52 protein-coding genes (1 of these 52 only partly in view) are annotated in these 56,271 nt (G+C 72.1%); 25 read left to right on the plus strand and 27 right to left on the minus strand.

What is annotated here, in order from left to right; genetic code table 11:
* The 8 genes from R7226_RS13290 to R7226_RS13325 all read right to left on the minus strand — a co-directional run.
* The coding region (locus tag R7226_RS13290) for a prenyltransferase/squalene oxidase repeat-containing protein (RefSeq protein WP_318597651.1) at positions 1-1,527 on the minus strand (1,527 nt) is incomplete at its 3' end.
* Positions 1,527-2,060: a DUF4395 domain-containing protein gene (locus R7226_RS13295; RefSeq protein ID WP_318597652.1), complete on the minus strand. Its 534-nt coding sequence runs from the start codon at positions 2,058-2,060 to the stop codon at positions 1,527-1,529. The genes R7226_RS13290 and R7226_RS13295, both read right to left, overlap by 1 nt.
* Before the next feature lie 39 nt (positions 2,061-2,099).
* Positions 2,100-3,200: a glycosyltransferase family protein gene (locus R7226_RS13300; protein WP_318597653.1), complete on the minus strand. Its 1,101-nt coding sequence runs from the start codon at positions 3,198-3,200 to the stop codon at positions 2,100-2,102.
* A gap of 4 nt (positions 3,201-3,204) precedes the next feature.
* Complete coding sequence (locus tag R7226_RS13305) at positions 3,205-5,259, minus strand: RCC1 domain-containing protein (RefSeq protein ID WP_318597654.1); 2,055 nt, start codon at positions 5,257-5,259, stop codon at positions 3,205-3,207.
* A gap of 93 nt (positions 5,260-5,352) precedes the next feature.
* A complete protein-coding gene (locus R7226_RS13310) occupies positions 5,353-5,991 on the minus strand; it encodes a hypothetical protein (RefSeq protein ID WP_318597655.1) in 639 nt (212 codons plus the stop codon).
* 214 nt (positions 5,992-6,205) lie between these two features.
* Entirely contained in the window at positions 6,206-7,363 is a 1,158-nt protein-coding gene (locus R7226_RS13315) for a hypothetical protein (protein ID WP_318597656.1), read from the minus strand.
* 188 nt (positions 7,364-7,551) lie between these two features.
* The gene (locus R7226_RS13320) at positions 7,552-7,983 is read right to left on the minus strand and encodes a hypothetical protein (protein WP_318597657.1); all 432 of its coding nucleotides are present in this window, start codon (positions 7,981-7,983) and stop codon (positions 7,552-7,554) included.
* The gene (locus R7226_RS13325) at positions 7,983-8,669 is read right to left on the minus strand and encodes a TetR/AcrR family transcriptional regulator (RefSeq protein WP_318597658.1); all 687 of its coding nucleotides are present in this window, start codon (positions 8,667-8,669) and stop codon (positions 7,983-7,985) included. The genes R7226_RS13320 and R7226_RS13325 overlap by 1 nt, the downstream gene beginning before the upstream one ends.
* 118 nt (positions 8,670-8,787) lie before the next feature.
* On the opposite strand from R7226_RS13325, the gene R7226_RS13330 reads away from it, so the two are divergent.
* The 6 genes from R7226_RS13330 to R7226_RS13355 all read left to right on the plus strand — a co-directional run bounded on the left by R7226_RS13330 (position 8,788) and on the right by R7226_RS13355 (position 13,821).
* The gene (locus tag R7226_RS13330) at positions 8,788-9,255 is read left to right on the plus strand and encodes a pyridoxamine 5'-phosphate oxidase family protein (protein WP_318597659.1); all 468 of its coding nucleotides are present in this window, start codon (positions 8,788-8,790) and stop codon (positions 9,253-9,255) included.
* Positions 9,256-9,309: 54 nt separating this feature from the next.
* Entirely contained in the window at positions 9,310-10,386 is a 1,077-nt protein-coding gene (locus tag R7226_RS13335) for a glucose-1-phosphate thymidylyltransferase (protein ID WP_318597660.1), read from the plus strand.
* The gene (gene rfbD, locus R7226_RS13340) at positions 10,383-11,318 is read left to right on the plus strand and encodes a dTDP-4-dehydrorhamnose reductase (RefSeq protein ID WP_318597661.1); all 936 of its coding nucleotides are present in this window, start codon (positions 10,383-10,385) and stop codon (positions 11,316-11,318) included. The genes R7226_RS13335 and rfbD overlap by 4 nt, the downstream gene beginning before the upstream one ends.
* Entirely contained in the window at positions 11,315-12,307 is a 993-nt protein-coding gene (gene rfbB / locus R7226_RS13345) for a dTDP-glucose 4,6-dehydratase (protein WP_318597662.1), read from the plus strand. Before rfbD ends, rfbB begins: the two co-directional genes overlap by 4 nt.
* 88 nt (positions 12,308-12,395) lie before the next feature.
* On the plus strand, positions 12,396-13,058 hold the full coding sequence (locus tag R7226_RS13350) for a TetR/AcrR family transcriptional regulator (protein ID WP_318597663.1): 663 nt from the start codon (positions 12,396-12,398) through the stop codon (positions 13,056-13,058).
* A gap of 61 nt (positions 13,059-13,119) precedes the next feature.
* Positions 13,120-13,821 (plus strand): uracil-DNA glycosylase, encoded by a 702-nt coding sequence (locus tag R7226_RS13355; RefSeq protein ID WP_318597664.1) that lies wholly within the window; start codon positions 13,120-13,122, stop codon positions 13,819-13,821.
* A gap of 47 nt (positions 13,822-13,868) precedes the next feature.
* Here the strand turns inward: R7226_RS13355 and R7226_RS13360 are convergent, their stop codons facing one another.
* Together R7226_RS13360 and R7226_RS13365 are read right to left on the minus strand one after the other, a co-directional pair.
* The gene (locus tag R7226_RS13360) at positions 13,869-14,306 is read right to left on the minus strand and encodes a type II toxin-antitoxin system VapC family toxin (protein ID WP_318597665.1); all 438 of its coding nucleotides are present in this window, start codon (positions 14,304-14,306) and stop codon (positions 13,869-13,871) included.
* Positions 14,306-14,578, minus strand: coding sequence for a ribbon-helix-helix domain-containing protein (locus R7226_RS13365; protein ID WP_318597666.1), 273 nt, complete (start codon positions 14,576-14,578; stop codon positions 14,306-14,308). The genes R7226_RS13360 and R7226_RS13365 overlap by 1 nt, the downstream gene beginning before the upstream one ends.
* Positions 14,579-14,694: 116 nt before the next feature.
* Here R7226_RS13365 and R7226_RS13370 point away from each other — a divergent pair, with 116 nt between their 5' ends.
* Together R7226_RS13370 and R7226_RS13375 are read left to right on the plus strand one after the other, a co-directional pair.
* Entirely contained in the window at positions 14,695-19,182 is a 4,488-nt protein-coding gene (locus tag R7226_RS13370) for a DEAD/DEAH box helicase (RefSeq protein WP_318597667.1), read from the plus strand.
* 73 nt (positions 19,183-19,255) lie between these two features.
* A complete protein-coding gene (locus tag R7226_RS13375; protein ID WP_318597668.1) occupies positions 19,256-19,681 on the plus strand; it encodes a cupin domain-containing protein in 426 nt (141 codons plus the stop codon).
* A 149-nt stretch (positions 19,682-19,830) separates the two neighbouring features.
* On the opposite strand, the gene R7226_RS13380 is transcribed toward R7226_RS13375, so the two are convergent.
* Positions 19,831-20,754, minus strand: a complete 924-nt coding sequence (locus R7226_RS13380) for a 2-deoxy-5-keto-D-gluconate 6-phosphate aldolase domain-containing protein (RefSeq protein WP_318597669.1) — start codon at positions 20,752-20,754, stop codon at positions 19,831-19,833.
* 109 nt (positions 20,755-20,863) lie between these two features.
* Between R7226_RS13380 and melA the strand changes: the two genes are divergently transcribed.
* The 4 genes from melA to R7226_RS13400 are packed head-to-tail and all read left to right on the plus strand — an operon-like array spanning position 20,864 to position 24,860.
* The gene (gene melA / locus R7226_RS13385) at positions 20,864-22,156 is read left to right on the plus strand and encodes an alpha-glucosidase/alpha-galactosidase (protein ID WP_318597670.1); all 1,293 of its coding nucleotides are present in this window, start codon (positions 20,864-20,866) and stop codon (positions 22,154-22,156) included.
* A gap of 23 nt (positions 22,157-22,179) precedes the next feature.
* A complete protein-coding gene (locus R7226_RS13390) occupies positions 22,180-23,109 on the plus strand; it encodes a carbohydrate kinase family protein (protein WP_318597671.1) in 930 nt (309 codons plus the stop codon).
* Complete coding sequence (locus R7226_RS13395; protein ID WP_318597672.1) at positions 23,106-24,074, plus strand: 1-phosphofructokinase family hexose kinase; 969 nt, start codon at positions 23,106-23,108, stop codon at positions 24,072-24,074. The genes R7226_RS13390 and R7226_RS13395 overlap by 4 nt, the downstream gene beginning before the upstream one ends.
* Before the next feature lie 27 nt (positions 24,075-24,101).
* Positions 24,102-24,860, plus strand: a complete 759-nt coding sequence (locus R7226_RS13400; RefSeq protein WP_318597673.1) for a DeoR/GlpR family DNA-binding transcription regulator — start codon at positions 24,102-24,104, stop codon at positions 24,858-24,860.
* Between the two features lie 35 nt (positions 24,861-24,895).
* On the opposite strand, the gene R7226_RS13405 is transcribed toward R7226_RS13400, so the two are convergent.
* From R7226_RS13405 to R7226_RS13430, 6 genes are all read right to left on the minus strand, one after another.
* Entirely contained in the window at positions 24,896-26,098 is a 1,203-nt protein-coding gene (locus tag R7226_RS13405) for an ABC transporter ATP-binding protein (RefSeq protein WP_318597674.1), read from the minus strand.
* 31 nt (positions 26,099-26,129) lie between these two features.
* On the minus strand, positions 26,130-26,960 hold the full coding sequence (locus tag R7226_RS13410) for a carbohydrate ABC transporter permease (RefSeq protein WP_318597675.1): 831 nt from the start codon (positions 26,958-26,960) through the stop codon (positions 26,130-26,132).
* Positions 26,957-27,946, minus strand: a complete 990-nt coding sequence (locus R7226_RS13415) for a carbohydrate ABC transporter permease (RefSeq protein WP_318597676.1) — start codon at positions 27,944-27,946, stop codon at positions 26,957-26,959. The genes R7226_RS13410 and R7226_RS13415 overlap by 4 nt, the downstream gene beginning before the upstream one ends.
* A 2-nt stretch (positions 27,947-27,948) precedes the next feature.
* The gene (locus R7226_RS13420; protein WP_318597677.1) at positions 27,949-29,265 is read right to left on the minus strand and encodes an ABC transporter substrate-binding protein; all 1,317 of its coding nucleotides are present in this window, start codon (positions 29,263-29,265) and stop codon (positions 27,949-27,951) included.
* Between the two features lie 80 nt (positions 29,266-29,345).
* Positions 29,346-30,248 carry an SIS domain-containing protein gene (locus tag R7226_RS13425; protein ID WP_318597678.1) on the minus strand — a complete coding sequence of 301 codons (903 nt, stop codon included), beginning with the start codon at positions 30,246-30,248 and terminating at the stop codon, positions 29,346-29,348.
* Between the two features lie 59 nt (positions 30,249-30,307).
* Positions 30,308-31,330 carry an amidohydrolase family protein gene (locus tag R7226_RS13430; RefSeq protein ID WP_318597679.1) on the minus strand — a complete coding sequence of 341 codons (1,023 nt, stop codon included), beginning with the start codon at positions 31,328-31,330 and terminating at the stop codon, positions 30,308-30,310.
* A gap of 97 nt (positions 31,331-31,427) precedes the next feature.
* Here R7226_RS13430 and R7226_RS13435 point away from each other — a divergent pair, with 97 nt between their 5' ends.
* From R7226_RS13435 to groL, 10 genes are all read left to right on the plus strand, one after another.
* On the plus strand, positions 31,428-32,297 hold the full coding sequence (locus R7226_RS13435; protein WP_318597680.1) for an endo alpha-1,4 polygalactosaminidase: 870 nt from the start codon (positions 31,428-31,430) through the stop codon (positions 32,295-32,297).
* Between the two features lie 70 nt (positions 32,298-32,367).
* Positions 32,368-33,147, plus strand: a complete 780-nt coding sequence (locus R7226_RS13440) for an Fpg/Nei family DNA glycosylase (RefSeq protein ID WP_318597681.1) — start codon at positions 32,368-32,370, stop codon at positions 33,145-33,147.
* Positions 33,135-33,860: a glycerophosphodiester phosphodiesterase gene (locus tag R7226_RS13445; protein ID WP_318597682.1), complete on the plus strand. Its 726-nt coding sequence runs from the start codon at positions 33,135-33,137 to the stop codon at positions 33,858-33,860. Before R7226_RS13440 ends, R7226_RS13445 begins: the two co-directional genes overlap by 13 nt.
* Before the next feature lie 38 nt (positions 33,861-33,898).
* On the plus strand, positions 33,899-34,459 hold the full coding sequence (locus tag R7226_RS13450; RefSeq protein ID WP_318597683.1) for an RNA polymerase sigma factor: 561 nt from the start codon (positions 33,899-33,901) through the stop codon (positions 34,457-34,459).
* Entirely contained in the window at positions 34,446-35,807 is a 1,362-nt protein-coding gene (locus R7226_RS13455; protein ID WP_318597684.1) for a DUF4349 domain-containing protein, read from the plus strand. Before R7226_RS13450 ends, R7226_RS13455 begins: the two co-directional genes overlap by 14 nt.
* 69 nt (positions 35,808-35,876) lie before the next feature.
* Positions 35,877-36,572 (plus strand): Crp/Fnr family transcriptional regulator, encoded by a 696-nt coding sequence (locus tag R7226_RS13460; protein ID WP_318597685.1) that lies wholly within the window; start codon positions 35,877-35,879, stop codon positions 36,570-36,572.
* Complete coding sequence (locus R7226_RS13465) at positions 36,562-36,993, plus strand: NUDIX hydrolase (protein ID WP_318597686.1); 432 nt, start codon at positions 36,562-36,564, stop codon at positions 36,991-36,993. The genes R7226_RS13460 and R7226_RS13465 overlap by 11 nt, the downstream gene beginning before the upstream one ends.
* Positions 36,994-37,005: 12 nt before the next feature.
* On the plus strand, positions 37,006-37,404 hold the full coding sequence (locus tag R7226_RS13470; protein ID WP_318597687.1) for an ASCH domain-containing protein: 399 nt from the start codon (positions 37,006-37,008) through the stop codon (positions 37,402-37,404).
* Positions 37,405-37,624: 220 nt separating this feature from the next.
* Positions 37,625-37,921: a co-chaperone GroES gene (gene groES / locus R7226_RS13475; RefSeq protein WP_304725699.1), complete on the plus strand. Its 297-nt coding sequence runs from the start codon at positions 37,625-37,627 to the stop codon at positions 37,919-37,921.
* A 40-nt stretch (positions 37,922-37,961) separates the two neighbouring features.
* Positions 37,962-39,599: a chaperonin GroEL gene (groL, locus tag R7226_RS13480; protein ID WP_318597688.1), complete on the plus strand. Its 1,638-nt coding sequence runs from the start codon at positions 37,962-37,964 to the stop codon at positions 39,597-39,599.
* A gap of 78 nt (positions 39,600-39,677) precedes the next feature.
* Here groL and R7226_RS13485 read toward each other — a convergent pair whose 3' ends face one another.
* From R7226_RS13485 to R7226_RS13530, 10 genes are all read right to left on the minus strand, one after another.
* The gene (locus R7226_RS13485) at positions 39,678-40,442 is read right to left on the minus strand and encodes a DeoR/GlpR family DNA-binding transcription regulator (protein ID WP_318597689.1); all 765 of its coding nucleotides are present in this window, start codon (positions 40,440-40,442) and stop codon (positions 39,678-39,680) included.
* A gap of 100 nt (positions 40,443-40,542) precedes the next feature.
* Positions 40,543-44,325, minus strand: a complete 3,783-nt coding sequence (locus tag R7226_RS13490; protein WP_318597690.1) for a PIG-L family deacetylase — start codon at positions 44,323-44,325, stop codon at positions 40,543-40,545.
* 254 nt (positions 44,326-44,579) lie between these two features.
* The gene (locus R7226_RS13495; RefSeq protein WP_318597691.1) at positions 44,580-45,629 is read right to left on the minus strand and encodes an SIS domain-containing protein; all 1,050 of its coding nucleotides are present in this window, start codon (positions 45,627-45,629) and stop codon (positions 44,580-44,582) included.
* Positions 45,626-46,723 (minus strand): ABC transporter ATP-binding protein, encoded by a 1,098-nt coding sequence (locus tag R7226_RS13500; RefSeq protein WP_318597692.1) that lies wholly within the window; start codon positions 46,721-46,723, stop codon positions 45,626-45,628. Before R7226_RS13500 ends, R7226_RS13495 begins: the two co-directional genes overlap by 4 nt.
* A 3-nt stretch (positions 46,724-46,726) precedes the next feature.
* Complete coding sequence (locus tag R7226_RS13505) at positions 46,727-47,545, minus strand: carbohydrate ABC transporter permease (RefSeq protein WP_318597693.1); 819 nt, start codon at positions 47,543-47,545, stop codon at positions 46,727-46,729.
* A complete protein-coding gene (locus tag R7226_RS13510) occupies positions 47,542-48,450 on the minus strand; it encodes a carbohydrate ABC transporter permease (protein ID WP_318597694.1) in 909 nt (302 codons plus the stop codon). The genes R7226_RS13505 and R7226_RS13510 overlap by 4 nt, the downstream gene beginning before the upstream one ends.
* Before the next feature lie 3 nt (positions 48,451-48,453).
* On the minus strand, positions 48,454-49,812 hold the full coding sequence (locus tag R7226_RS13515; protein ID WP_318597695.1) for an extracellular solute-binding protein: 1,359 nt from the start codon (positions 49,810-49,812) through the stop codon (positions 48,454-48,456).
* Complete coding sequence (locus tag R7226_RS13520) at positions 49,809-50,726, minus strand: carbohydrate kinase family protein (protein WP_318597696.1); 918 nt, start codon at positions 50,724-50,726, stop codon at positions 49,809-49,811. The genes R7226_RS13515 and R7226_RS13520 overlap by 4 nt, the downstream gene beginning before the upstream one ends.
* On the minus strand, positions 50,723-52,066 hold the full coding sequence (locus R7226_RS13525; RefSeq protein ID WP_318597697.1) for a 6-phospho-beta-glucosidase: 1,344 nt from the start codon (positions 52,064-52,066) through the stop codon (positions 50,723-50,725). Before R7226_RS13525 ends, R7226_RS13520 begins: the two co-directional genes overlap by 4 nt.
* Complete coding sequence (locus R7226_RS13530) at positions 52,063-52,809, minus strand: DeoR/GlpR family DNA-binding transcription regulator (RefSeq protein WP_404827834.1); 747 nt, start codon at positions 52,807-52,809, stop codon at positions 52,063-52,065. The genes R7226_RS13525 and R7226_RS13530 overlap by 4 nt, the downstream gene beginning before the upstream one ends.
* Positions 52,810-53,068: 259 nt before the next feature.
* Here R7226_RS13530 and R7226_RS13535 point away from each other — a divergent pair, with 259 nt between their 5' ends.
* The 3 genes from R7226_RS13535 to iolG form a co-directional block, all read left to right on the plus strand.
* Complete coding sequence (locus R7226_RS13535; RefSeq protein WP_318597699.1) at positions 53,069-54,079, plus strand: LacI family DNA-binding transcriptional regulator; 1,011 nt, start codon at positions 53,069-53,071, stop codon at positions 54,077-54,079.
* 304 nt (positions 54,080-54,383) lie between these two features.
* Positions 54,384-55,298, plus strand: a complete 915-nt coding sequence (locus R7226_RS13540; RefSeq protein ID WP_318597700.1) for a sugar phosphate isomerase/epimerase family protein — start codon at positions 54,384-54,386, stop codon at positions 55,296-55,298.
* A protein-coding gene (gene iolG / locus R7226_RS13545) for an inositol 2-dehydrogenase (RefSeq protein ID WP_318597701.1) crosses the window boundary here: on the plus strand, positions 55,295-56,271 show its 5' portion. 115 nt of this gene lie beyond the right edge of the window; only the first 977 of its 1,092 coding nucleotides appear in the window; its start codon is at positions 55,295-55,297; its stop codon lies beyond the right edge, outside the window. The genes R7226_RS13540 and iolG overlap by 4 nt, the downstream gene beginning before the upstream one ends.

Genomic DNA, 56,271 nt, shown 5'->3' on the forward strand with positions numbered 1-56,271 from the left:
GCCGGCGCGCGCCGCGCCGCGCTGCAGCGGGCGGCCGACCCGCTGCGCGGCGATCAGGCCCTCGGTGCTCAGCGCCCGCGCGCCGGCCGGCCGCGGCCGCAGCCGTTCGAGCCCGACGCCGAGCAGCAGCAGCAGGCCGAGCAGACCGCCGACCGCGATCGTCGCTCGCTGTCTGTTCGTCAGACCCGAGTCGTCAGCGCCGGCTCTCGTCTTCAGCGCCGGGCCCGAGGAGGCTCTCACGACGCTGCCGCTGACCTCCTCGCCGCCCGCGGCGACGGGCGCCGCGGCCTCCTCTCTGGCAGCTCTCTCCGATCTCGCGGATCTCTCCGCCGGCTCGTCTCCGGCGGCGTTCTCCGCCGCCTTCTCGTCACCCGCTCTGCCACCGCCGTCGACCGCTCTCTCGAAGGCGCCGGGGTCGTCGGCCGTGTCGCCGCTGCTGCCGGCGGCGCCGCTGCTGGCGCCCTCGTCGGAGCTGCCGCTGCTCTGCCGCCGCTGGCTGTTGTCGTGCTTGGCTCTCTCCGCCGCCTTGCGCTTCGCGTCGGCGCGTCTGCGCGCGGCATCGGGGCCGCCGCTGGTGCTTTTGACGGGCGGCAGTTGGAAAGAGCGGCCGTTGAAGGCCGGGAACGCCTGCGCGGTCTCGACGACCGACGGCGGCACCTGGCTGTAGATGCCGCCCTTCGAGGTCAGTCCGCCGCTGCTCTGCTGCTGGTACTGCGTCAGCCCGTTGCGCTCGGTCTTGCCGGTGCTCGTGCGGATGCTCGGCAGACCGAACGCCTCCAGCGCCTGGATCGCGTAGGCGGTCGCGGCGACGGAGCCGCCGGCGCTCGCCTTCTCGACGCGCGTCGACTCGGCGATCGCGCCGTCGTTGACCTGCGCGGCGCGCAGGTAGTCGAAGCCGCTGAGCACCTGCGGCGTATCGCGGTTGGCGACGCCGGTCGCGGCCAGCGCCTGCAGCACGGCCGCGGTCGAGGCCGAGTCGGCGTTGCCGTCCGGTCCCCAGGCGCCGTCGGAGGTCGTGCTCGCCAGCAGCGACTCGGCGGCTTTGCGCGCGGTCGTCTTGGCGCTGCCGTCGCCGGCGGCGAGCAGTCCGAAGATCGCGAAGGCGACGCCTTGCGGGTCGGCTCGGACGGCGCTCTCGCTGAGGCGCGCGGCAATCTTCGAGGCGGGGTTTCCGAAGGCGCTCGCGCCCAGTCCGCTCGTGCCCTGCACGAGCGCGAGCAGACCGAGCTGCTCGAGCGAGCCGTACGCCCCGAGGTGACCGAGCAGGTAGTCCTCCGCGCTGCGGCCGTTCTTGAGGAACTCGTCGCGCGGGTGCTTGCCGGCGGCCAGCAGCGCCGCCGACGCCCACAGCGTCGCGAGCGGGTCGGAGGCGGCGCCCTTCGTCGCGCCGAAGCCGCCGTCCTTGTTCTGCGCCGCTTCGACGAACTCGACGGCGCGCGAGGCGCTGCCGGCCGCGGCGGCGCCTGTGGTCAGCGGGCCGGCGAGCGCCGCGACCGCGAGCACGGCCGCGACGACCAGCGCGCGCATCACGGCGTGGGCGGCGCCGGGGCAGGCGGCCTGCGCCCCGCCCAGATGTCGCTGCAGCGCTCGCAGACCTCCTCCGGGATCACCCCGGCGCGGATCAGCAGCGCGAACGCCTGGCAGCCGAGGCAGACCCCGGCGAACGACTCGAGGCTCGCGGCGACGACGAGCGCGCCGACCACGAGGTAGGCGGCCGTGTCGAGCCCGAAGGCGAAGAACAGCAGCGCCGCCGCCGTCGAGAAGACCAGCCCGATCGTCTGCGCGAACCGCTTCGGCGGGCCGGGGACGAGCTTTGCTCTGAACGGCAGCCGCGGCACGATCACTCTGTTGGCGAGCACGGCCAGTGGGCTGAAGCGGGGCCCGGAGAGCACCCGCAGCAGGAAGCCGACGGCCAACACGAGCGTCAGCCACGGCTGCTGCAGCACGATCGTCGCGAGCCCCAGCAGCACGACGCCGCCCGCGACGACGCGGGCGGTGACCTCGTTGACGGGGTTCGGGAACGAGACGAGCGACTTGAGAGTGACTGACGTGCTCGGCATGGGCTCGAAAAACAATACTACATTCTCTATCGGATTAGTCTAGATTGGTGGTTGGAGTGCGTGACGCGGTGAGCGGCGGCGTCCGGCGCGGCTCACGCGTGTGTCGACGCGTCTCTCGTCACGCGCCCGTTCGATCGCGGCGCGCAGTTCGCGCTCCCACACCCGCGCACCGCTGGAGATCGTCTGCCGCGCCGCCCAGCCGCGGGCGCGCGTCGCCAGCTCGACGCGACGACGAGGGTCGACGACGAGCCGCTCGATCGCGGCGAGCCAGTCGCCGTCCGCCACGAGCTGGCCGCCCTGCTCCTCGCCAAGCGCGACGTACGGGCCGATCGGCGACGCGAGCCACGCCGCGCCGCCGGCGGCGTACTCCTTCAGCTTCACGTTCGAGCGGCTCCGGGCCAGTGTGCCGTCGGCCAGCGGCGCGAGCCCGATGTCGAAGCCGCGCGTCAGCTGCTCGAGCCGCTCGGGCGGCACGACCCTGTGCCACGCGCAGCGCGGATCGTCGAAGCCGAGCCCGCAGCCGATCGCGACGACGCGGACGTCGGGCTGGCGCGCGAGCAGCTCCTTCAGCACCGCGCCGATCCGCAGCTGCTCGAGGTCGCGCTCGTGCTCCAGCGCACCGACGACGCCGACGACGACGCCCGCATGACGCGTCCGCGGGCGCCCGGGCGCGTCGTTGGGCAGGTAGTTCTCGATCACCGCCACGTGGCGAGCCCCCTCGGCGCGATAGAGCTCCGCGAGGTGCGCGCTCGGGGTCGTCATCAGGTGGGCGGTCCGCGCGATCTCGACGGTGCGCTCGAACAGCCGCCGCACCCCTCGCCGCCCGCCGGCGCGATGGTAGGCGGGACTGTTGCGGGGGATGCCGCGGACGTCGTCGTCGCTGTCCCACACGACGGCGACGCCCAGCTCGCGGAGCCGCCGGACGGCGGCGAGGTCGTCGTCGCCGGTCGCCTGCTGGACCAGCGCCACGTCCCACGGCGGTCGCTCCCGCTGGACGAGCCCGGCGAACGAACCGTCCGCCGACGGCCGCACGACGCTGTGGCCGCGGCGGGCCAGCTCGCGCAGCGGGATCTCCGCGCGGTAGCGCGCGTTGGCGGTGCCCTCCTTGAACGTCGTGGCGATCCGCAGCGACCTCAGCATGCGCTCAGCGGACGACCCGCACCGTCACCGTTCGCACGAGCGTCTTCGACCCGACCTTCAACGTCACGGTGACACGGTGAGTACCGAGCTTCGCCGTCGCGCCGACGCGCAGCGGCACCGTCAGCGTACTCGTCCGCCCAGCCGCCAGCGCCTTCACCGTGACAGCCTTGCCGCGCGCCGCGTGCAGTGCCTTCGGCGTGCTCAACGACGCCGCCGTCTTTGCCAGCCGGCCGCTCGTCGCGTTCTTCAGGGTGAAGCGCAGCGCGGCCGCCTTGCCGCGTCTGACCTTCACCGTCGCCGCCTTCGCCGCGAACGTGACGACGCCGTTCTTGCCGGCTGCGCCTCTCGGTCCGGCCGCGCCTCTCGGTCCCGTCGGCCCGATGGGCCCGGCGGGGCCGCCGGCGCCCGGGTCACCCTTGTCGCCCTTCTCGCCGGCGGGGCCGCCGCTCGGCTCGGTGCCGAAGCCCTCGAGCGGGATGTAGGCCGTCTCGCCCGCGGCGTCGACCACCAGCGTCGCGGTCCGCAGGCCCGGCTCCGACGGGGAGAAGCGGACGTAGAACCCGAACTCGCGGTTGGCGTCGAGCACATACGGCAGCGTCGCGTCGTCGATGCCGAAGCGGGCGAAGAGGAAGTCGTCGCGGTGCTCGCCGACGATCCGCACGCGCGTGATCGTCGAGGGCGCGCCGCGCGAGGCGACGTAGGCCGCCCGGGCGCGGCTCAGCGTCCCGACCTCCTGGCCAAGGAAGGCGATGCTGCCGCGGTCGGTGGAGGCCGGCTGCAGCGTCTGCTCGGTCAGCACGAGCTGGCGGTAGGCGCCTGTGCCGACGGAGAGCCACGGGACCTGCTTCAGCACGCCGACCCGCTGGGGAATCTCGGTCGCCGTCTGGCCGGCACCGCCGGCGCTGCCGTCGAATGGGAATCTGTACGCGTACGTGGGGCTGCCCAACTCGCCGCTGCCGCCGTTGCCCCACGCGTAGACGAAGCCGTCCTCACCGAGCCCGTAGGTCGAGTAGAAGCCGGCGCTGATCTGCGTCAGTCTCGGATAGGCCGGGAACGACGGCAGGGAGTTGGGGTTGGGCGCGGTCGGCACGAGCACTCTGTCGGTGGTGCCGGCGCCGAGGCCGAGCTGGCCGAAGAGGTTGCGCCCCCAGGCGCGGAAGCTGCCGTCGGACAGCAGCGCGAAGCTCGTCAGGTAGCCGGCCGAGATCGATCTGACGGTGAGGCCGGGCGGCGGCGTGAAGACGCGCACCGCGCTCGTCAGCAGGTTGGCGGAGGACGGCGTCGAGCCGTCGCCGATCTGTCCCTGGCCGTTGCGCCCCCATGCGGCGACGGTGCCGTCGTTCAGCAGCGCGAGCGCGTGCTGGCTGCCGCCGGAGATCGCGGTGGCGGTCGTCCCGGCGGGCAGCTCGACCTGGGTGGGCGTGGCGCGGTCACCGCCGTCGTAGGCGGCCTGGCTGCCGAGCGTGTCTCTGCGGCCCCATGCCCACACGCTGCCGTCGGCCTTGAGCGCGAAGCTGGCGCTCGTCCCGGAGGCGATCGCTCTGACGTTGGTCAAGCCTGCGACGGCCGTCGGAGTGCCGACGCTCGTCCCCGGTGCCGCACCGGCGTCGCCGTAGCTGTTGCCGCCGAAGGCGAGCACGGTCCCGTCGCCCTTCAGCACGAGCGTCGCGGTCGTTCCGGCCGAGACGGCGACCGCGCCTGCCGTGCCCGGGATCGCGGTGAACGCTCCCTCGTCGGGCAAGACGCCGTCGCCGAGGCCGAGCCCGCCGCTGCTCGCGACGCCGCGGCCGCGCACGCCCTCAGGCGTCAGCACGAACGAGCGGTCGCCCGCGATCGCCGCGGCGGTCGCCCCGGCGGCGTCTGCCACCGGTGCCGGCACCAGAGCCTGCGGAAAGCCGCCGCCGTCCGCTCCCCAGCTGACGAACTGGGTCTGCGCCGCCCGTGCGGTGGCCGGCAGCGCGACCGCGAGCGCGGCGATCGCGCAGGCGGCCGCGCGCGCGCGGCGCGCGTGGCGCCGCTTGGGGTCGCGGGCGGCCGGGGAGGTGATCGGATGGTGCATGCGCCTTCTTCCTTTGTGAACTCGAGCAGCGGCGCGGGGCGGCGCGCCACTGCGCGCCACCCCGCTCTGCCGGTGTTGCTGTGACGGGCTCGCCTACGGCGTGTAGGTGCCCTTGATCTCCCACTCCGAGGTGAACGGCGCGAAGGGACCGTTCGTGATGTCGGCCGTCCAGCGCAGCGTGATCGCGCCGCCGGTCGGGTCGACGGTGCCTCTCAGGGCGCTGCCGCTGGCGCCGGTCGGGTAGTCGGTGCCGCCGTAGCCGACGGTCCAGGTGCTGAAGTTGCCGCCGACGATCTGGTTCGTCGTGTCATCGACCAGGAGCGTCGGCCCCGAGGTCGTGAAGACGCCGAATCTGACGCTGTCGAACTGCTGCGGGTTGAGGATGTCGTCCGACAGCGAGTCGGGGCCGCTGAAGCCCTCGGACACCTGTGCTCTGCCGAGCAGGATCCCGGCCGTGCCGTTGACGAGCTGCGTGTACGTCGGGTCTCTCGTGAGCGACGATCTGTTCGAGTAGAACGTCGACGTCCCGTCCTGGTACAGCCGCACCCACGAACCGTTGACCGGCGGGTTGTTGGTGCTGTCGTACGTGCCGAGTCTGATCACGCCGCTGTTGAGCGTGACCGTCGCGGCGTTCGCGGAGCCGGTGAAGCCCGCGACCGCGGCTGCGCCGAGGACGAGCGTGAGCAGCATGGTGCGCAGCGACATCCGCCGCGTGCTGATGGTGGTGGCCATCTTGTTACCCTTTCCTTGGCTGTTGTTTGGAGTGAATGGACGCGATGACAGCCAATGCATCGCTAGGCACTGCGCGCGAGTTCCCCCTCGCGGCCTGCTGGTGACGTGAGCTCTGGTGACGGCGGCAGCTGGAACTGCCGCGGTCACCGACTCACGTCAATGCAGTCTTCGCAACCCCCGAGCGCGCGAGCGCCGTCGCGGTTGCCCCGGTCGCTCAGCTCGGGACGAACGTCCCCTCCAGATGCCAAGAGCCGGTGAAGGTGTCGAACGGGCCGCCGACGATCAAGCTCTTCCACTCGAGCACGAATCGCCGGGTCGCGGCGTCGTAGGTGCCGCTCAGCGCGGCGGTGCGCCCGGGCAGCGTGCCGTCCGGCTTCGGCGCCCCCTGGTTGAACGATATGCCGTTCCACTGCGCGACCCACGCCGTCACCTGCCCGCTGATCCGGCCGTCCTTGTGGCTGATCTGCGGCAGCGGATCGGCCGACCCCGTCTGCGCGTCGGTCGCCGCCGTGACGATGCTGAAATTCACGCCGAAGAACTTCTGCGGCTGGACGATCCGGCTCGCGAGCGCGTCGCCGCGGAGGATCTGCTCGGCCTCGACCCAGGGGCCCGAGTAGGCCGGCACCGGCGGCTCCTGGTAGGCGTCGGTGCGGAGCCCGCCGTCGCTGCCGGGGCCCAGCGGCGTGAAGTCCTTGTCGCGGAAGGGCGAATCGTGGTTGCTCATCGGCTCGCCGCCCGGGTTGAGCATCGCGAACCAGGTGCCGCTGCGTCTGCCGCTGGCGTCCTCCTGGCCCGCATCGAGCTTGAAGAGGCCGATGAGGGGCGTGGCGCCGACGGGCGCCGGGGCGGGGCCGGGCGCCGGCGGCGGCGTCGTCCCACCGCCGCCGCCGGGCGTCGTCGTCCCGCCGCCCCCGGTCGTCGGCGTCGTCGTTCTCGCCGCCGCCTTGACCGTCACGCTGCGCGTCAGCGCTCTGCCCGACTGCCGCCCCCCGATCGTGACGCGGACGGTGAGCGCGAGCCTGCCGGTCAGCTTGGTCGCCCGTCTCAGCCGAAACGCGTGTCTGGCGTCGATCGGCCCCGTGAAGCGCTCGCTCTTGCCACGCGCGCCGGCGAGCGCGAACGCGACCTTCACGCGTCTGCGCTGGATCGCGGCGCCGCGCGGCAGCTCGACGCGGCCGGCGAGCGTGAGCGTCTGCCCGGTCACCTTCGCCTGCGTGAGCGCGACCTTGGCGGCTGCCTTGCTCGTCGCTCTCGCGGCGGTCGCGGGTTGCACCGCCAGCGCGGCGACCGCGACGACTGCGAGAAGGGCGAGCGCGAGCGCGATGACAGCGCTCTGCAGGCCCCGTCCAACGGAGGGCGTACGTCTTGACACGGGTGAGGCTCCTAGCGACCGGTGACAACGACTTCGAAAAACAATCTCTCATTGTCGACCGATTTAGTCAACATTAGAATTCGCGCATGCCACCTTTCCAGCCGCCGCGACGGTCGTCAAAAGCCCGCCGCAGCGCGGTTCTCGGGCGTTCGGAAGGCGTTCAGATAGAGCGGTCGGAGCGGCCCGCTTCAGCGGGCCAGCGGCGCGCCGCGCCAGAGGATCGTCGCGAAGGTCTGCTCCGCGGCGTCGAGGTCCGGCGGGGTCGCGCCGGCCTTGATCTGCGTCCGCATCGACGCGTGGATCATGTTCAGCAGGAACTCGCCGTGCAGCGAGTCAGGTGCGTCGTCGCGCGTGCGCGCCAGCAGCGCCAGCAGGCGGTCGCGGTGCCGCACGCGCGTCTGCAGCACGCGCGCGTCGCGCATCGTGGCGATGAAGTGCAGGTGCAGCGCCTGCGGGTTGGAGCGCATCTCCGTGTAACAGGCGAGCACCGCGCGGTAGAGCCCGGCCTGCCACGTCGGCGCGCTCTCGATCAGCTCGCGACTGCGCTCGAAGACGCGGTCGAGCACGCGCTGGTAGTCAGCCAGCGCGGCGGGATCCGGGGTCGGCTCGCTGCGCAGCACTACGCCCGCCGCGGGTCGGTCGCCTGCCCGAACAAGAGCGTGCAGAAGCCGTGCAGGTCGTCGAGCAGCGCCGGCAGCGTGCTCGTCTCGCCGGCCGCGATCCGCTTGTAGACGACGTCGTGGACGGCGCCGACGATCCCCTCCGCGGTCAGCGGCGGCAGCGGCGCGCCGCCCTGCCCCCGCGCGATCTCTTCGAGCAGCCGCGCGAAACCGGCGTTGTGCGCGTCGCGCCGCTCGATCGCCGCCGGCCCGGCCGAGAGGATCCCGACGACGCACATGTGCGCGACTCTCGGCTTGCGCGCGAGCCCGTCGAGGAGGGCGGCGAGCCCGGCGTGAAGCTGCTCCGACGCGGTCGTCCCGGTCGCGCGCGCCGCGTCGACGCGCGCGTAGAGCCTCGCGGCGGCGTCGTCGCAGGTGCGCACGAAGGCGTCCTCCTTGCCGTCGAACTGCTCGTAGAAGGTCCGGCGCGAGACGCCGGCGCGGGCCGAGACGCGCTCGACCGAAGCGGCCGGATAGCCGAGCGAGAAGACGACGTCGACGAGCGCCTCGACGATCCGGTCGCGCTGGTTGTCGGCGACGAATCTCGGGGACAGCCCATGACGGCCGGAGGGCAGCTGGACGTCGTGCGGCGCGGCAGGCCTGCGCTTGCGCCCCGGCCTGCCGACGGCGGAGGTCTCCTCTGGCACGCGCGGCACGATACCTGACGACATCGGTGAATCTTGATCGAATCGATCGCCAAGGTCAATACTGGGCGCGACAGCAACCTACCGTGCGGTCGGCATCGATCATCTAGGCTCGCCCGCCATGAGCCGACGCGATCTGATCCGCATGACCGAGGAGGAGCTGGCGGCCTTCCTCGACGAGCAGCGCACCGTCGTCGTCGCCACCGTCGGCAGAGACGGCTGGCCCCACCTGATGCCGCTCTGGTTCACCGTCCGCGACGGCGAGCTGTGGGCGTGGACCTACGCGAGATCGCAGAAGGTCAAGAACCTCGAGCGCGACGACCGCGTGACGCTCCAGGTCGAGAGCGGCGAGCAGTACGACCAGCTGCGCGGCGTGATGGTGAAGGCCCGCGCGCGCCTCCATCACGACGTCGACGCCGTCACCGCCTTCGGGCTCGAGCTGTTCAGACGCTACGGCGGCGGCGGCGAGCCCGCTCCGGAGGTCGAGGCGATGGTGCGGGCGCAGGCGCCCAAGCGCGTCGCGCTCCAGTTCGTCGCCGCCGAGCCGCCCGTCACGTGGGACCACCGCAAGCTCGGCGGGGTCTACTGAAACACGGCCCGCGCGCTGCGCGGGCCGCGGCAGCCCGTTAGGCTGGGCAGTCGCATGAACGAACTGAAGGGACTGATCCTCTCCGGGGGCAAGGGGACGCGGCTGCGGCCGATCACGCACACGAGCGCCAAGCAGCTCGTGCCGGTCGCCAACAAGCCCGTGCTCTTCTACGGAATCGACGCGATGGCCGCGGCGGGGATCCGCCAGATCGGGATCATCATCGCGCCGGAGACCGGCGAGGAGATCCGCGAGGTCGCCGGCGACGGCTCGCAGTTCGGCGTCGAGATCACCTACATCCTCCAGGACGAGCCGCTCGGCCTGGCGCACGCGGTGCTGACCGCCGAGTCGTTCCTCGGTGACTCGCCGTTCGTCATGTACCTCGGCGACAACCTGCTGCAGGGCGGGATCCAAGAACTGGTCGACGCCTTCCGCGCCAACGAGCCGGACGCGCTGATCCTGCTGACGCAGGTCGACGACCCCGAGAACTACGGCGTCGCCGAGCTCAACGGCGACGGCTCGGTCACACGCCTGGTCGAGAAGCCGAAGGAGCCCGCGACCGACCTCGCGCTCGTCGGCGTCTACATGTTCACGCCGGGCATCCACGACGCCGCGCGCGCGATCAGACCGTCCAGACGCGGCGAGCTGGAGATCACGGACGCGATCCAGCACCTGGTCGACACCGGCCTGCGCGTCGACCCGCACGTCGTGCGCGGCTGGTGGAAGGACACCGGGCGGCTCGACGACATGCTCGAGGCCAACCGCCTGATCCTCGACGCGATCGAGCCGCGGATCGAGGGCGAGCTGATCGACTCGACCGTCGACGGCCGCGTGATCGTCGAGGCGGGCGCGACGCTGATCCGCGCGACCGTGCGCGGCCCGGCCGTGATCGCCGCGGGCGCGAGGCTGACCGACTGCTACGTCGGCCCGTACACGGCGATCGACGTCGACTGCGAGATCCAGAACGCCGAGGTCGAGCACTCGATCCTGCTGGCCGGCTCCTCGGTGCGCAACCTCGACGGCCGCATGGAGTCGTCGCTGATGGGACGCAACTCGCGCATCCGCCGCGACAGCAGCCAGCCGCGCGCTTACCGCTTCATGGTCGGCGACAACTCGGAGATCGGTATTCCATGAGCCTTCGGAAAGGCGAGCCCTCCGGGCGAGCGTTTCCGGCGGAAAGCAAGGCCGCAGGCCGCAGCTTTTCGCGCCTCCTCGTCACGGGGGCGGGCGGCATGCTGGGGAAGGACGTCGCCGCCGCCGCCCGCGCCGCCGGCCACGAGGTCGTCTCGCTGGCGCGCGCCGAACTGGACGTGACCGACGCCGGCGCCGTCGCCGCCGCGCTCGCGGCGGCCGCGCCCGCGGCGATCGTCAACTGCGCCGCCTGGACCGACGTCGACGGCGCCGAGCAGGACCCCGACGGCGCCGCCGCCGTCAACGCGACCGCGGCCGCGAACGTCGCGCGCGCGGCCGCCGAGCTCGACGCGCGGCTGGTCCACATCTCGACCGACTACGTCTTCGCCGGCGACCGGCCGGCCGGCGCGCTGCCGTACGTCGAGTCCGACGCAACCGGGCCGCACAGCGTCTACGGCCGCACCAAGCTCGCCGGCGAGCAGGCCGTCGCAGCCGCCGGCGGGTCGCACGCGATCGCGCGCACGTCGTGGCTGTTCGGCACCGGCGGCGGCAACTTCGCCGCGACGATGCTGCGGCTGGCCGCGGAGCGCGACGAGGTCACCGTCGTGGACGACCAGATCGGCTGCCCGACGGCGACCGCCCATCTCGCGCCGGCGCTGCTCGCGCTCGCGCTCGGCGACGCGCGCGAGGCGCAGGGGATCTTCCACCTCGCCGGCGGCGGCGCGCCGGTCTCCTGGAACGCCTTCGCGATCGAGATCTTCCGTCAGGCCGGCGTCACCTGCCGCGTGCTGCCGTGCACGACGGCGGAGATGCCGCGGCCGGCGCCGCGTCCCGCCTTCAGCGCGCTCGCCAGCGAGCGCGCGGAGTGCCCTCTGCTGCCACCGTGGCAAGGGGGCCTGTCCGACTTCCTCAACGCACGAGAGGTGCACGCATGAAGCTGCTCGTCTGCGGCGGGGCCGGCTTCATCGGCTCCAACTTCGTCCGCATCCGCGTCCGTGAGCACGGTGACGACGTCGTCGTCCTCGACAAGCTGACGTACGCCGGCCGTCGCGAGAACCTGCACGACGTGATCGACGACGTGCGCTTCGTGCACGGCGCGATCGAGGACCCGTCCGCGGTCGCCGACGCGATCGACGGCGTCGACGCCGTCGTCAACTTCGCCGCCGAGACGCACGTCGACCGCTCGATCGCAGAGCCGGACGCATTCGTGACGACCAACGGCCAGGGCACGTACGTGCTGCTGGAGGCCGCGCGCAAGGCCGGCGTCCGCTACGTGCAGGTGTCGACCGACGAGGTCTACGGCTCGATCGAGGAGGGCTCCTTCACCGAGACCTCCCCGCTGCAGCCCTCCTCGCCGTACAGCGCGACGAAGACCGGCGCCGACCTGCTCGTGCTCAGCTACTTCCACACGTACGGGCTCGAGACGCTGATCGCGCGCGGCTCGAACAACTACGGGCCGTATCAGTACCCGGAGAAGCTGATCCCGCTGATGGTGCTCAACGCGCTGCACGGCGACAAGCTGCCGGTCTACGGCGATGGCATGCAGGTGCGCAACTGGCTCTACGTGACCGATTTCGGGCGCGGCATCGGCCATGTGCTGGAGCAGGGTGCCGCGGGCGAGGTCTACAACGTCGGCGGGCCGGACGAGTGTCCCAACATCGAGGTCGTCAAGCGGATCGTCTCCGCGACCGGCAACGACGACTCGCTGATCGAGTACGTCACCGACCGACCCGGCCATGACCGCCGGTACTCGCTCTCGTCCGAGAAGCTGCGCGGCCTCGGCTGGGAGGCGCGGGTGCACTTCGCCGAGGGTCTGCAGCAGACGGTCGACTGGTATCGCGAGAACACGTGGTGGTGGGAGCCGATCCGCTCCGGCGACTACCGCGAGTACTACGAGCGCCAGTACGGGCGCGCGCTCGGCTGACGCCCTCGGGCTGACCGATCTGGCGCGCCACCGTTCGGCGCGCCGCCCGCGACCGCTCGACAGAGTTAGACTGGCATCGATCATTGCGATGGCCAGCTCCGACCGCACCACGCCGCGTAGCGCGATCCCTCGCGGCCGGCACGCACCACCGCTCGAAGTCCGGCTCGGTCTGCAGCGGGCGCGGCTGTTCGAGGCCGCGGCAGCAGTCTTCGCCGAGACGGGCTACGCCGACGCCAGCGCGGAGTCGATCAGCCGCGCCGCCGGCATGTCGAAGGCGACGTTCTACGAGCACTTCGCCAACAAGGAGGAGTGCATCATCGCGCTCTTCGACTACGCGTGGGACGTGCTGATCGGTCGCATCGTGAAGGCGGCGACGGCGGCCGGCGAGGATCCGCTCACGCGCCAGCGCGAGGGAATGAGAGCGTTCCTGATGGCGCTCGTCGAGTTCCCCAACGAAGCGCAGACGCTGCTCGTGGAGATCATCGGCGCCGGGCCCGCGGCGGCACGCAGACGCGACGAGATCCTGGAGCGGTTCGCGCGCGTCGTCGACCGCGAGAACGAGCGGATGGCGAAGACGACCGGCTCGCCGCGCTTCTCCACGCCGGACGACTCCTTCGCGATCGTCGGCGCGATCGTCGAGCTCGCGTCGCGCCAGGTCCGGCTCGGGCAGCCGGCCCATCCGCTCGACCTGCAGCCGCTGATCGAGCGCTTCGCGCTCGGTCTGCTCGGTCAGCGCCAGCCGCCCGCTTGATGGCGGGCGATCGCCGCCGCGCGCCCGTCCGCCGCCGCGCGGCCGCCGACTGTCGCGTGCGATGAGCGGCGACCGCGCCGGCCTGCGGGCCCTGACCGCCGAGATCGTCGACTGCCGCAGATGCCCGCGGCTGGTGTCGTGGCGCGAGGAGGTCGCGACCGTCAAGCGCGCGGCCTTCGCCGACCAGGAGTACTGGGGCCGGCCCGCGCCGGGCTTCGGCGATCCCGACGCGCGCATCCTCGTGCTCGGGCTCGCGCCCGCCGCGCACGGCGCCAATCGCACCGGCCGCATCTTCACAGGCGACCGCTCGGGCGACTGGCTGTTCGCCGCGCTGCACCGCTGCGGCCTCGCCAACCAGCCGACCTCGGTCGCGCGCGACGACGGCCTGGAGCTGCACGGCGTCTACGTCAACGCCGCGGTCCGCTGCGCTCCGCCCGCGAACAAGCCGCTGCCGGCCGAGCGCGACAACTGCTTCCCGTTCCTGACGCGCGAGCTGGAACTGCTCCGCGACGTCGACACGATCGTCTGCCTCGGCGGCTTCGCATGGGAGGCCGCGCTGCGCCTGCGCGCCGCGCTCGGCGATCCGGTCCCGCGGCCGAAGCCGAGATTCGGCCACGGCGCTGAGCTGATCGGCGAACGCTGGGCGCTGATCGGCTGTTACCACCCCAGCCAGCAGAACACCTTCACCGGCCGCCTGACCGTGCCGATGACCGACGCCGTGCTGCTGCGCGCCCGCGAGCTGGCCGGGCTCGGGACGCCATAGCGCCGGCTCGCCGGCGGCGCGCGTCCCCGCCGCGGCGCGCGCGTCGCTCAGCCGCAGAGCCCCTCGACCGCCGCGGCATCGAGCGGGTCGACACGCGTCAGGCCGGGGATGCCGTCGAAGCCGCGATCGGCCGTGAGGATCGCGTCGAGTCTGCGATTGAGCGCGATCGCGGCGAACATCGCGTCGCGCGCGCCGAGGTGGTCGTGCCGCTGGAACAGCGCGAGCGCCCGCGTCAGCTCCGACGCGGTCACGTCGTGCAGCGCCACGAGTATCGCGATGTGACGCGCCGCCTCCGCGGCGGCGTGGCGATCTCTCGTGCGCCGGAAGCGGAGATGGAGGAACTCCTGCACGAGGTCGGTGCTGACCTCGCCCTCGATCGCACCGGTCGCGAGCAGTTCGAGGATGCCTCGGCAGGGCTCCTGGTAGGGCGACGGCCCACCCATGGCGTAGGCGAAGACGTTCGTATCCAGCAGGACTCGCGCCATCAGGCCGGCGGGGCACCGAAGCTGTCAAGCATCTCGGCCTTCGTGACAGCCCAATCCGGCTCAGGCTCCTCGGGCGTCGGCAGTGCCAGCAGCCAGTCCGCGGCAGCTCGGCGGCGCTGCGTCAGATCCTCGCGCGCGAACTTCGCGTCGATCGCCTCGCGGATCACGGCCCCGACCGATCTGCCGCTCTCCCGGGCCACGCGTTCGAGACGGACGTAGCGCTCGTCGTCGAGCAGAACCTGAGTGCGCCGGTTGAGCATGTTCGCGTTCATGTACGCCAACGTATCTCGACCTGCACACATTCGTCAACAACATACATATGTCATGTGCGAAGACGAACACGCGTTCGCCTCCGATCCCGCCAGCCGCTAGGCTCGTATCCGTTCCGATGGCACACTCCCCCTCCTCACCGCTCAGCTCCTTCACGCCGGTCGTGCGCGACTGGTTCACGCGCGCCTTCGATGCGCCGACCGAGGCACAGGCGCAGGCGTGGCCGGCGATCGCGACCGGCGAGCACGTGCTGATATCCGCGCCGACCGGCTCCGGCAAGACGCTCGCCGCCTTCCTCTGGGCGCTCGATCGGCTGGCGGCGACGCCCCAGCCCGACAACGCCAGAAGAACGCGGCTGATCTACGTCTCGCCGCTGAAGGCGCTCTCGTACGACATCGAGCGCAACCTGCGCGCGCCGTTGAAGGGGATCGCGCCGGAGCGTGGGATCTCGGTCGCGCTCCGCACCGGCGACACGCCGCAGAGAGAGCGCGCGGCGATGCTGCGCAATCCACCGGACGTGCTGATCACGACGCCCGAGTCGCTCTACCTGATGCTGACCAGCAGAGCGCGCGAGATCCTGACCGGCGCCGAGTGGCTGATCCTCGACGAGATCCACGCCGTCGCGGGCACCAAGCGCGGCGCGCACATGGCGCTGACGCTGGAGCGGCTCGACGCCTTGGTCGGAGAGCACGAAGGCCGGGCGGGCGTTCAACGGATCGGACTGTCGGCGACGCAGAACCCGCTCGAGGAGGTCGGCCGCTTCATGGTCGGCCCGAAGCGCAGATGCCGGATCGTCGACACCGGCGTGCGCAAGCCGCTCGACCTCAAGATCCACGTGCCGGTCGAGTCGATGGTGGAGCCTGAGCAAGGCACCGATGCCGACCCCTTGGATCCCGTTCCCGGCGGCGAGGCGACGCGCCGCTCGATCTGGCCGGCGATCTACCCCGAGCTGCTGAGACTGGTGCGGGAGCACCGCTCGACGATCGTCTTCGTCAACAACCGCCGCTCGGCCGAGCGCTTGGCGCTGCGACTCAACGAGCTGGCGAACGAGCCGCCCGAGGGGGAGGACGCGGAGGGGGCGGACGCGCGCAAGCCCGTCATGGAGATCGCGCGCGCCCACCACGGCTCGCTCGCGCGCGAGGAGCGGCTGATCGTCGAGGAGCAGCTGAAGGCCGGCGCGATCCCCTGCATCGTCGCGACCAGCTCGCTGGAGCTGGGGATCGACATGGGCGCCGTCGACCTCGTGCTGCAGGTCGAGTCGCCGAAGTCGGTCGCCGCCGGCCTGCAGCGGATCGGCCGCGCCGGCCACAACGTCGGCGACACGAGCAAGGGCCGCATCTTCCCGAAGTTCCGCGCCGACCTGCTGGAGTGCGCGGTCGTCGCGCAGCGGATGCGCGAGGGCGCGATCGAGCCGACGGTCGTGCCGCGCAACCCGCTCGACGTGCTCGCGCAGCAGATCGTCGCGATGGCCGCCGCCGAGGAGGAGCTGAACGTCGACGAGCTGTACGCGCGCGTCGTGCGGACCCACTCCTACGCCGAGCTGGGCCGCCAGCAGCTCGAGAACGTGCTCGACATGCTCGACGGCCGCTACCCCTCCAGCGAGTTCGCCGAGCTGCGACCGCGGATCGTCTGGGACCGCATCGCCGGCGTCGTGCGGCCGCGCAGAGGCGCCCGCCAGCTCGCCGTCACCAACGCCGGGACGATCCCCGACCGCGGTCTCTTCATGGTCACGCTGCCCGATGGTCGCCGCGTCGGCGAGCTCGACGAGGAGATGGTCTACGAGGCCCGGCCGGGCCAGACCTTCCTGCTCGGCGCCTCGTCGTGGCGGATCGAGGAGATCGGCCGCGACCGCGTGATCGTCACGCCGGCGCCAGGCGCGCCGGGCGCCGTGCCGTTCTGGCGCGGCGATGGGATCGGGCGCCCCAAGGAGCTGGGCGAGGCGATCGGCGCTTTCAGCCGCTGGGCGGTCGATCAGCCGGCCGAGGCGCTGGAGCAGAGCCACGACCTCGACCCGAAGGCGGCTCGCAACCTGCTCGACTTCCTGCGCGAGCAGCAGGAGGCGACACGGGTGATCCCGAGCGATCGCACGATCGTCGTCGAGCGCTTCCGCGACGAGATCGGTGACTGGCGACTGTGCATCCTGTCGCCGTACGGTGGCCGCATCCACGCCGCCTGGGGACTGGCGCTGAGCGCGAAGATCCGCGACGAGCTGGGGCTGGAGGCCGACGCGATCTGGTCCGACGACGGGATCATCGTCCACCTCCCCGACGCCGACGAGCCGCCCGGCGCGGAGTTCGCGCTGATCGAGCCGGACGCGCTGGAGGACGCGGTCGTCGCCGAGCTGTCGTCGAGCGCGCTGTTCGGAGCGCGCTTCCGCGAGAACGCCGGCCGGGCACTGCTGATCCCACGCGCGTACCCCGGCAAGCGCACGCCGCTGTGGCAGCAGCGGCTGAAGGCGCAGACGCTGCTGGAAGTCGCCAAGCGCTACGGCGAGTTCCCGATCATCCTCGAGACCTACCGCGAGTGCCTGCGCGACGTGCTCGACCTGCCGGGCTTGCGCGAGCTGCTGACGCAGCTGCAGCGGCGTGAGATCTCGATGGTCGAGGTCGAGACGCCGACGGCGTCGCCGTTCGCCTCCTCGCTGCTGTTCGACTACGTCGCGACGTACATGTACGAGGGCGACACGCCCAACGCCGAGCGGCGCGCGGCGGCACTGTCGCTCGACCGCGACCTGCTGCGCGAGCTGCTCGGCCAGGAGGAGCTGCGCGACCTGATCGACGCCGACGCGCTCGACCAGGTCGAGGACGACCTCCAGCACCGCTCCGAGCGCACGCGCGCGAGCACGCGCGACGAGCTGCACGACGTGCTGCGGCGCGTCGGCGACCTGACCGCGGTCGAGGCCTCGCAGCGCGTCGTCGCCGGCGTCGACGCCGGCCCGCTGCTGGAACAGCTCGCGGCCGAGCGGCGCGCGGTGCTGCTGCGGATCGGCGGCGAGCAGCGCTGGGTCGACGCCGCCGACGCCGGCATGTACCGCGACGCGCTCGGCGTCGTGCCGCCCGGCGGCCTGCCGGAGGCCTTCCTCGCCGACGTGCCCGACGCGCTCGTGCGGCTGCTGCGGCGCTACGCGCAGACGCACGGGCCGTTCACGACCGACGAGCCGCGCATCCGCTTCGGGCTCGATCCGTCGCCGGCGCTGAGAGCGCTGGAGCGCGACGGCGAGCTGGTGCGCGGCGAGCTGCGGCCCGGCGGGGTCTCCGGCACGCGTGAATGGTGCGACGCCGACGTGCTGCGGCGGCTGCGGCGCGCATCCCTGGCGGTGCTGCGCAGAGAGATCGAGCCGGCCGACCAGCGCGCGCTGGCGACCTTCCTGCCGTCGTGGCAGGGGGTCGACAAGCATCCGCCGTCCGGCGCCGGGATCGATCGCCTGCGCGAGCAGCTCGTGCCGTTGCAGGGACTGGCGCTGACGCCCGCGACGTGGGAGACGGACGTGCTGCCGCGGCGCGTCGGCGCCTACTCGGCGACGTGGATGGACCAGCTCTGCGCCAGCGGCGAGCTGGTCTGGATCGGCGCCGGCGCGCTCGGCCGCACCAACGGCAAGGTCGCGCTCTACTTCCGCGACGACGCGCCTCTCGTCGGGCCGCCGCCGATCGCCGGCAGAACGCCCGCGCTCGACCTGCCCGAGCACGTCGCGGTGCGCGAGCGGCTGGCGCAGGGCTCCTGCTTCTTCACCGACCTGCTCGTCGACCTCTCGACGCAGCCGGAGCAGATTCAGGAGGCGCTGTGGGATCTGGCGTGGGCCGGCGAGGTCACCAACGACGCCTTCGCACCGCTGCGCGCGCCACGGCTGACGCTCGCGCGCGCGCAGAGACGGGCGGCGATGCGCGCCGGCCGACCCGGGCGTTTCTCCTCGCGTCGCGGAGCGGGTCGCGCCGAAGTGCAAGGCCGCTGGTCGCTGACCGAGCCGCTCTTCCGCCCCGCGCCGGGGCAGCCGAGCGATCCGAGCGCGAAGCGGCGCGCGCTCGCCGAGCTGCTGTTGGAGCGCTACGGCCTGCTGACGCGTGAGCTGGTGCTGGCCGAAGGCGTGCCGGGCGGCTTCTCGGGGATCTACAGCGAGCTGTCGCAGCTGGAGACGATCGGCGTCGCGCGACGTGGCTACTTCGTCGAGGGGCTCGGCGGCGCGCAGTTCGCCCTGCCGGGCGCGGTCGAGCGGCTGCGAGCGCAGAGAGCGCCGGAGGAGTCATCTCCGATCGTGCTCGCCGCGACCGACCCGGCGCAGCCGTTCGGCGCCGCGCTGCCGTGGCCCAAGCGGGAGGGCGAGAGCCGCCGTCCCGCCCGCGCGCCCGGCGCGACGGTCGTGATCGCCGGCGCCGCGCCGGTGCTCTATCTGGAGCGCGGCGGCAAGGCGCTGCAGGTGCTCGTGGCGGAGGACGATCCGCGCATCATGGCGTCGCTGCTCGCGCTCGCCGACCACACCCGCGCCGGCCGCATCAGACGGATCGCGCTGGAGAAGGTCAACGGCGAGTCGGTGATGGGGACGCCGTGGGAGGCGATGCTCGGCGAGGTCGGCTTCAGCGCCGGCCCGCGGCGGCTGACGCTCACCGCGTGAGCGCAGGTCGCCGACCGCGCCGCTGACCCCCACGGCCGACGACCCAGCAGCGCGCCTGGCTACGATCGCGCTCATGAACGACGGCTTCAGCTTCACGAGACTCGACCCACGCAGCGGCGAGCGGTTCCAGGCGCTGCGCAGAGAGCTGGGGGTCAGCAGCTTCGGCATGAACCTGATCACGCTCCAGCCCGGCCAGCGCGGCCGCATCCACAGCCACGCTCGCCAGGAGGAGGTCTTCTTCGTCCTGGAGGGTGAGCTGGCGCTCGGCATCGACGGCGAGGAGCACACGCTCGGCGCGGGCGAGCTGGCGCGGGTCGCCCCCGACCTGCGCCGCCAGCTCACCAACCGCCGCCCGCAGCGACTGGTCCTGCTCGCGCTCGGCGGCGACGGCGAGCACACAGGCCGCGACGGCACCGCGTACGCGACGTGGGACGCGACCGAAGGCACCCCGCCGCAGGAGACCCCGCTGCCCGACGACGTGGCGGTCGAGCAGAGCTGACGCGCGAGGAGTGTCATCCAGGGCTGGCTGAACCGGCCCCAGGTGACGTTCCCCGGCGGCGGCGCGAGCAGCGTCGGCGGGGGCGCGAGCAGCGTCGGCGGCGGCGCGAGCAGCGCGGGCGCGACGCGCGCGGCGAGGCGCGGTACGGCTCAGACGGCCGCGCGCTGCTCGGCCGCCAGATAGACGTCGATCGCCTGGGCGTACTGGGCGGCGATCTGCTCGACCGCCACATCGCGCGGCAGGCCGTCGTGCAGGTAGCCGGAGATCGCGCCCCACCAGATCGAGCGGCCGATCGCGAAGCCCTCCCAGCCCTCCGCCGCCGCCGCGACCGACAGCCAGTGCTCGACCCGCTCCTGCGGCGCGTTGCGGCCGAGCACGATGCACGGCGCGCCGCCCTGGCGCGCGACCGCCTCGGCCTGCTCGACCGTCTCGAACCCTTCCAGCTTCCACAGCGGCGCCTCGACGCCGGCCGCCTGGAAGGCGGCGATCGTGTCGATCGTCAGCTGCGGCCGCAGCTCGGCGTCGTAGCGGTCGCGGTCGCCGTGAACGCTGTCGAGCTGCGCCGTCGTCGGCGGCACCAGCAGCTCGAACAGCAGCTCGGAGGAGGTCGCGGCGACCATCCGCGAGACCTCCGCGAGCCGCTCGCACTGACGCGCGTTGGCGGACGCGTCGCCGCCGGGGTTGTAGCGCACGAGCACCTTCGCGTAGGTCGGCGCGAGCGCCTCGATGTGCGCGGCCGCGTCATCGCCGTACTCCAGCTCGAACTCGTCCTGGCCGCTCGCCTCGATCGCGACCGCCGTCGCCAGCCCGGCCGCCTTCGCCGGCCCCACCACGCTGCCGCCGTACTGCTCGTCGACGAGCACGCCGGGCTGCCACGAACGCTCGCCCGCGGGTTCGGCGCCAGCCGAACCCGCGATCCGACCGGCGCCAGCCGATCGGACGCCCTCGTAGATCACCTGCTTGGCGTCGGGCAGCAGCTCGCCCGCGCGCGTCTCCTGCCCGCGCAGCATGCCGCGCACGAGGCCGGAGCGGTGGTCGAAGGCGAGCAGGAACAGCGGGGATTCGATCGGCATGACTTCCCTTCGGCGACGGCGTTCCGCGCACCGTCGGTCGCTCATAACGATTGATATTGCTTGTTTTGCACACTAGCCGATCAAGAGTGCGCAGTGTAGGCTGTCGCCTATGGTCAAGATCACGTTCATCGGCGCCGGCAGCGTCGTCTTCACGCGCGAACTGCTCGGCGACCTGCTCGCCTTCGAGGAGCTGGCCGACACCCACATCGCGCTCCACGACATCAACGCCGAACGGCTCGCGACCGCCGAGGCGATGGCCCGTTGGACCGACGCGCAGCTCGGCGGCAAGGCGACGATCACGACCCACACCGACCGCCGCGAGGCGCTCGCCGGCGCCGACTTCGCGATCAACATGGTCCAGGTCGGCATGCACGACTCGACGCTGATCGACTTCGAGATCCCGGCCAGATACGGCCTGCGCCAGACGATCGGCGACACGCTCGGGATCGGCGGCATCTTCCGTGCGCTGCGGACGATCCCCGTGATGCTCGGGATCGGCGAGGACCTCGCCGAGGTCGCGCCCGACGCGTGGTTGCTCAACTACACCAACCCGATGTCGATCCTCTGCCAGGCGTACGCCGAGGGCTCGCCGCACAAGCAGGTCGTCGGCCTCTGCCACTCGGTCCAGCACACGACGCTCGAGCTGGCGAAGCTGATCGAGGTGCCGTTCGAGGAGGTCACCTTCCTCGGCGCCGGCGTCAACCACCAGGCGTTCATCCTCCGCTTCGAGCGCGACGGAGAGGACCTCTACCCGCGTCTGCGCGCGAAGATGGAGCAGGACCCGGAGCTGAAGCGGCGCGTGCGGATGGAGCTGTTCACCCGCCTCGGCTACTACCCGACCGAGTCGAGCGAGCACAGTGCCGAGTACCTGCCGTGGTTCCTGCGCGACGACGAGCTGGTCGAGCGCTACCGGCTGAAGATCGGCGACTACATCGAGCGCAGCGAGGAGAACCTCGCCGAGTACGACCAGATCAAGGCCGGCCTCGCCGCCGGCGAGCAGTTCTCGCTGGAGCGCAGCCTCGAGTACGCCTCGCTGATCGTGCACGCGATGGTGACCGGCCAGCCGCAGGTGATCTACGGCACCGTCCAGAACGACGGCCTGCTCACCGACCTGCCGACCCGCTCGGCCGTCGAGGTCCCCTGCCTGGTCGACAGAACCGGCGTGCGGCCGACGCCGGTGCACGACTACCCGTCGCACCTCGCCGCGCTCAACCGCACCTTCCTCAACGTCGCCGACATGACCGTGCGCGCCGCGCTGGAAGGCCGCCGCGACCACGTCCTGCACGCGGCGATGCTCGATCCGGCGACCGCCGGCACGCTCAACCTCGATCAGACAGCCGCGCTCGTCGACGAGCTGCTCGACGCGCACGGCGACCACCTGCCGGAGGGCCTGCGCGGGTGACGGAAGCGCGCTGCGACGTCTTGGTGGTCGGGGACCTGAACCCCGACCTGCTCGTCAGCGGCGACGATCTCGCGCCGCGCTGGGGTCAGGCCGAGCGCGACGCCGAGATGCGGCTCGTGCTCGGCGGCTCGGCCGGCATCGCCGCCGCCGGAATGGCGCGGATCGGCCTCGCGACCGCGCTCTGCGCGACCATCGGCGACGACGACTTCGGCGTCGCCGCGCGTCGCATGCTGGCCGAGCGCGGCGTGCGCGACGACGAGCTGCGCGTACTGCCCGGCAGACGCACCGGGCTCTCGGTCCACCTGCTCGCCGGCGACGATCGCGCGATCTACACCGAGCGCGGCGCGATGGTCGAGCTGACCGCCGCCGACGCGGTCGCCGCGATCGAGCGGCAGCGGCCGCGCCACGTCCACCTCGCCGCGATCTACCTGCTGCCGGCGCTCGCGCGCGACGGCGACGCGATCGTCGACGCCGCCCACGACGCCGGCGCGACCGTCTCGGTCGACACCAACTTCGACCCCGACGAGCGCTTCGAGCGGCCGCGCTGGCTGCTGCGCGCCGACGCGCTGCTGCCGAACGAGACCGAGGCGCTGCGCCTGACCGGGCGGAGCGGCGGTGACGCCGCCGAGGTCGAGGCGGCGGCCGCCGAGCTGGCGGCCGACGGCGCGCTGGTGGCCGTCAAGCAGGGAGCGCGCGGCGCCTTCGCGATCAGCGCCGGGACGCGTGCGGAGGTGACCGTTCCCGCAGGTCTGACGAGCTTCGCCGACGCAGTGGGCGCCGGTGACAGCTTCGACGCAGGTATGGTCCGCGCGCTGCTCGACGGCCGTCCGCTGCGCGAAGCGCTGCAGCTCGCGTGCGCGGCCGGCACGCTCTCCACCCGCGCCGCCGGCGGCACCGCCGCGCAAGCGACGCATGACGAAGCCTCAAGGCTCGCGAAGGAACTGCCCAGATGATCGCCGCGCTCGCTCCGAACCCCTCGATCGACCGCTTCTTCCTCGTCGCCGACCAAGTTCGCATCGGCGCGATCCACCGTCCCTCCGAGCTGATCGCCGTCGCCGGCGGCAAGGGCCTCAACGTCGCCCGCGCCGCCTCGACGCTCGGCGGCGACGTGCGCGCCGTCGCGCTGCTGGCCGGCCACGCCGGCCGCTGGATCGCCGACGAGCTGCTCGACAACGCGATCCGCGCCGACGTCGTCTGGACGACCGGCGAGACGCGCAGCTCGCTGACGGCCGCCGACCCCGAGTCGGGCCGCCCGACCGAGTTCTACGAGCGTGGCGAGTCGACCGACCCGGCCGCCTGGGAGCGCTTCGCCGACCGCGTCTCGGCACTGTCGGGCGCCAGCTGGGCGTCGATCTCCGGCTCGCTGCCGCCAGGCATCCCGGCGGCCGCCAGCGCCGACCTCGTCGAGCGCGCCCGCTCGACCGGCGCGCGCGTCGCCGTCGACCAGGCCGGCGCGGCGCTCGCGGCGGCGCTCGGCGCGGCGCCCGACCTCGTCAAGGTCAACGCCAGCGAGGCGCGCGAGCTGACCGGCCAGAGCGAGCCGCGCGCCGCCGCGCTGGCGCTGCACGAGTCGCTGCTGAAGCGGCGCGACCTCGTCGGCCTCGACGCACCGGCGACGGTGGTCACCGCAGGCGAGGCCGGCGCCTATCTGGTCGCGCCCGACGGGCGCGCCTGGCGCGGAACGCTCGACGCCCGCGGGCCCTTCCCCAACGGTTCTGGCGATTCCTTCCTCGGCGGCCTGCTGGCGGCGCTCGACGGCGGTGCGGCGGTGCCGGCCGACGCGGCCGAGCTGTGGCAGGCGGCGCTGCCGCTGGCGCTCGGCGCGGCGACCGCCAACGCCGAGCGGGCCGGCGCCGGCCGGCTCGATCCGCGACGGGCCCGCACGCTCGCCGCGCAGGCCCTCGTCCAGCCCTCCTGATCCCCCGCGAACGTTAGGCTCCACCGCATGAACCGCGCAGAACGCCTTGGCGGCATCCTCGAACAGGTCGCCGAGCGCGGCAGCGTTGACGTCGAGGATCTCGTCGAGGCGCTCGGGGTCTCCCCCGCGACGGTGCGGCGCGACCTGCAGACGCTGCACGAGCAGCGGCTGCTGGAGCGCACGCACGGCGGCGCGGTCGCGATCAACGGCCTCTACGAGCTGCCGCTGCGCTACCGCGGCTCGCTCAACCGCGAGCAGAAGCTGGAGATCGCGCGCGCGGCGGTCGCGCACGTCGCCGACGGCGCGACGATCGCGCTGACCGGCGGCACGACGACGACCGAGGTCGGCCGCATGCTCGTGCAGCGCCAGGACCTGACGGTCGTCACCAACGCGATCAACATCGCCGCCGAGCTGGCGGTGCGGCCGAACATCCGCCTGATCGTCAGCGGCGGCGTCGCGCGCGCCGCCTCCTACGAGCTTGTCGGCCCGCTCGCCGACGACACGCTCGCGCAGCTGAACGTCGAGACCGCCTTCATCGGCGTCGACGGCATCACCGCCGCCGCCGGCCTGACGACCCACCGCGAGGTCGAGGCGCGCACCAACCGCATGCTGGTCGAGCGCGCCAAGCGCGTGATCGTCGTCGCCGACGGCTCGAAGGTCGGGACCGCCGCGCTGGCGCGCATCTGCGAGATCGGCCGCGTCCACGTGCTGATCACCACCGCGGACGCCGACGCCGAGGAGCTGCGCACGATCGCGGCCGCCGGCGTCAGCGTCGAAGCGGTGTAGCCGCCGCGCCGGCACGCGCCGACGCCGCGACCGCGCTACGCCGCCGCGGCCGCCTCGCTGCCCTCGCCGACCGGCGCGCCGAGCGCCTCACCATCGGCGGGGTCGAAGAAGTACAGCTGCTCGTTGTCGACGCGCAGGCCGACCGGCTCGCCGGCGAGCGGCGCGCGGCGGCCGTCGAGCACCGCGACGAAGCGGGCGCGCGGCGCGCCCTCGACGAGCAGTCGCGTGTCGTGCACGTCCTCCTCGGCGGCGAGCACGGCGTCGCCCTGGACCGGTCTCGCGTCGACGCCGAAGCTGACGTGGACCTCGTCGCCGAGGTGCTCGACGAGGTCGGGCGCGACCTCGATCCGCGGCAGCGACTGGTCGGCGCGCGGCCCGTCGAGCGTGAACGCCGCCGGGCGGATGCCGAGGATCACGTCGCGCGTCGCGCCGCGCAGCTCGAGCGCGTCGGGCAGCGGGATCGCATGGCCGGCGAAGCGCACGCAGCCGCCCTCGATCCGCGCCTCGACGAGGTTCATCGCGGGTGAGCCGATGAAGGCGGCGACGAACAGGTTCTTCGGTCTGCGGTACAGCTCCTGCGGCGCCGCGCACTGCTGCACGACCCCGCCGCGCAGCACCGCGACGCGGGTGCCGAGCGTCATCGCCTCGACCTGGTCGTGCGTCACGTAGACGGTCGTGATGCCGAGCCGCGCGTGCAGCCGCGCCAGCTCGCCGCGCATCGTCGTGCGCAGCTTCGCGTCGAGGTTGGAGAGCGGCTCGTCGAGCAGGAAGGCGGCCGGCTCGCGCACCATCGCACGTCCGATCGCGACCCGCTGGCGCTGGCCGCCGGAGAGCTGCGACGGCTTGCGCTGCAGCATCTCCTCCAGCCCCAGCATCCGCGCCGCGTCGGCGACGCGCGCGTCGATCACCGCCTTGTCGACCTTGCGCTGCTTGAGCCCGAAGGCGAGGTTCTCGCGCACCGTCTTGTGCGGGTAGAGCGCGTAGTTCTGGAAGACCATCGCGATGTCGCGGTCGGGCGGCGGGACGTCCGTCACGTCGCGCTCGCCGATCACGATCTGGCCGCCGCTGACGCGCTCGAGCCCGGCGATCATCCGCAGCAGCGTCGACTTGCCGCAGCCGGACGGGCCGACGAGCACCATGAACTCGCCGTCGCGCACCTCGAGCGTCACGTCGTCGACCGCGGCGTCGCCGCCGCCCTCGTAGACCTTCGACACGCCGTTCAGGTGGATGGCACCCATCGTCAGACCAGCTCTCTTTCGGTCACTGCGTTCATCCCTTCACCGCGCCCGAGGCGATCGAGCGCACGAACGTCTTCTGCGCCGCGAGGAACGCGAGCAGCACCGGCAGGGTCGCGATCACGTTCGCGGCCATGATCGCCGAGGGCTGCTGCTCCGAGCGGCTTCTGAAGCTCGCGACGCCGAGCGGCAGCGTGTTGTTGCCGTCGCTGGAGATCGCGATCGCCGGCCACGAGACGTCGTTCCAGGTCAGCAGGAAGGTGACGACCGCGACGGTCGCGAGCGCGGGGCGCGCGAGCGGCAGCACGATCGTCCAGAGGATCTTCCAGCGCGAGCAGCCGTCCATGTAGGCCGCCTCCTCCAGCTCCGGCGGCAGCGCGAGGAAGAACTGCCGCAGCAGGAAGACGCCGAACGGCGTCACCAGCGACGGCACGATCAGCGCGCCGAGCGTGTCGATCAGCCCGAGGTTCTCCATGATGATGAAGGTCGGGATCAGCGTCAGCTGGAAGGGGATCACCAGCGTCGCGAGCATGATCGTCAGCATCACGCCCGAGCCGCGGAACCGCATCCGCGCGAAGGCGTAGCCGGCCATCGAGCAGAAGAGGACGTTGGCGACGACGCAGACGCCGGAGACGATCAGCGAGTTGAGGAACCACGTCCCGACCTCGGTGTTGCCGAAGAGGTAGTCGTAGCCGTCGAGGTGGAGCGAGCTTGGGATGATCGTCGGCGGGAAGCGGTAGAGCTGCTCGCTCGTCATGAACGACGCCAGCACCATCCACAGCAGCGGCGCCGCCAGCAGCAGCGTCGCCGGCAGCAGCGCGAGGTGCCACGGGTCGAAGGGGAGCTTTCGCCGCAGCGTCGTCATGCCGCCGCCCCCGCACCCGCACCCGCGCGCCGCGCGGCCAGCTTGCGGCCGCCCCACGCCAGCAGCGCGACGACGACCAGGCCGCCGACCACGAGGTACGACGCGGCCGCGCCGATGCCGTAGGCCGACTCGCGGATCGAGCGGTAGATGAAGTAGACGACGACCACGGTCGAGTCGCCGGGGCCGCCGGCGGTCGAGCCGTAGACGAGGTCGAACAGCTGGATCCCCTGCACCGTCTGCCACAGCAGCAGGAAGACGGTCACGGGCAGCAGCGCAGGCGCGGTCACGGCCTTGAAGGTGCCCCACGAGCGCGCGCCGTCGATCGACGCCGCCTCGGTCAGCTCTCTGGGGATGTCCTGCAGCGCGGCGAGGAAGATCACGGCGCAGAAGCTGATGCAGCTGGTGCCGGCCCACAGACCGGCGAGCACGAGCAGCAGCAGCGCCTGTCTGCCGTCGGAGAAGAACGGCTGCGGACCGAGCCCGAGCTTGTCGAGCAGGCCGTTGGCGATCCCGATCTGGTCGTCGAAGATCACCGAGAAGAGGACGCCCTGGACCGTCGCGGAGACGATCACGGGCACGAACGCGAGCGTCCGGTAGATGCCGATGAAGCGCACGCGTTTGTTCAGCAGCAGCGCCAGCCCGAGGCCGCCGAGGATCGACAGCGGCACGAACAGGCCGGTGTAGACGAGCGTGTGCTCGACGGCGCCGCGGAAGGCGTCGTCGTCGAGCAGCTCGCGGTAGTTGTCGAGACCGGCCCAGGAGGTCGTCTCGGCGATCGGGTCCTTGTCCTGGAACGACAGCAGCAGCGACCAGAAGACGGGCACGATCGCGAGCCCGACGATGATCACGACCGCCGGGGCGATGTACAGCCACGCCGACGGCGTCTCGCCGAAGATCCGCTCGACGAGACCGCGGCGGCGCGGCGGCGGCGCGCCGCCCTCGCGGCGCGCCGTCGTGCGTGGTCCTTGCGCGAAGACCGTGGACACGGTCAGTCGCCGGCGAGCGCCTCGTCCGCGCCCTCGACCGCCTTGTCGAGCGCGGCCTGCGGGTCGGCGCTGCCGAGCAGCACCTCGACGATCCCCGTGCCGGTCGCCTCGGACAGTCTCGGGTAGGCGACGATCGTCGGGCGCACACGCGCATCTTCGAGTGCGGCGACGAAGACGTCCAGACCCTCCACCTCGGCGGAGTGTCTTCTCCACACCGGCTGCGCCGCGGTCGTCGTGCGCAGCGGCAGCGAGCCGGCGCCGACGTCCCACTCCGCGTCCTGCTCCGGCAGCGTCAGCCACTTCGCGAACTCGGTCACCGCTCTCGCGCGCGCCTCGCCGTTGTCGAACAGCATCCACGTGTCCGGACCGGAGATCGTCGTCGGTCTGTCGGAGAAGCTCGGCAGCGGCACGACGCCGTAGTCGATCCCCGCCTCGATCGTCTCCGGGAGCTGCCACGGGCCGGTCGGGATCATCGCCATGCGGTTGCTGTTGAAGATCCCGATCATCTTCTCGCTGCCCGCGGTCTTGTCGATGTAGACCGATCTGTCGGTGACGGCCATCTCGTTGATCGTCGTGAACGCTCTCAGCCCGGGCTCGCCGGAGAAGCCGGCCTTCGTGTTGTCCTCGGCGGTCACGTCGCCGCCGAGCTGCCACACCATCGGCCACAGCCGCCAGACGGTGTCCTCGTCGCCGACGCCCGGCCAGCCGGTGCCGAACTGGCCCTTGCCGGAGTCGGTCAGCTGTCTGGCGGTCGCGCGGTAGTCGTCCCACGTCCAGCCGGCTCTCGGCTCGGCGACGCCGGCCTCTCTGAACAGTCTTCTGTTGTACACGACGGCCATCGAGTCGATCAGCGCGGGGACGGCGCGAACCTTGCCGTCGACCATCGTCGCCTCCTGCGCCGCCGGGTAGAACTCGTCCCATCTCCACGACGGGTCTCTGACCGCCTCGGTCAGATCGAGCGCCTTCGGGCTGCGCGCGAGCGAGGCGACGTTGGGACCGAACTGGTACACGATGTCGGGGTACTTGCCGCCGGCCAGGGCGGCGGTCGTCTTCTGGTAGAGGCTGTCGGAGAGCGCCCCCGTCTCAGCCTTCACGACGATGTCGGGGTGGCTCTCGTTGAATCTCGCGACGAGCGACTTCAGGGCCTTCTCGGCCGTCTGGTTCTGGCCGTGCCAGAAGGTGATCTCGACGGGGCCGTCGCCGCTTCCGCCGCCGCCGTCGTCGTCGTCGCCGGAGCTGCCGCAGCCGGCGACGACGAGCGCCACCAGTGCCGTCAGCAGCGCGACGAGCGCGATGCGTGCTCTTTTGCGTGTGCGCACTTCCTCGACCTCTCTCTTCTCTCCACGGCCGCGCCGCGGCCGATCGACATGCCCGGGCCGTCGGGGGCCACCCGGGTTCCTCACGTCAGGACCTCGAGCTCCTCCTGGCTCAGGACCACCGATCGCGTCAGGTTCCGCGGCGTGTCGGGGTTCAACCCGCGCGCCTCGGCGATCGCCAACATCGCTCGCTGGGCCAATACGAGCGATGCCATCGGATCGAGGCCGGGCACGACCAGGGTCGCACCTGTCGCCCGGATCTGCTCGGCGATCGGCACGTCGAGGGCGCTCAGCGCCCACACGACCCGCCCCGGCGCCGCGATGCTGATCGGGCCGTGGCGGTATTCGAACGCGTTGTAGGACTCGGCCCACGCCTGCGCCGCCTCACGCAGCTTCAGCGCCGCCTCGTGCGCGAGCCCGACCGTCCAGCCGAGCCCGAGGAACGACCACTGCTCGACCGCGCCAGCGTCCACGGGCAGCGCGAGCGACAGCGCGCGCTCGGCGTCGTCGGCGGCTGCCAGCACGGCGTCGGGGTCGACCTGCGCGCGCAGCAGCGCCAGCGCGGTCGTCGCGAAGCGGGTCTGCACGACCGACGTCTCGTCGGCGACGGCGAGGTCGATCGTCTCGCCGGCGGCCGCGCCGACCGGCGAGTCGAGCACGGCGGTGATCGCGACCGTGCGCTTGGCGGCGGTGCGCTGGAGCGCCCGCGTCACCTCGCTGGTCGTGCCCGAGCGCGTGATCGCGACGAGCACGTCGTAGTCGCGCCCCTCCGGCAGCTCGCTGGCGGCGTAGACGTCGGTCTCGCCGAGGCCCGCGCCCTCGCGCAGGCTGGCGTACGCCTGCGCGATGAAGAGCGAGGTGCCGCACCCGACGACGCAGGCGCGCTCGCCCGCTGCCGGCAGCACGTCCGCAGCCGCGCTCGCGAGCGATACGGCCTGCCGCCAGAGCGCGGGCTGCGTCGTGATCTCGTCAGATGTGATGCTCATTTGTGAATGAATACCTGAGCAAACGCTCAAATGCAAGCATCAGAACCGTTCGATCTCGTTCAAAGTCCGGCATTTGCGAGCACGCGCCGCGCATTGGCGGCGTAGAACGGCGCCAGCAGCTCGCGCGGGAGGTCAAGCGCGGAGATCCGCCAGCGGCCCTGCGGCCACGGCTCGTCCGGATCATGGCTGTAGGAGAACTGCTCGTCGTCGCTCTCCACGAACCGCCAGTGCAGCTCGTACATCTCACGCCGCGGCGGGAAGATGTCGCTGCCGAAGAGGACGCGGGTCGGGTGGCGCTCGATCAGCCGGCGCGTCGCGCGCGGTTGGCGACCCAGCTCGGCGATCCGCGCCGAGACGTCGACGACGAGGTTCGGGTAGGCGCTCAGCATCCGCTCCACGCGCGCGAGCCGTTCCGCGGACGAGGCCATGTGGGCGGCGATGAAGGTCGTGCGCGGATGGGCCGCGACGAGCTCCTCCAGCGCGTCGATCAGCCGCTCGTACGGCGGCAGCCCGGGCGCGCCGAAGGCCCACTCGGGATGAACGCTCAGCTCGTCGAAGCGTTCGTTGCGCTCATCGACCGGCCACCAGAAGGCGACCGGGTCGGCGGTGTGGATCAGCACCGGCAGGTCCAGCTCGCCGGCCGCTTCCCAGAGGTCGCGCAGGCGTGGGTCGTCGGGCAGCACGAGCGCACCGGTGGCGTCGCGCACGGAGAGGCCGAGGTCCTTCCAGACCTTCAGCCCGCGCGCGCCGGCGGCATGCGAGGCGCGCAGCGAGGCGACGAGCGCGCCGGGGCCGCCGCCGCCCTCTCCCAGCTCCTCCCACGGCACATGGCAGAAGGTCGCGAAGCGGCCGGGGTGGGCGCGGTCATAGCGGTCGAGGTTGGCCTCCAGCTCGGCGCCCCAGCGACCGTCGAGGTTGACGATCGCGGTCACGTTGACGCGCTCCATCAGCGCCAGCAGCGCGCCGACGTCGGCAACCGCCCAGTCGCCGTCGCGGCCGACCCACGACGACAGCCATCTGCCGAGGTGGTTGTGCGCGTCGATCGCCGGCACGGCAGCGCGCGGCAGATGGGTCTCGGGCAACTCCAGCGCAGTTCTGATGAGCGAAGTTGCGTGTTTTCTGCTCATTCGCGCACACTACCGCTTGACGCACGCAGTCACGAGCGGCATCCTCGCGCCGATGGCCCGTCCGATCCGTCTCCACCCGTTCACACTCAGTCTGCTCGCCCTGGTGGTCTCGCTCGTCGCGCTCGCCGTCTGCTCCTCCGGGGCAGGGGCGTACACGCTGCCGCGACCGAACGCCCAGTTCGACTACCAGATCGGCGGCGCCTACAGACCGCGCGCGACCGTCGGCGTGCTCAGCCGCGACCGCTACGCCGCACCTGTCCGCGGCATCTACAACGTCTGTTACGTCAACGCCTTCCAGACTCAGCCAGACGTCGCCGGCCAGCAAGGCGGCGCGCGCTGGTGGCGCAGACGCCACGACGGCCTGCTGCTGAAGAAGAACGGCAGATACGTCGTCGACGGGGAGTGGAACGAGATCCTGCTCGACACCTCCACCGACGCCAAGCGCAGAGCGCTGATCGCCGTGATCGGGCCGTGGATCGACAGCTGCGCCGACGACGGCTTCCAGGCGATCGAGCCCGACAACCTCGACTCCTGGACGCGCTCCCGCAGCAAGCTGACAAAGGCGGACAACCGCGCCTTCGCGACCCTGCTGGCCAGACGCGCTCACGCCGCCGGCGTCGCGATCGCGCAGAAGAACACGACCGAGCTGGCGCCGGTCGGCAGAGCGATCGGCTTCGACTTCGCGATCGCCGAGGAGTGCCAGGTGTGGGAGGAGTGCGACGACTACACCGACGTCTACGGCGCGCTCGTCTACGAGATCGAATACGACGACAACGACGAGGACCCAGGCGGCAGAAGCGTCGCGCCGATCAGCTTCTTCAACGCCGCCTGCACGGCGCGCGGCTCGAGAATCTCCGTCATCTACCGCGACCGCATGGTGCTCGCCAGAGGCGCGGCGGGCTACGCGTACAGATGGTGCTGAACAGGAGGCGCTGAGCGCCTGATCCCAGATTGTTCACCCGGGCCGCGCGCCGCCTCGTACCCTTCATGGGATGCCTGAAGGCGACACGATCCTGCGCGCGGCCCGGCGCATCCGCCCGGTGCTCGAAGGCAACGTGCCGGACGAGATCCGCACGCCCCAGCGCCGCCACACGATGGATCGCTGGCCCGAGCGGCTCGCCGGCCGCCGCGTGACGAGCGTCGACCCGTACGGCAAGCACCTCTTCCTGCGCTTCGAGGGCGACCTGACGCTCCACTCGCACCTGCGCATGACCGGCTCGTGGGGCGTCTACGCCAGCGGCGCCCGCTGGCGCCGCGCGCCGCGCCGCGCCTGGCTCGTGCTGCGCGCCGGCGACAGCGAGGTCGTCGAGTTCGACGGGCCGCTGCTGGAGCTGATGACCGAGTCGCGCACGCGCTTCGACCTGCGCCTGCAGGCGCTCGGCCCCGACCTGCTCGCCGACGACTGGCAGCCCGACCGCTTTCTGCGCCGGCTGCGCGCCGACGACCCGACGCGCGGCATCGGCGACGCGCTGCTCGACCAGCGGATCGTCGCCGGGATCGGGAACATCTGGAAGGCCGAGGGCTGCTGGGGCGCCGCGGTCGACCCGTGGCGACGGGTGCGTGACGTCAGCGACGAGGAGGCGGTCGCGATCGTCGAGAACGCGCGGCCGCGGATGCTCGCCGCCGCCGACAGCTGGCGCAAGGAGACGAGCGACCGCCACGTCTACAAGCGCACGGGGATGCCGTGTCCGCGCTGCGGCGCGCGCATCAGATCGCGCGGCCAGGGCGACGACAACCGCACGACCTACTGGTGCCCGGGATGTCAGCGGTGACCGTCAAGCGCGTCGGCCACAAGGGCGCCGACCTGCTCGCGCCCGGCAACACGCGCGCGAGCTTCGACGCGGCGCTGGAGGCCGGCGTCGACATGATCGAGTTCGACGTCCTGCCCGACCTCGGCCCGGACGGCAAGCCCGACACCGCGCGCGGCCGCCTGCTGCTCGCGCACGACTACGAGGATGCCAAGCGCGCCGACGTGCTCGGCCTCGGCGACGGCCTCGCGCATCTCGCCGACAGCCGCTTCGACGGGATCGAGCTCGACGTCGACCTGAAGATCCCCGGCTACGAGCTGCGCGTCGTCGACGCGCTGCGGGCCCACGACCTCGTCGAGCGGACGCTGATCTCGACGACCTATCCGGAGAGCCTCGCGCGGATCCGCGCCTACGAGCCGCGCCTGCGGCTCGGCTGGTCGGTCCCGCGCGCCAAGCGCGACTACACCGCCTCGGTGATCTACAAGCTGCCGGCGTACGCGGCCGTGCTCGCGATGCAGCAGGCGCTGCCGAGACGGGCGGCGCAGGCGCTGGTCGCGAGACGGTGCGACGCGCTGATGGTCCACTGGCGGCTGGTGACGCCGCGGCTGGTGGCGGCGGTCGACGGCGCCGGCGGCGAGCTGTACGTCTGGACCGTCGACGACGCGGCGCAGATCCGCCGGCTGGTCGCGATGGGGGTCAGCGGCGTGATCACGAACGATCCCCGCTTGTTTCGCTGACGACGCCTCCTCCCGGGGGGCGAAATTCTCTGTGATGGATGGGGGTGGCGGCGCGTAGTGTCTGCGTGAACGCCACCATGACCGCCACGCCGACGGCCGTGGACACCAGCTGGCAGCGCTTCGAAGCGCTCTACCGCGCAAGTCGCGACGACGTGTATGCGTACGTCGCGACGCTGCTGCGCGATGCCGCCGCCGCGGAAGACGTGACGGCGCTCGCGTTCGAGCGCGCATACCGCCGTCGGCGCTCGTTCGACCGCCGCCGCGGCGACGAGCGCGCCTGGCTGTTCGGGATCGCGCGCAACGCCGCGCTCGACGAGCTGCGCAGGCGCAAGCGCCATGCGACGCTCGCCGCCGAGCCGACCGACGCCGACGCGACCACCGTCGAGGACGGCGCCGACGCGGCGCTCGCCCGCACGACCGTGCGCGCCGCGCTCGACACGCTCGACGCGCGTGAGCGCGAGCTGGTCGCGCTGAAGTTCCACGCCGGCCTCTCCAACGCCGAGATCGCGAAGGTGATCGGCGTCAGCGAGTCGAACGCCGGCACCCTGCTGCATCGCACCATGACCAAGCTGAGGAAGGCCTGCCATGCGCCGTCGTGAGCCGTTGGATCCCGTGATCGAGCGCGAGCTGGCCGCGATCGACGCCGCGCTCGCCGGCGGCGGGACGCCGGAGCACCCGATCGCGCCCGAGGATGCCGAGCTGGCGCAGCTGGCGACGCTGCTGGTCGCCGAGCGCCCGCCCGTCTCGCGCGCCTTCAGAGAGGCGATGGACGCGCGCGTGGAGAGCCGTTTCGAGGGGCCGCGCCCGCGCGCGGCCGACGCATCGCGCCCCGCCGACGCGTCGCACGCGCCCGCCGACGGTGCCCGCGGCGGGTGGCTGCGCGGCCTCCGGACGACTGCCGGCGGTGCCCGCCGTCCGCTCATCCCCGCCTCGCTGGCGCTCGCCTGCGTGGTCGTCGTCGCGCTCGTCGTCGCGCTGCAGCCCGGCGGCGGCAGCCCCGGCGGCGGTGACATGGCCTCCTCCGGCAGCGCCGCGCCGTCGAGCGCCGCCGACAGCGCGCCCGGCTCGGCCGGCGCCTACGGGACCGAGGAGGACCCGACCCAGGATCTCGGCGCGCCCGAAGCCGCCGCCCCCGAGTCGTCGGCGGCCGCGCCCGACCGCGCCGCCTCCCCACCGCCCGGCGACAGCGACGCGATCGACGGCGGCGGCTCCGTCAACCCGCCGCCGGTCGGCGGCTTCCCCAAGCAGACCAACGGCCGCAAGGTCGAGCAGTCCTCGACCGTCGAGCTGGGCGCGCCGGCCGACAAGGTCGACGACGTCGCCCAGGGCGTGCTCGGCGTCGTGACGCGCCAGCAGGGGATCGTCGACTCGTCGTCGGTCGCCACCAGCGCCGGCGAGGGGCGCGCCACGTTCCAGCTGCGGATCCCGGCCGCGAGACTGCAGACGGCGCTCGGCGAGCTGTCGAGACTGCCAGATGCGCACGTCCTCTCGCGCACCGACGACACCGTCGACGTCAACCAGGCGTACGTCTCCGTCCAGCGCAAGCTCGACGGCGCCGAGGCCGAGCGCGACGGTCTGCTGACCGCGCTCAGAGCGGCGGACAGCGAGGACGAGACCGACCGCCTGAAGGCGCGGCTGGACGGCGTTGAGGAGCGGATCGCCGAGCTGCAGCGGTCGCAGCGCGCGCTCGACCGCCGCGTCGACTACAGCCGCGTCGACCTGACCGTGCGCGCCGACGACGCGGGCGCGGCGCAGGACGACGACGGCGGCGGCTTCACGCCGGGCAGCGCGCTCGACGACGCCGGCGACCTGCTGTCGGTGACCGCGGGCGTGCTCGTGATCGCCGCGGCGGCGCTCGTGCCGCTCGCGCTGCTGGCGCTGCTGGCCTGGCCGCTCGCCCGCGCCGCCCGGCGCCGGCGGCGTGAGGGTGCTCTCGACGCAGGCTAGCCCCCCAAACCGCTGGAGATGAGGGGACGCCCCCTCCGCGAGGGGGCGTCCGTCTGATACATACCTCTGGTGGCTACGAGCACCGAGGACACCGTCGCGCTCCTGGCGCGGGTGCCCACGTTCGAGGCGCTCGGCCCGGAGGAGCTTTCACGCGTGGCGGAAGTGGCCGTCCCGCGTCGCTACGAGCCGGGACGTGTGATCTTCCGCGAGGGCGATGCGAGCGACACCTGCTACGTGCTCAAGCGCGGGCACGTGCGCGTGATCCGCGAGCACGCGGACGGCCGCACGATCACGCTCGCGAACTTCGGCCCCGGCGACATCTTCGGCGAGCTGGCGATGTTCGAGGACGAGCGCCGCTCGGCGACGATCGAGACGCTCGACGACGTCGAGTCGATCGCGATCCTCGGCTCCGACATGCGGCGGCTGATGCGCGAGCACCCGGACATCGCCGTCAAGCTCGTGATCTCGCTCGGCCGCCGGCTGCGGGCCGCCAACGAGCGCATCTCCAGCCAGTCCTTCCAGACCGTGCAGAGCCGCGTCGCGACCGTCGTGATGCAGCTCGTGAAGGAGGCGCAGGAGGAGGGCGCGGGCAACCGCGACGTGCTCGTCAGCGCCACGCAGGCCGACATCGCCAAGCTCGCCGGCTCCTCGCGCGAGTCGGCCAGCCGCTTCCTCGCCGTGCTGGAGCGCGCGGGTGTGATCGAGCAGGGGCGGGGAAAGCTCACCGTCCATGACCCCTCGGCGCTCGAACGGTATGTCTACTGACGACCGCGAGCTGTCGGCCGGCGGCGTCGTCGTCCGCGGCGACCAGGTGATCGTGATCGTGCCGACGCGCCGCGGCGCGCAGGGCCAGCGCGTGCTGGGGCTGCCGAAGGGGCACGTCGACCCGGGCGAGAACGCCGAGCAGGCAGCAAGACGCGAGGTGCGCGAGGAGGCCGGCGTCGAGGCCGAGCTGGTCGAGAAGCTCGGCGACGTGCGCTACTTCTACCAGCGTGACGGGCAGCGGATCTTCAAGATGGTGCGCTTCTTCCTGTTCGACTACAGCTCGGGCAGCCTGGAGGACCACGACGACGAGGTCGAGGAGGCGCGTTGGATGCCGCTCGCGGAGGCGGCCAGAGCGCTCAGCTACAGAGGCGAGCGCGAGATGGTCGGGCGCGCGCTGTCGGCGATCGCGCAGGAACGATAGGGTGGTGTCGCAGTGCGAGTCCTGAACTTCTACTCGGCCGTGTTCGCCGACCAGCTGCGGAACGGTCGCAAGACCGCGACCATCCGCCTCGGCGACAAGTCGCACAAGTACCACAAGAACGAGTGCGTGCTGGTGACGATCGGCTATCAGTACTCGCCGCGTGAGCGGATCTTCCATGCCGTGATCGACGCCGTCGAGGTCAAGCGCGTGCGCGACCTCAGCCCGCGCGACGTCGAGCACGACAACCCGGAGTTCCGCCGCACCGAGGAGATGGTCCACTTCCTCGAGCAGATCTACGACCGCACCGTGTCGCTCGACGACACGGTCACCGTCGTGCGCTTCTCGCAGATCATCGATCGCCCGCCGACGATCCGCGACCGCATGCACGGCATCGGCGGCGCCCAGAACTAGCCGCGGGTCGCGACCGACCCGCTTCCGGCGCGCTGCGACGGGGTCGCACGCGCCGGGTTCCGCGACGCCTTTGCGCCGCCCCTTGGCACTCTAGGGGGGCGAGTGCCAAATTTCTCTTTCCATTCCGTCCGCGGGTGGTTATAGTGGAGGCCAGTTGGCACTCTCGTACTGTGAGTGCCAAGACGTACACGCTCCCTTTCCCACCCGGAGGTTGCATCACATGTCGAAGCTCAAGCCCCTCGGCGATCGCCTGATCGTGAAGGCGGTCGAGGAGGAGGAGACCACTGCAAGCGGTCTCGTGCTGCCCGACACCGCGAAGGAGAAGCCCCAGAAGGGCAAGGTCGTCGCCGTCGGCGAGGGTCGTTGGGACGAGGACGGGGAGAAGCGCATCCCGCTCGACGTGAGCGAGGGCGACGAGGTCCTCTACAGCAAGTACGGCGGCACCGAGATCAAGATCGACGGCGAGGACCTGTTGGTCCTGCGCGAGTCGGACGTCCTCGCCAAGGTCACGGCGTAGTCGCCGTCCTCGCGGACCTACCAGGAGATACGAACCAGACATGGCTCACAAGGAACTGAAGTACGACGCGGACGCCCGTAAGGCCCTCGAGGCCGGCGTCGACGCCGTCGCCAACGCCGTCAAGGTCACGCTCGGCCCGAAGGGTCGCTACGTCGTCCTCGACAAGAAGTTCGGCGCCCCCACGATCACGAACGACGGCGTCACGATCGCCCGTGAGATCGAGGTCGAGGACGTCTTCCAGAACCAGGGCGCGCAGCTCGTCCGCGAGGTCGCCACGGCGACCAACGACATCGCCGGCGACGGTACGACCACCGCCACGGTGCTCGCGCAGGCGATCGTCCGCACGGGTCTGAAGAACGTCGCCGCCGGCGCCAACCCGCTTGGTCTCAAGCGCGGCATCGAGACGGCCGTCGAGCAGGTCGTCGCGTCGATCGGCAAGCTCTCCAAGGAGATCTCCGGCAAGGAGCAGATCGCTCGCGTCGCGACGATCTCGGCCGGCGACGAGGAGATCGGCGAGGTCATCGCCGACGCCATCGAGAAGGTCGGCAAGGACGGCGTCGTGAACGTCGAGGAGGGCCAGACGTTCGGCATGGACCTCGAGTTCACCGAGGGCATGCAGTTCGACAAGGGCTACATCTCGCCCTACATGGTCACCGACCAGGACCGCATGGAGGCCGTGCTCGAGGATCCCTACATCCTCATCGCGAACTCCAAGATCGGCTCCGTGCGCGACATCCTGCCGGTCCTCGAGGCCGTCATCCAGTCGGGCAAGCCGCTCCTGATCATCGCTGAGGACGTCGAGGGCGAGGCGCTCGCGACGCTCGTCGTCAACAAGCTGCGCGGCACCTTCACGGGCGTCGCGGTCAAGGCGCCGGGCTTCGGCGACCGCCGCAAGCGCATGCTCGAGGACATCGCGATCCTCTCCGGCGGCGAGGTCATCACCGAGGACCTCGGCCTCAAGCTCGAGAACACGCAGATCTCGCAGCTCGGCCGCGCGCGTCGTGTCGTCGTCGCGAAGGACAACACGACCGTCATCGACGGTGCCGGCGACGCCGAGGCGATCAAGGGCCGCATCAAGCAGATCAAGAGCGAGATCGAGACCACGGACTCCGATTTCGACCGTGAGAAGCTCCAGGAGCGTCTCGCCAAGCTCTCCGGCGGCGTCGCCGTCGTGAAGGTCGGCGCGGCGACCGAGACGGAGATGAAGGAGAAGAAGCACCGCGTCGAGGACGCGCTGCAGGCGACGCGTGCCGCGCTCGAGGAGGGCATCGTCCCCGGCGGCGGCGTGGCGCTGCTGCAGTCGGCCGACGCGATCGACCTCGACGCGATCACCGACGAGGACGAGAAGACCGGCGCGCGCATCATCCTGCGCTCGCTCGAGGAGCCGCTCCGTCAGATCTCGCACAACGCGGGTCTCGAGGGTTCGGTCGTCGTCAACGACGTCCGCAAGGCGAAGAAGGGCTTCGGCCTCAACGCCGCCACGGGCGAGATCGTCGACCTCGTCGCGGCCGGCGTCATCGACCCGGCGATGGTGACGCGCTCCGCGCTCCAGAACGCGGCCTCGATCGCCAAGAACATCCTCACGACCGAGGCGATCGTCGCCGAGGTCCCGGAGAAGGACGGCGGCGGTGCCGGCGGCGGCATGCCCGACATGGGCGGCATGGGCGGCATGATGTAAGGAGGCCTCGGCCTCCGGAGCGCCCAAGCTCCACCCGCTTCACCCGAAGGGCCCGGCGACCGCCGGGCCCTTCGTCGTTCAGGCGACGGTGACGGCGATCGCGGCGTCGGTCGCGACCGCGTCGGCGGGGGCATCGAGCGGGGCGTCGGTGACGATGCGGTCGACGACGTCGGCGTCGCAGACGTGGACGAGGCCGGCCATCTGGAACTTGGCGGCGTCGGCGAGCAGCGCGACGTCGGCGGCGGCGTCGATCATCGCGCGCTTGATCGGGACCTCAACCATCGTCGAGTCCCAGATCGCGAGGCTCGCGTCGACGCCGCTGGTGCCGAGGAAGAGCAGGTCGGCTCTGAGCTGGCGCAACGTGCTCTCGGCGAGCACGCCGACGAGCGAGCGGTAGTTGCGGCGCAGCACGCCGCCGGGGAGGATCAGCTCGATGTCGCCGTCGGGCGCGAGCTCCTCGTAGACGGCCATGCTGGTCGTCACGACGGTGATTCTTCTGCCGTGCAGGTGGCGGGCCGCCTGCAGCGTCGTCGTGCCGATGTCGATCATCACCGTCTGGCCGTCCTCGACCAGCGCGGCGGCGGCGGCGCCGATGCGGTTCTTCGCGTCGAGCCGCACGACGACGATCTCGTCGAACGACTGCTCGCCGATCGTCTGCACCGCCCCGCCGCGGACGCGCTCGACGTGACCGTCGCGCGCGAGCGCGTCGAGGTCGCGCCGGACCGTCATCTCCGAGACGCCGAAGCTGCGCGCCAGGTCGGCGACGTGCATCGGGCTGGAGCGCACGGCGCGGAGCATCTCCTGTCGCCGCTGGGCCGGGATCGTGTGCCGCTGGGTCGACATCGCGCGCACTTCTATCAGATCGGGTGAAGGGCCCGGTCAGGTGCGACCGGGCCCTTCGGGACGACGGGACGGGGAGCGGCCGCAGCCGCTCCCCGTGGGTTCATCCGACGACGATCGGCAGCACTGCTCTGCCGCTCGCCTTGACGGTCGTCTTGACCGTCTTGCCTTCCTTCGTGACGGTGACGGCGACCTTCTGGCCGCGCTTGACCGCGCGGGCCGATCTGACCGTCAGCGTGACCGTGCCGCGGCCGCTGCGCTTCGCGACCTTGCGGCTGCCGGCGAGCTTCACGGTCGCCGACAGCTTGCTGCGCTTGGCGCCGGCCTTCGACTCCTTCACCGTGCACTTGACGGTGCGGCCTCTGACGACCTGGCAGGAGACGGCGATGAGCAGCTTGTCGCCCTTCGCCCCTCTCGCGCCTCTCGGACCGGCGGGACCGGTCGGGCCCGCCGGACCGCTCGGGCCGGCGGGACCGCTCGGGCCGGTGGGACCTGCCGGACCCTCCGTCGCGCGACCGGTGTAGGTCGCGCTGCGCGGCGCGTAGTCGCCGTCGCCGCTGTAACGCGCGGTGACGGTGTGGCCGGCGACGCTGTCGATCGTCGCGGTCGTGCGCTCGGCACGGCCCTGCGCGTCGACCTTCACCGGCGCGCCGACGTCGGCGCCGTCGACCTGGAACTGCACGCTGCCGGTCGCGGCGCCGGGGAACGGGTTCGTCCCGACGACACGCGCCCGCAGCTCGACCTCGGCCGGGCCGTCGGCGTCGGCGACCTCGGCTGCCGTCACCGTCAGCTTCGCCTGGGCGAGCGGCAGCGACAGCGCCTGCACCTCGTCGGCCGGCGTCACGTAGGAGACCAGCGCGGCGCCGTCCTTGGCCAGCTTCGCGCGGCCGGCGGCGTCGAGCGGGATCTTCACGTGCTGCGTGCCGGCCGTCACGGCCAGCTCGGTCGAGGCGACGACGCGACCGCTCTGGTCGCTGCCCCACGCCGGGTAGCCGCCGTCGGTGACGTTGCAGGCGTCGAGACCGAAGCTGGCGAGATCGAGCAGCGACGTCTCGGTGTCGGGCGCCCGGCAGCTGCTCGTGTACACCGGGATCGAGCCGGTCAGGCCCGACCACAGGTACACGCGCGCGGTGCCGCTGCCGCTGGACGCGACGTCCAGCTCAGCGCCATCGGCCGTCAGCGTCACGTTCGAGACCGTCAGGCGGTTGCTCGCCGGAGCGGGCGCGCGGCCGGCGATCGGGACGCCGTCCCGGGCCGACTGCGCGATCGTCTGCGGCGAGGTCGCGCCGTCGAGGTTGCCGTTCGACAGCTTCGGATCGGCCGGCGTCGTCGGACGGCCGGGCGGCGGCGTGTAGCCGGTGAGTCTCGTGCGGCCCCAGCGGTACGGCGCGGCCTGCACGCCGTTGATCGCCGACCACGCGAGACGCGTCTGGTTGGCGTCGATGTGCCGCAGCGCGGTCGTGCCCGCGGCAGCGTTGTTGTCGTTGTCGTAGGGGGTGATGTTGAGCTGCATGTTGGCCGGGTCGACCGCCGCCGGCAGGACCGCCATCGGGATCTTCACCTCGAGGTCGTAGCCGCCGCCGTAGGAGTGGCTGACGGTCGTCTCGTTGGTGCCGACCCATCTGGCCGTCGACTTGACCTCGACGCCGGGGGCGTTCGGGGCGCCGGCGACCGTGGCCGCCAGCGGACCGGTCGAGTAGCCCTGGTGGTTGTCGGCGTCGCGCGACCAGCAGGGGCCGTTGACGCCGTTGCCGTTGCTGCCGTCGGGGTCGTTCGAGTACGGGAAGATCCCGAGCTTGAACGTGTTGCCCGTGTCGAAGGTCGACTCGTTGGCGGTGCCGCGCGGGTCGATCAGCAGCTCGACCGAGTCGGCCAGCCAGTGCGCGACGCACTCGGCCGGTCTGATCGCGTAGCCCTGGTAGTCGTCCTGCACGTGGACCCAGAAGTAGAGCGCGTCGCCTCTGTGCGAGACCTGCGCCCAGCTCGTTCTCGGGTCGCCCGCGGCGCTGCCGTCGGAGCCGCAGTCGACGCCGGCCGGGGTGCAGGTCTTCGACCCTTCCCATCTGCGGCCGATGTCGAGTCTCTCACCGCTGTACTCGCCAGCCGAGTAGGTGCCGTCGACGACCGGGGCGGTCGCCGCCTCGGGGATCGTCGTCGTCGGCACGACGGCGAGCGTCATCGTCTCCGAGCCGCTGCCCGCGCTCGGCGCGCTGTAGCCCGTTCTGATCTCGATCGTCGGCGTCTGCGTCGCCGGCAGCGAGGTGTGCGTGCTGGTGACCGCGAAGTCGACCGACGTCTCGTCGCCGGCGGCGAGCGTGCCGTACGGCTTCGTCGCCGAGTCGGCGGTGAAGTTGGCCGGCAGGTTGAGCGTCACGTCGCCGGTCTGCGCCGTCGTCGACCAGTTGCGGACGTCGACGGTGATCGTCTTCGTCTCGCCGACGCCGATCGACTGCAGCGCCTGGGAGCGACCGAGGCGGCGCGCCAGCGGCGCGGTCTCCTGCGCCCACTCGTCGTACTCGGCCCAGGTGCCCCAGCGCTCGAGACGGCCCTCGACCGGCGAGACGACCTGGACGACGCCGTCGGTGTAGCCCGTCGCCGAGCCGGAGGTCACGAGCGCCGATATCTTCGCGTTGCCGAGTGTCGCGCCGGCCGCCGGCGTCACCGTGAAGGCGACTGCCGTCTCAGCGGTCGAGCTGGTCGCCGGCAGCGCCTTGGAGGGCGCGTCGACCGTCCAGCCGGCCGGGACTCTCAGCGCGACCGTGCCGGCCGGGATCGTCGCCCCGCCCGACTTCAGCCGCACCGTCGCGGTGAACGAGGCGCCGGGGACGTTGTAGAACTCCGAGAAGGTGACCCGCTGGCTGGTGCCGAGCGGCAGGCCGCCCGGGTCCTGGACCGAGGCGCCGTAGAGGATCGCGTCGTCCTTGCCCGCGAGCGGGTTCGGCGTGGTGCCGTCCGTCGTGTTCGGCTGGAAGGGGACGGTCGCGAACGTCTGCCCGAAGCGCGAGCAGCTCGGATCGGCGACGCCCTGCTGCATCACGCGGCTCTGCGTCGGGTAGGCGAGGCGGCCCTCGGAGGCGACCTGCGCCCACGTCTTCGGCGAGCCGGCCGGCTTGCCCTGGACGTTGCCCGCGGCCCACGTGTAGGGCGAGTCGTAGCCGAGCCAGACGCCGGCGACGGTGTCGAGGTTGGCGGCGCCCGGGACGAAGCCGGTCGTGCACTCCTTCGCGAGCGCGTTGCCGCCGGTGCCGGTGGTCGAGCCGCCGGAGAAGACCTTCTTCACCTGCCAGGTGCTGAGCGCGCCCGGCCCGGTCAGCTGCTCGGGGTACATCGTCGGGTCGGCTGCGGCCTGCATGCCTTCCCAGATGTAGCGGCCGGCCTGCTGGTGGTTGCCGTGGCCGGCGCCCTGGATCGTCGGGTTGAAGCCGATGTAGACGTCCGGCTGCGTCATGCGGATGATCCGCGTGATGCGGCGCAGCGTCTCGTTCTGTCTCCAGACGAACTGCGTCAGCGGTGCGCTGAGGTTGTAGAAGAAGTCGACGCGGTCGAGGTTGAAGATGTCGACCGTGCCGGAGCGGTAGTGGGCGACGCGGTCCTCGTTCTCGCGCCGCAGGCCGAGCGCCGGGCCGATCTCGGTGCCGGCGCCGTTGCCGCCGCCCTCGCCGCGCGTGACCATGATGATCCCGCACTTGGTGCCGTAGCGCTCGTGCCAGACACCGCACGGCCCGATGATGCTCGTGTCGTCATCGGGGTGCGCCCACTCCCCCATCACGTTGATCTTCACGGCTCTTCCGGCCGTGTACGTCGGCGCGGGTGCGGCTTGCGCCGCTCCCGCCGCGATCAGGACGGCCCCCGCTGCCGCCGCTACTGCTGCACCAAGGCGCTTCACACCGCTTCCTCCTTTAGGGACATCTCCCACGCTCCGATCGTCGGCCCGAACAACTTCACAGCTTCGGACGAGTTCGAACAGCGTTGGTGAGAAGTTCAACCTAAATGCCTGTGAAAGACATGTCAAGAAACCCGTGGTGAAGTGTGAAAAGCCCGGTCAGAGCACCCGCGCAGAAGTTCACAACTTCGAACAGATTAGCCACGAGCGAACGCGACGCCGGTTCGGCGCCGCGCTCGCGGGTCGAGGGAGCTGCCTCAGGCGGCCGAGGTCACCTTGCGCAGGTGCCGCGGCGCGCCCGGGTCGATGCCCTTGGCGTGCGCCAGCGCGACCGCGAACAGCTGGCCGGGCAGGACCGACAGCAGCGGCGACAGCAGCGGCTCGCCGAGCGCCGGCGTCTGGAGCACGTGCGCGGCGCCCTCCAGCTGGCCGGCGGCGGCGCCGGAGGCGACGACCGGCGCCCTCGCGGCGATCGCGCGCTGAGCCGCCTCGCGCACCGCCGGCAATGTCGCGTCGCGCGCGGCGATCAGCCACACCGGCAGCGTCTCGTCGAGCGCGGCGACCGGGCCGTGCGCCATCGCCGTCGCCGACATCGCCTTCGCCCCGACGTAGCAGACCTCGGTCAGCTTCAGCGAGATCTCGTAGGCGGTCGCCAGCTCCAGCCCGCGCGCCGACAGGTACATCCGCTGCGCCGGGGCCAGTGCCTCGGCGACCGGCTCGACCGCTCGCTCCAGCCCCGGCAGCGTCGCGTCAGCGGCATCGGCCGCCTCCGCCACGCCGGCGGCGAGCTGGTCGCCGCGGCCGGCGAGCGCGCCGGCCAGCAGCGCGAACGCGACGAGCGTGCCGGTGTAGGTCTTCGTCGCCGCGATCGACTGCTCGGCGCCGGCGCCGACCGGCAGCAGGTGGTCGGCGGCATCGGCCAGCGCCGAGCGCTCGCCGTTGGTGACCGCGAGCGTCGTCGCGCCGCCGGCCTTCGCCGCGCGCAGCCACTCGACGACGTCGGGCGTCTCGCCCGACTGCGATATGCCGATCGCCAGCTCGCCCGGCTTCGCCGCCGGCAGGCCGTAGTAGAGCGGCAGCGAGATCGAGTCGCGCACGACCGTCCAGCCGCACAGCAGCCGCAGCAGATAGCTGGCGTAGATCGCGGCGTGGTCGGAGGTGCCGTGGCCGGCGACGCGCACCAGCGTCGGCGGCGCCGCCGCCAGCCGCGCGGCGGTCGCGGCGACCGCGTCGCGCCGCTCCAGCGCCGCGCGCCAGACCTCCGGCTGCGCACGGATCTCCGACAGCAGGACCTCGGAGGGGGTCATCGTCTGATCGCGCCGCCGTCGGCGGCGTCGAAGTAGCGCAGCGATCTCGGCGCGAGGCCGAACTCGAGCGGATCGCCGGGCAGCAGCGTCGCGCGGCCGCCGTGGTGGACGACGACCTGCGTCGGCTCGCCGCCCGCGCCGCCGTCGACGTTGACGCCGACGAAGGTCTCGCGTCCGAGCGCCTCGACCCACGCGACCTCGCCGGCGACCGGGCCGACCAGCCCCGCCTGCGGATCCCACGGCTGCGCGCACTCCGGCCGCACGCCGACGGTCACCTCGGCCGGCAGCCCGTCGAGCCCCGGCACGAGCACGTCGATCGCGCCCGAGCGCAGCCGCGTGCCGCCGCCCTCCGCGCCCGTGGAGGCGTTGAAGAAGCTCATCGGCGGGCTGCCGATGAAGCCGCCGACGAAGACGTTGGCGGGATGCTCGTACAGCTCCTCCGGCGTGCCGACCTGCTCCAGCACGCCGTTGTTCATGACCGCGATCCGGTCGCCCATCGTCATCGCCTCGACCTGGTCGTGCGTGACGTAGACGGTCGTCGTGTTGACCTCCTGCTGCAGCCGCTTGATCTCGCCGCGCGTGCGCGTGCGCAGCTTCGCGTCGAGGTTCGAGAGCGGCTCGTCCATCAGGAAGACCTGCGGCTCGCGCACGAGCGCGCGGCCGAGCGCGACTCGCTGCGCCTGGCCGCCGGAGAGCTGGCCGGGCTTGCGCTCCAGGTAGCGCTCGATGTCGAGCGAGACGGCGGCCGCCTTCACGCGCCGCTCGATCTCCGGCTTCGGCGTCTTGCGCCGCTTGAGCCCGAACGCGAGGTTCTGGAAGACCGTCATCTGCGGATAGAGCGCGTAGTCCTGGAAGACCATCGCGATGTCGCGCTCGCCGGGAGCGATTCTGTTGACGACGCGCTCGCCGATCCGCACCTCGCCCTCGGTCACCGACTCGAGCCCGGCGAGCATCCGCAGCGCCGTCGTCTTGCCGGAGCCGGAGGGCCCGACGAGGACCATGAACTCGCCGTCGGCGATGTCGAGCGAAAGGCCGCTGACGGCGACGACGCCGCCGAAGCGCTTGTGCACGTCGGTGAACTTGACTGCTGACATTTCCTATCCCTTGACGGCGCCGGAGACCATGCCCCGGATGAAGTGGCGCTGGAGGAACACGTAGAGGACGACGACGGGCGTGGCGACGATCACGGCACCGGCCGCGAGCAGCGTCAGGTCCGACGAGTTGCGGCCCTGGAAGAAGCTGAGCCCCAGCGGCGCCGTGCGCAGGGCCTCGTCGGTGACCATCACGAGCGCCAGCAGGAACTCGTTCCACGTCCACATGAACAGCAGCACGCACATCGTCAGCACGGCCGGCCGCGCCAGCGGCAGCAGCACGCGCCACAGCGTCAGCCAGCTCGACGCCCCGTCGATCCGCGCCGCCTCGACCAGCGAGGAGGGGACCGAGCGGAAGAAGGCGCGCATCCAGAAGGTGCCGAACGCGACCGAGGTGCCGATCTGCGGCAGGATCAGCGCCCAGTAGGTGTTCGTCAGGCTGAGGTCGCGCAGGTCGTAGTAGAGCGGCACGATGATCGCCTCGGTCGGGATCATCAGGCCGAGCAGGAAGACGTAGAAGAGCACCTCGGAGCCGCGGAAGCGCATCTGCCCGAAGGCGTACCCGGCCATGATCGACAGCACCGAGGAGACGCCGACGACCGCGACCACGACGATCCCGCTGGAGCGCAGGTAGTCGCCGAAGTTGCCCTGCTCCCAGGCGCGCTGGAAGTTGCTGAGGTGGAAGCCGTCGAAGCGGCCGAAGCCGGCCGCGCCGCCGGGCTCCTGCAGCGCGGTGAAGATGATCCCGACGACCGGCAGCAGCGCCAGCAGGGAGAAGACGCCGAGGATGGCGTACGTGACCGCCTTCTCGCGTTGGCTGGTCATCGTGCGGCACCTCGGTCGGCGAAGCGGTTGATGCAGAAGGTGATGACGAAGATGATCGCGACGAGCGTCACCCCGATCGCGGAGGCCGAGCCGACCTCGCCGGTCAGGAAGGCGCGGTCGTAGACCTGGAAGGCGGGGACCGACGTCGCGTCGCCCGGGCCGCCCTTCGTCGTGTTGTAGATGAGGTCGAAGTTGCGCAGCGCGGCGACCGTCGTCAGCGTCAGCGCGACCGCGATCTCCCCGCGCAGCGCGGGCAGCGTGACGGCGAAGAACTCGTGCACCGGCCCGGCGCCGTCGACGCGCGCGGCGTCGTAGAGGCTCTTGGGGATCTTCTGCACGCCCGCCGTCAGCAGCACCATCGCGAGGCCGTACCAGACCCACGTGCCGACGAGGCCGACGGCCGGCAGCGCGACGTCGAAGTCACCGAGCCACGACTTCGTCAGGCCGTCGAGCCCGACCGCGCGCAGCGCCTCGTTGAGCGGGCCGTCGTTGGGGTCGTAGATCATCCGCCACATGACGGCGACGACGACCATCGCGACGACCTGCGGCAGGAACAGGACGACGCGGAAGAAGGTGAAGCCGCGCACTTCCACGCGTGCCGCCGCGCCCGCCAGCAGCAGGCCGATCAGGACGGGCAGCACGGCGTAGAAGACGATCAGCACGAGCGCGTGCACGAACGACGAGCGCAGCTCGCCGTCCGACAGCACGTCGCCGTAGTTGTCGAGCCCGACCCATCTGCCGGCCGTCACCCCGTCCCACGCGAACAGCGACAGCCAGAGGCTGTGGCCGAGCGGGAACAGGACGAACGCGCCGAACAGCAGGAAGGCGGGCAGCAGGTAGAGGTAGCCGATGCGCCGCGGCTCGCCAGGCGAGCGGTCGGCGACGGTGGCGAGCCGCGGCGCCATCGGTCAGCTGCCTGCCTTCGAGTCTTCGACTCTCTGCTGGATGCCGGCGGTGAACTCGTCCGGCGTCTGCTTGCCGGCCGTCAGCTCCTGGATCGCGCCGCCGAGGTCGTCGCCGAACGTCGGCGTCGTGTAGTCGAGGTACGGGATCAGGCCGTCGACCTCGCCGAGCGTTCTCCACGCCTCCGCGACGTCGGTCGGCAGCCCGGGGGCGGCGGCCGGCGTCGGCAGCTTCATCGCGGCGAGGTTGTTCGTCTCCGTCAGCACTCTGGCGGCGTTCTCGTCCGTGAGGAAGTCGATGTACGCGGCGGCGACGTCGGGGTTGGCCGACTTCGACGTGATCGTGAACGGCAGGCCCTCGCCGCCGAGCGCGACGGGATCGCCGCCGGCCTCTCTGCCGGGCATGAGCATGAAGCCGACGTCATCGCCCATCTGGTCGGCGAGGTCGGCGACCAGCCACGTGCCGGCGATCAGGAAGTGGCCGTTGCCCTTCGCGAACTGCTGCCACGCGGGGTCGTAGCCGACGCCGTTGAAGTCAGGCGTGAAGTAGCCCTTGTCGGCCCACTCCTGCAGCTTCGTCGCGCCGTCTCTGAAGCCGGCGGTGTCGAAGCTCGCGCCGTCGGTCTGGAAGGTGAAGTCGCGCACCTCCTGCTTGTCGGCGACCTGGCCGAGCACGGTCTCGTACTCGTGGATGCCGGGCCACTTGTCGAGGTTGCCGAACTGGATCGGGACGTCGCCCGCGGCTCTCGCCGCTTCCAGCTGGGCCTCGAACTCCTCGAGCGTTCTCGGCAGCTCTCTGACGAGTCTCTTGTTGTAGAAGACGCCGACGATCTCGCCCATCTGCGAGAGGCCGTAGAGGTCGCCGCTGCCGAATCTCGTGCCGTCGGCCTCGAAGCGGTTGAGGTCGATCAGCAGGCTCGGGTAGCGCGACTCCCAGTCGTAGACTCTCGCGTAGTCGTCGACCGGCCGCAGCAGTCTGCCTCTGACGAGCTGGCCCATCACGCCGAGCCCCTGGTTGGCCTGCACGACGTCAGGCGCGTCGGGGCCGGAGACCGCCAGCTTCAGCGTCGTGTTGAGGTCGTCGAACGACTTCGCGACACGTCTGATCGTGACGTTCGGGTACTTCGCCTGGAACTGTCTGTTCAGTTCCTTGATCTGCGCCGCCTGACCGCCGCGGACCTCCTGGTCCCAGACCGTCAGCGTCACGTCGCCGGCCGCCGCCACGTCGGGCGCTCTCGACGCCGTCGTCGCGGGCGTGCTGCTCGTCGAACCGCTGTCGCTGTCCTCGCCCGGCGTACCGCAGCCGATCGCCAGCGCCGCGGCTCCGACGACGGCCAGTGAACCCAGCCATCTCGCTGCCTTCATTCCGATCCTCCCAGGATCTCAGTGGTCATAGAGGCCGGCAACGCCAGCCCGCGCTCCTTGCCCGCCGCAGCGAGCCCGTCGATCGATTGCGCGCCCGCCACCGCGGTGGGGACGCGCACCGACAGGGCCGCCGCGAGGCAGGCCCAGTGCAGACGGAGCCCGGGTCCCGCCCCGCGCAGCTCCGACCAGATGTAGGTGGCAGTGAAGAGGTCGCCGGCGCCGGTCGTGTCGACCGCCGCGACGGCGACGCCGGGCACGCGCACCAGCTCGCCCCGCTCGACCGCCAGCGCGCCGTCGGGGCCGAGCGTCACGACGACGCGCGGCACCGTCTCGGCGAGCTTTCGGGCAGCGGCGACGGGATCGTCCTCGCCGGCCAGCAGCGTCGCCTCGCGCGCGTTGACGATCAGCGCGCGCGCCGCTGCGAGACCGTCCGGCAGCGCGCCGGCGGCGGCGCGCGCCTCGGCGTCGCCGACCGTCACGTAGAGCGCGGCGCCGGCCGGCGCGCAGTGCAGCCACGGCAGCGACAGCACGACCGCTCGCGGCGCGAACGCCGCGACGTCGGCCGGCTGCAGCGGCGGCTGCGGCAGGAAGGTCGCCATCGCGCGCTCGCCGTCCCACGGCAGCACCGCCGTCACGGGCGTGCGCGAGACCGTGCGATCGGCGCAGCGGACGCCCTCGGCCGCCAGCGCGGCGCGCAGGAAGTCGCCCTCGGGGTCTGCCCCCAGCGGCGTCGCAAGCGCGACCGACAGCCCCAGCCGCGCGGCCCCGATCGCGACCGTCGCGGCGCCGCCGGGCGAGCGCAGCAGGTCGCGCGCGTGGCGCTCCTCGCCCGGTCCCGGCAGGCCGTCGAGGCCCGCGAAGGTGAGGTCGACGAAGGCGGGGTCGCCGCAGACGAGCTCGACGCGCTCGGTCACGCGGGGAACGCCTCCTTGAGGCCGGGCAGGCGCTCGCAGTAGCCGTCGAAGATCTCGCGCGCGGTCGTCACCGAGGGGACGAGCGGGTGCAGCGCGATCGCGCGGATCGCCTGCTGACGCGAGCCCGAGATCGCGGCGTCGATCGTCGTGCGCTCAACGTCCTTCATCGTCTCCACGAGCGCGCGCGCATGCGGCGCGACCTCGCCGACGGCGATCGGCACCGGCCCGGTGCGGCCGACGATGCAGGGGACCTCGACGACCGCCTTCTCGTCGAGGAAGGGGAGGCTGGAGCGGTTGGCGGTGTTGAGGATCAGAAGCGCCTGCGTGTTGCCGGCGATCGCCTCCAGCACCGCCATCGCCTCGCCCTCGTAGCCGCCGTTGGCGTCGGCCTCGTGCTCGTGGCAGTCGCCGGCCGCGTTGCGCGCCTCGGCCATGTAGGTGCGCTCGCGGTCGTGGCGCGTCTTGCGCCAGCGCTCGAGCGCTTCGGCCGGCGGCTGCGCGCCCTCGGCGTAGAAGGCGCGCTGCTGGTCCAGCAGGAAGGAGCCGCGCGAATTGGGGCTCTCGCGGATCGCGTTGACGGTGTCGGCCGCGTAGTAGAAGTAGTAGAGGTACTCGTTCGGGAGCATCTCCAGCGTGCGCAGCCACTCGCCGCCGAACAGGCGCCCCTCCTCGAAGGTGTCGAGGCGGGCGTCGCTCGAGAGCAGCTCCGGCAGCAGCTCGCGCGCGCCGTCTCTGATCCCCTGCAGCCAGCCGAGGTGGTTGAGCCCGAAGTAGTCGAACCACAGCTCGGAGGGCTCGCGGTCGAGCGCGCGCGCGGCGCGGCGCAGCAGCCCGGCCGGCGAGTCGCAGATCCCGATCGCGCGCTCGCCGAGCACCCGCTGGACGGCCTCGGTGACCATGCCGGCGGGGTTGGTGAAGTTGATCAGCCACGCGTTCGGCGCGTACTCGGCCATCGTCTCGGCCAGCTGCATCATCACCGGGATCGTGCGCAGCGCGAAGCAGAGGCCGCCGGGGCCGGTCGTCTCCTGGCCGAGCACGCCGAGGCCGAGCGGGACGCTCTCGTCGACGACGCGGCCCTCGAGCTGTCCGACGCGGATCGCGCAGAGCACGAACTCGGCGTCGCGGACGGCGTCGACGAGGTCGGTCGTGCCGCGGAACGGCAGCGTCACCCCGCGCTCGGCGGCGAGCCCTTCGAGCACCGGCGCGATCCGCTCCAGCCGCGCCTGCTCGACGTCGTGCAGGACCAGCTCGTCGATGCCGAGCCTCTGCGAGAGGCCGAGCAAGGCGGTGTACACCAGGGGCACCCGGAATCCCCCGCCGCCGACGATCGTGACTTTCATGCGATGGTTACCTCGATTCCGGCGTCTTCGATGGCCGCGCGGCGCGTTGCCGGGATGTCCGCGTCGGTGACGATGTGGTGGAGGGAGTCGGCGCCGCAGATGCGGACGGCGCCGGGCATCGAGAACTTCTCGGCATCGGCCAGCAGGACGACCTCGGCGGCGGCGGCGATCATCGCCCGCTTGATCGGGACCTCGACCATCGTCGTGTCCCAGACCGAGAGGTCCTCAGCGACGCCGCTGGTGCCGATGAAGGCGATGTCGACGTTGAGCTGCTTGAGCGAGTCCTCCGCCAGCACGCCGACGAGCGACAGGTAGTTGCGGCGCACGAGCCCGCCGCTGAGCACCAGCTCGACGTCGGGGTCGTTGCGCAGCTCGTCGTAGACGGCGAGGCTGGTGGTGACGACGGTGACGTCGCGGCCGCGCAGGTGGCGCGCGACCTGGAGCGTGGTGGTGCCGATGTCGATCATCACCGTCTGTCCGTCGGCGACGAGCGCGGCGGCCGCGGCGCCGATGCGGTTCTTGACCGCCTGGCCCTTCAGCGCGATCTCCTCGAACGGCCGCTCGGGGACGGTGTCGACGGCGCCGCCGTGGACCCGTTCGAGCTTGCCGTCGCGAGCGAGCGCGCGGAGGTCGCGGCGGACGGTCATCTCGGAGACGTCGAAGACCCGTGCCAGCTCGGCGACGTGCGCCGTGCCGGCCCGCACCGCTTGCAGGATCTGCTGACGGCGCTGTGCCGGGACCAATGCCCGCTCGCCGTCAGCAGCCATGTCCGTGTGCGTTTCTGTGGCTCACCCGAAAAGGTGAGTTGTGACCTGCTGCCACGGGCTATCTCCACTCTCGCCGGAGGCTCCGGCGACCTGCTCTCTCAAACAGCTCGGCGCAAGTTATCACAGAACCAAACAGGTTCGTGTGCGAATTTGTTTCGCCTGTCGTGAGCCCTGCTGTGGCGGGCGATCGCGCCGCGGACGGGCGCTGCGGTCGCGCTCTATCGTTCGCTCACTGATGCCCGCCGAGCGCAGCCGCCAACCGACGATGGACGACGTGGCGCTCGCAGCAGGTGTCTCGCGAGCGCTCGTCTCGCTCGTCTTCCGCGACAGCCCGAAGGTCAGCCCGAGACGGCGCGAGCGGGTGCTCGCCGCCGCCGCCGAGATCGGCTACCGGCCCAACGCGATGGCGCGCAGCCTCGCCTCGCGCCGGACGCGGGCGGTCGGCGTGCTGCTGAACGACCTCGCCAACCCCTTCTTCGCCGACATCGCCGGCGGAATCGAGGCGCTCGCCTCGCAGGAGGGCTACCGCGTCCTGCTGGCGACCAGCGGCCGCAGCCCGCAGCGCGAGCGGGCGCTGCTGGAGGCGCTGCTGGAGTACCGCACCGACGGGGTCATCATCGTCTCGCCGCGGATGCCCTCCAGCCAGATCGCCGAGCTGGTCGCCGAGGTGCCGACGGTGCTGACCAGCCGCCGGCTGCGCGGCGAGCGGATCGACTCCGTCGCGACCGACGAAGGGCTCGGCGCGAGGCTCGCGGTCGACCACCTCGCCGCGCTCGGCCACGAGCGGATCGTGCACGTCGACGGCGGCCGCGGCGCGAGCGCGTCGGGGCGGCGCTCGGGCTACCAGCGGGCGATGAGACAGCTCGGGCTCGGCCACCTGGCGGAGACGCTGGCGGGCGAGTTCACCGAGCAGTCGGGCGTCGAGGCGGCGCAGGAGCTGCTGCGCCGCAGAGCGCTCCCGACGGCCGTCTTCGCCGCCAACGACCTGCAGGCGACCGGCGTGCTCGACGGCTTCACGCGCGCCGGCGTGCGCGTCCCGGAGGACGTCTCGCTGGTCGGCTTCGACAACACCTTCCTCGCCGGCCTCGAGTACATCTCGCTGACGACCGTCGACCAGCCGCGCCACGAGATGGGCAGGCTCGCGCTGGAGCTGCTGCTGGAGCGGATCGCGGGGCGGACGGTCCAGTCGCAGCGGCGGCTGGAGCCGAGACTGGTCGTGCGCCGCACGACCGGCCCGGCGCGCTGAGTCGGCCTCCGCGCGCCCAGCACTGCAGCTCTGCTGCTGCCATGCGGTAGTAGAGCTGCAGTCCCCCGGCAGCGGCCCGCCCCGACCGCCGGCCTTGACGCCGACGGCCGCGCGGTGGTTTAGTGAAAGAGCGGGTTGGAGCGCTCTAACGGTTGACTCGGAGGCTCCGCACGACTCGCGGGCGGCGACTGCAGCGGCAGTGCGCCGCCGATTTCAGCAGACGAATTAGAGCGCTCTAACGGCGGCGTGCGGATGGCGCGCGGCTCGACGGCGCGCGCTTGGAGACGACGTGGAGGTAGCGACGGTGGAGGTTCGGACAGGGCTGCGGCGGGTCGCCGGCGCGCCGATCTCGTGGGGCGTCTGCGAGGTCCCCGGCTGGGGCGCGATGCTGCCGCCCGACCGCGTCTTCGCGGAGATGAGCGCGCTCGGCATCGGCGCCACCGAGCTGGGCCCGCTCGACGACTGGCTGCCGCTCGACGCCGGCGCGATCCGCGCCGCGCTGGAGCCGCACGGGCTCGCGCTCGTCGGCGGCTTCGTGCCGCTCGTGCTGCACGAGCACGACGCCGAGCCGGCGCTCGCGCGCGCCCGCCACGTCGCGACGAAGATGGCCGCCGCCGGCGCCGACACCTTCGTGCTCGCGATCGTCGGCGCCGACGACTGGTCGCTGCCCGAGCAGCCGCTCGACGCGGCCGGCTGGAAGCGGCTCGGCAGCCACGTCGACGCGGTCGCCGAGCTGACCCAGTCGCTCGGCCTCACGACCGTCGTGCACCCCCACGTCGGCACGCTCGTCGAGCGCGCCGAAGAGGTCGAGCGGCTGCTGGAGACGACCGCCGCCGGCTGGTGCCTCGACCCCGGTCACCTGCTGATCGGCGGCTACGACCCGATCGACTTCGCCCGCCGCCACGGCGACCGCGTCGCGCACGTCCACCTGAAGGACGTCGACCTCGCCGTCGCCGCGCGCCTCAACGCGGGCGAGCTGACGCTGATGGAGGCGGTCCAGGCCGACCTCTTTCGCCCGCTCGGCGAGGGCGACGCGCAGATCGCCGCGCTCGTGCGCCAGCTCGCCGCGCACGGCTACGACGGCTGGACGGTGCTGGAGCAGGACACGGCGATCACCGGCGCCCCGCCGGCGCCCGGCGAGGGCCCGGCGCGGGACGTCGCCGCCAGCCTCGCCTTCCTCGCCGAGACGGCCGCGGCGCTGCCGGGAGCGGCACGATGAGCGCCGCCACGGCCGCTCCGTTGCCGATCGCGGCGGACGGCGAGCTGCGCGTCGGCGTGCTCGGCGTCGGTCGGATCGGCCGCATGCACGCCGAGCTGCTGCACCGGCAGGTCGGCGGTGCGCGCGTCAGCCGCATCCACGATGCGTACGCTCCCGCCGCCGCCGCGGTCGGCACCCAGCTCGGCGTCGCCGTCTCCGACAGCACCGCCGCGCTGCTGGCCGCCGACGACGTCGACGCGGTCGCGATCTGCACCAGCACCGACACGCACGTCGAGCTGATCGTCGCCGCCGCGCAGGCCGGCAAGGCGATCTTCTGCGAGAAGCCGATCTCGCTCGACCTGGCGGAGATGGATCGCGCGCTGGCGGCCGTCGAGGCGGCCGGCGTGCCGTTTCAGATCGGCTTCAACCGCCGCTTCGACCCGGCGCACGCGTCGGTCCGCGCGGCGGTCGTCGACGGCACCGTCGGCGATCCGCAGATCGTGCGGATCTCCAGCCGCGATCCCGAGCCGCCGCCGCTGGAGTACGTGCGCCACTCCGGCGGGATCTTCCTCGACATGACGATCCACGACTTCGACATGGCGCGCTTTGTGACCGGCAGCGAGGTCGTCTCCGTCAGCGCCCAGGGCGCGCTGCGGATCCGGCCCGAGTTCGCCGAGGCCGGCGACGTCGACACCGCCGTCGTCACGCTGCAGCACGAGAACGGCTGCCTGACGACGATCGACAACAGCCGTCAGGCCGCCTACGGCTACGACCAGCGCGTCGAGGTGCACGGCTCGCGCGGGATGGCCGCCTCCGAGGACCCGCGCGCCCACACCGGCATCGTGCGGACCGCCGCCGGCGAGCACGCGCCGTCGCTGCCGCACTTCTTCGTCGACCGCTACACCGTCGCGTACCTCGCGCAGTGGCAGGCGTTCGTCGCCGCGCTGCGCGACGGCCGCACGCCGCCGGTGACCGCCGCCGACGGCCGCGCGCC

It is taken from the genome of Conexibacter stalactiti (assembly GCF_033542075.1).
Lineage (GTDB): Bacteria > Actinomycetota > Thermoleophilia > Solirubrobacterales > Solirubrobacteraceae > Conexibacter > Conexibacter stalactiti.

Excerpts from the sequence above, each read along its gene's own strand:
- R7226_RS13295 (WP_318597652.1), bottom strand. The coding sequence starts at position 2,060 with ATGCCGAGCACGTCAGTCACTCTCAAGTCGCTCGTCTCGTTCCCGAAC.
- R7226_RS13300 (WP_318597653.1), bottom strand. The coding sequence starts at position 3,200 with ATGCTGAGGTCGCTGCGGATCGCCACGACGTTCAAGGAGGGCACCGCC.
- R7226_RS13305 (WP_318597654.1), bottom strand. The coding sequence starts at position 5,259 with ATGCACCATCCGATCACCTCCCCGGCCGCCCGCGACCCCAAGCGGCGC.
- R7226_RS13310 (WP_318597655.1), bottom strand. The coding sequence starts at position 5,991 with ATGGCCACCACCATCAGCACGCGGCGGATGTCGCTGCGCACCATGCTG.
- R7226_RS13330 (WP_318597659.1), top strand. The coding sequence starts at position 8,788 with ATGAGCCGACGCGATCTGATCCGCATGACCGAGGAGGAGCTGGCGGCC.
- R7226_RS13335 (WP_318597660.1), top strand. The coding sequence starts at position 9,310 with ATGAACGAACTGAAGGGACTGATCCTCTCCGGGGGCAAGGGGACGCGG.
- rfbD (WP_318597661.1), top strand. The coding sequence starts at position 10,383 with ATGAGCCTTCGGAAAGGCGAGCCCTCCGGGCGAGCGTTTCCGGCGGAA.
- rfbB (WP_318597662.1), top strand. The coding sequence starts at position 11,315 with ATGAAGCTGCTCGTCTGCGGCGGGGCCGGCTTCATCGGCTCCAACTTC.
- R7226_RS13350 (WP_318597663.1), top strand. The coding sequence starts at position 12,396 with ATGGCCAGCTCCGACCGCACCACGCCGCGTAGCGCGATCCCTCGCGGC.
- R7226_RS13355 (WP_318597664.1), top strand. The coding sequence starts at position 13,120 with ATGAGCGGCGACCGCGCCGGCCTGCGGGCCCTGACCGCCGAGATCGTC.
- R7226_RS13360 (WP_318597665.1), bottom strand. The coding sequence starts at position 14,306 with ATGGCGCGAGTCCTGCTGGATACGAACGTCTTCGCCTACGCCATGGGT.
- R7226_RS13365 (WP_318597666.1), bottom strand. The coding sequence starts at position 14,578 with ATGAACGCGAACATGCTCAACCGGCGCACTCAGGTTCTGCTCGACGAC.
- R7226_RS13370 (WP_318597667.1), top strand. The coding sequence starts at position 14,695 with ATGGCACACTCCCCCTCCTCACCGCTCAGCTCCTTCACGCCGGTCGTG.
- R7226_RS13375 (WP_318597668.1), top strand. The coding sequence starts at position 19,256 with ATGAACGACGGCTTCAGCTTCACGAGACTCGACCCACGCAGCGGCGAG.
- R7226_RS13380 (WP_318597669.1), bottom strand. The coding sequence starts at position 20,754 with ATGCCGATCGAATCCCCGCTGTTCCTGCTCGCCTTCGACCACCGCTCC.
- melA (WP_318597670.1), top strand. The coding sequence starts at position 20,864 with ATGGTCAAGATCACGTTCATCGGCGCCGGCAGCGTCGTCTTCACGCGC.
- R7226_RS13395 (WP_318597672.1), top strand. The coding sequence starts at position 23,106 with ATGATCGCCGCGCTCGCTCCGAACCCCTCGATCGACCGCTTCTTCCTC.
- R7226_RS13400 (WP_318597673.1), top strand. The coding sequence starts at position 24,102 with ATGAACCGCGCAGAACGCCTTGGCGGCATCCTCGAACAGGTCGCCGAG.
- R7226_RS13405 (WP_318597674.1), bottom strand. The coding sequence starts at position 26,098 with ATGGGTGCCATCCACCTGAACGGCGTGTCGAAGGTCTACGAGGGCGGC.
- R7226_RS13410 (WP_318597675.1), bottom strand. The coding sequence starts at position 26,960 with ATGACGACGCTGCGGCGAAAGCTCCCCTTCGACCCGTGGCACCTCGCG.
- R7226_RS13425 (WP_318597678.1), bottom strand. The coding sequence starts at position 30,248 with ATGAGCATCACATCTGACGAGATCACGACGCAGCCCGCGCTCTGGCGG.
- R7226_RS13435 (WP_318597680.1), top strand. The coding sequence starts at position 31,428 with ATGGCCCGTCCGATCCGTCTCCACCCGTTCACACTCAGTCTGCTCGCC.
- R7226_RS13440 (WP_318597681.1), top strand. The coding sequence starts at position 32,368 with ATGCCTGAAGGCGACACGATCCTGCGCGCGGCCCGGCGCATCCGCCCG.
- R7226_RS13445 (WP_318597682.1), top strand. The coding sequence starts at position 33,135 with ATGTCAGCGGTGACCGTCAAGCGCGTCGGCCACAAGGGCGCCGACCTG.
- R7226_RS13450 (WP_318597683.1), top strand. The coding sequence starts at position 33,899 with ATGGGGGTGGCGGCGCGTAGTGTCTGCGTGAACGCCACCATGACCGCC.
- R7226_RS13455 (WP_318597684.1), top strand. The coding sequence starts at position 34,446 with ATGCGCCGTCGTGAGCCGTTGGATCCCGTGATCGAGCGCGAGCTGGCC.
- R7226_RS13465 (WP_318597686.1), top strand. The coding sequence starts at position 36,562 with ATGTCTACTGACGACCGCGAGCTGTCGGCCGGCGGCGTCGTCGTCCGC.
- groES (WP_304725699.1), top strand. The coding sequence starts at position 37,625 with ATGTCGAAGCTCAAGCCCCTCGGCGATCGCCTGATCGTGAAGGCGGTC.
- groL (WP_318597688.1), top strand. The coding sequence starts at position 37,962 with ATGGCTCACAAGGAACTGAAGTACGACGCGGACGCCCGTAAGGCCCTC.
- R7226_RS13485 (WP_318597689.1), bottom strand. The coding sequence starts at position 40,442 with ATGTCGACCCAGCGGCACACGATCCCGGCCCAGCGGCGACAGGAGATG.
- R7226_RS13495 (WP_318597691.1), bottom strand. The coding sequence starts at position 45,629 with ATGACCCCCTCCGAGGTCCTGCTGTCGGAGATCCGTGCGCAGCCGGAG.
- R7226_RS13500 (WP_318597692.1), bottom strand. The coding sequence starts at position 46,723 with ATGTCAGCAGTCAAGTTCACCGACGTGCACAAGCGCTTCGGCGGCGTC.
- R7226_RS13505 (WP_318597693.1), bottom strand. The coding sequence starts at position 47,545 with ATGACCAGCCAACGCGAGAAGGCGGTCACGTACGCCATCCTCGGCGTC.
- R7226_RS13510 (WP_318597694.1), bottom strand. The coding sequence starts at position 48,450 with ATGGCGCCGCGGCTCGCCACCGTCGCCGACCGCTCGCCTGGCGAGCCG.
- R7226_RS13515 (WP_318597695.1), bottom strand. The coding sequence starts at position 49,812 with ATGAAGGCAGCGAGATGGCTGGGTTCACTGGCCGTCGTCGGAGCCGCG.
- R7226_RS13525 (WP_318597697.1), bottom strand. The coding sequence starts at position 52,066 with ATGAAAGTCACGATCGTCGGCGGCGGGGGATTCCGGGTGCCCCTGGTG.
- R7226_RS13535 (WP_318597699.1), top strand. The coding sequence starts at position 53,069 with ATGCCCGCCGAGCGCAGCCGCCAACCGACGATGGACGACGTGGCGCTC.